The 57089-nt window shown below is 69.0% G+C and carries 52 protein-coding genes (2 of these 52 cut by a window edge); 17 read left to right on the top strand and 35 right to left on the bottom strand.

Translation table 11 applies throughout. The features are described from left to right. From VYI76_RS13570 to VYI76_RS13585, 4 genes are all read right to left on the bottom strand, one after another. On the bottom strand, positions 1 to 538 hold the start of the coding sequence (locus tag VYI76_RS13570) for a sensor histidine kinase (RefSeq protein WP_326525333.1). Its footprint begins 557 nt before the window's first position; the window shows 538 of its 1095 coding nt (coding positions 1-538); its start codon is at positions 536 to 538; its stop codon lies beyond the left edge, outside the window. 109 nt (positions 539 to 647) lie between these two features. Next, entirely contained in the window at positions 648 to 3350 is a 2703-nt protein-coding gene (locus VYI76_RS13575; RefSeq protein ID WP_443018965.1) for a TonB-dependent receptor, read from the bottom strand. Between the two features lie 163 nt (positions 3351 to 3513). Beyond that, entirely contained in the window at positions 3514 to 5646 is a 2133-nt protein-coding gene (gene ligA, locus VYI76_RS13580; protein WP_326525335.1) for an NAD-dependent DNA ligase LigA, read from the bottom strand. A 36-nt stretch (positions 5647 to 5682) separates the two neighbouring features. Then, a complete protein-coding gene (locus VYI76_RS13585) occupies positions 5683 to 7758 on the bottom strand; it encodes a putative bifunctional diguanylate cyclase/phosphodiesterase (protein WP_326525721.1) in 2076 nt (691 codons plus the stop codon). Positions 7759 to 7889: 131 nt separating this feature from the next. On the opposite strand from VYI76_RS13585, the gene VYI76_RS13590 reads away from it, so the two are divergent. Continuing rightward, the gene (locus VYI76_RS13590) at positions 7890 to 9413 is read left to right on the top strand and encodes a fumarate hydratase (protein WP_326525336.1); all 1524 of its coding nucleotides are present in this window, start codon (positions 7890 to 7892) and stop codon (positions 9411 to 9413) included. Positions 9414 to 9494: 81 nt separating this feature from the next. Here VYI76_RS13590 and glpD read toward each other — a convergent pair whose 3' ends face one another. Continuing rightward, positions 9495 to 10616 (bottom strand): glycerol-3-phosphate dehydrogenase, encoded by a 1122-nt coding sequence (gene glpD / locus VYI76_RS13595; RefSeq protein ID WP_326525337.1) that lies wholly within the window; start codon positions 10614 to 10616, stop codon positions 9495 to 9497. A gap of 51 nt (positions 10617 to 10667) precedes the next feature. Between glpD and VYI76_RS13600 the strand changes: the two genes are divergently transcribed. Next, entirely contained in the window at positions 10668 to 12950 is a 2283-nt protein-coding gene (locus VYI76_RS13600) for a ribonuclease R family protein (RefSeq protein ID WP_326525338.1), read from the top strand. A gap of 12 nt (positions 12951 to 12962) precedes the next feature. Here VYI76_RS13600 and VYI76_RS13605 read toward each other — a convergent pair whose 3' ends face one another. Further along, entirely contained in the window at positions 12963 to 14579 is a 1617-nt protein-coding gene (locus VYI76_RS13605) for an alkaline phosphatase D family protein (protein ID WP_326525339.1), read from the bottom strand. A 71-nt stretch (positions 14580 to 14650) separates the two neighbouring features. On the opposite strand from VYI76_RS13605, the gene VYI76_RS13610 reads away from it, so the two are divergent. After that, entirely contained in the window at positions 14651 to 16099 is a 1449-nt protein-coding gene (locus VYI76_RS13610; protein ID WP_326525340.1) for a DUF2029 domain-containing protein, read from the top strand. Here VYI76_RS13610 and VYI76_RS13615 read toward each other — a convergent pair. Genes VYI76_RS13615 through VYI76_RS13625 form a run of 3 tightly spaced genes read right to left on the bottom strand, consistent with a single transcriptional unit; the run spans position 16057 to position 18682 of the window. Continuing rightward, positions 16057 to 17235: a glycosyltransferase gene (locus tag VYI76_RS13615; RefSeq protein ID WP_326525341.1), complete on the bottom strand. Its 1179-nt coding sequence runs from the start codon at positions 17233 to 17235 to the stop codon at positions 16057 to 16059. The two genes, VYI76_RS13610 and VYI76_RS13615, sit on opposite strands and share 43 nt — an antisense overlap. After that, positions 17235 to 17723 carry a DUF2141 domain-containing protein gene (locus VYI76_RS13620; protein WP_326525342.1) on the bottom strand — a complete coding sequence of 163 codons (489 nt, stop codon included), beginning with the start codon at positions 17721 to 17723 and terminating at the stop codon, positions 17235 to 17237. Before VYI76_RS13620 ends, VYI76_RS13615 begins: the two co-directional genes overlap by 1 nt. Next, a complete protein-coding gene (locus tag VYI76_RS13625; RefSeq protein WP_326525343.1) occupies positions 17720 to 18682 on the bottom strand; it encodes a hypothetical protein in 963 nt (320 codons plus the stop codon). The genes VYI76_RS13620 and VYI76_RS13625 overlap by 4 nt, the downstream gene beginning before the upstream one ends. 122 nt (positions 18683 to 18804) lie before the next feature. Here VYI76_RS13625 and VYI76_RS13630 point away from each other — a divergent pair, with 122 nt between their 5' ends. After that, positions 18805 to 19875: a glycosyltransferase gene (locus tag VYI76_RS13630; RefSeq protein ID WP_326525344.1), complete on the top strand. Its 1071-nt coding sequence runs from the start codon at positions 18805 to 18807 to the stop codon at positions 19873 to 19875. On the opposite strand, the gene VYI76_RS13635 is transcribed toward VYI76_RS13630, so the two are convergent. From VYI76_RS13635 to pyrE, 5 genes are all read right to left on the bottom strand, one after another. Continuing rightward, a complete protein-coding gene (locus VYI76_RS13635; protein ID WP_443018966.1) occupies positions 19836 to 20963 on the bottom strand; it encodes an AI-2E family transporter in 1128 nt (375 codons plus the stop codon). The two genes, VYI76_RS13630 and VYI76_RS13635, sit on opposite strands and share 40 nt — an antisense overlap. Next, positions 20960 to 21823: a signal peptidase I gene (gene lepB / locus VYI76_RS13640; RefSeq protein WP_326525345.1), complete on the bottom strand. Its 864-nt coding sequence runs from the start codon at positions 21821 to 21823 to the stop codon at positions 20960 to 20962. Before lepB ends, VYI76_RS13635 begins: the two co-directional genes overlap by 4 nt. Continuing rightward, positions 21816 to 22223: a holo-ACP synthase gene (gene acpS / locus VYI76_RS13645; protein WP_326525723.1), complete on the bottom strand. Its 408-nt coding sequence runs from the start codon at positions 22221 to 22223 to the stop codon at positions 21816 to 21818. Before acpS ends, lepB begins: the two co-directional genes overlap by 8 nt. Before the next feature lie 154 nt (positions 22224 to 22377). Further along, the gene (locus VYI76_RS13650; RefSeq protein WP_326525346.1) at positions 22378 to 23106 is read right to left on the bottom strand and encodes a pyridoxine 5'-phosphate synthase; all 729 of its coding nucleotides are present in this window, start codon (positions 23104 to 23106) and stop codon (positions 22378 to 22380) included. Beyond that, a complete protein-coding gene (gene pyrE / locus VYI76_RS13655) occupies positions 23106 to 23684 on the bottom strand; it encodes an orotate phosphoribosyltransferase (RefSeq protein ID WP_326525347.1) in 579 nt (192 codons plus the stop codon). Before pyrE ends, VYI76_RS13650 begins: the two co-directional genes overlap by 1 nt. Before the next feature lie 179 nt (positions 23685 to 23863). Here pyrE and coxB point away from each other — a divergent pair, with 179 nt between their 5' ends. Together coxB and ctaD are read left to right on the top strand one after the other, a co-directional pair. Continuing rightward, positions 23864 to 25021: a cytochrome c oxidase subunit II gene (gene coxB, locus VYI76_RS13660; RefSeq protein ID WP_326525348.1), complete on the top strand. Its 1158-nt coding sequence runs from the start codon at positions 23864 to 23866 to the stop codon at positions 25019 to 25021. A 3-nt stretch (positions 25022 to 25024) separates the two neighbouring features. Further along, positions 25025 to 26692 (top strand): cytochrome c oxidase subunit I, encoded by a 1668-nt coding sequence (gene ctaD, locus VYI76_RS13665; protein ID WP_326525349.1) that lies wholly within the window; start codon positions 25025 to 25027, stop codon positions 26690 to 26692. Positions 26693 to 26782: 90 nt separating this feature from the next. Here ctaD and hisN read toward each other — a convergent pair whose 3' ends face one another. Continuing rightward, on the bottom strand, positions 26783 to 27565 hold the full coding sequence (hisN, locus tag VYI76_RS13670; RefSeq protein WP_326525350.1) for a histidinol-phosphatase: 783 nt from the start codon (positions 27563 to 27565) through the stop codon (positions 26783 to 26785). Positions 27566 to 27636: 71 nt separating this feature from the next. Here hisN and VYI76_RS13675 point away from each other — a divergent pair, with 71 nt between their 5' ends. The 3 genes from VYI76_RS13675 (at position 27637) to VYI76_RS13685 (ending at position 30288) form a co-directional block, all read left to right on the top strand. Next, a complete protein-coding gene (locus tag VYI76_RS13675) occupies positions 27637 to 28185 on the top strand; it encodes a peroxiredoxin (protein ID WP_326525724.1) in 549 nt (182 codons plus the stop codon). Between the two features lie 98 nt (positions 28186 to 28283). After that, the gene (locus VYI76_RS13680) at positions 28284 to 29324 is read left to right on the top strand and encodes a GGDEF domain-containing protein (RefSeq protein ID WP_326525351.1); all 1041 of its coding nucleotides are present in this window, start codon (positions 28284 to 28286) and stop codon (positions 29322 to 29324) included. 520 nt (positions 29325 to 29844) lie between these two features. Further along, entirely contained in the window at positions 29845 to 30288 is a 444-nt protein-coding gene (locus tag VYI76_RS13685) for a PH domain-containing protein (RefSeq protein WP_326525352.1), read from the top strand. 20 nt (positions 30289 to 30308) lie between these two features. On the opposite strand, the gene VYI76_RS13690 is transcribed toward VYI76_RS13685, so the two are convergent. The 5 genes from VYI76_RS13690 to VYI76_RS13710 all read right to left on the bottom strand — a co-directional run bounded on the left by VYI76_RS13690 (position 30309) and on the right by VYI76_RS13710 (position 33584). Continuing rightward, positions 30309 to 30899, bottom strand: a complete 591-nt coding sequence (locus VYI76_RS13690; RefSeq protein WP_326525353.1) for an alpha/beta hydrolase — start codon at positions 30897 to 30899, stop codon at positions 30309 to 30311. Positions 30900 to 31005: 106 nt separating this feature from the next. After that, on the bottom strand, positions 31006 to 31659 hold the full coding sequence (gene msrA / locus VYI76_RS13695; protein ID WP_326525725.1) for a peptide-methionine (S)-S-oxide reductase MsrA: 654 nt from the start codon (positions 31657 to 31659) through the stop codon (positions 31006 to 31008). A 52-nt stretch (positions 31660 to 31711) separates the two neighbouring features. Beyond that, entirely contained in the window at positions 31712 to 31870 is a 159-nt protein-coding gene (locus tag VYI76_RS13700) for a hypothetical protein (RefSeq protein WP_326525354.1), read from the bottom strand. 147 nt (positions 31871 to 32017) lie between these two features. After that, positions 32018 to 33217 (bottom strand): pyridoxal phosphate-dependent aminotransferase, encoded by a 1200-nt coding sequence (locus tag VYI76_RS13705; protein ID WP_326525355.1) that lies wholly within the window; start codon positions 33215 to 33217, stop codon positions 32018 to 32020. A gap of 112 nt (positions 33218 to 33329) precedes the next feature. Next, complete coding sequence (locus tag VYI76_RS13710) at positions 33330 to 33584, bottom strand: hypothetical protein (RefSeq protein ID WP_326525356.1); 255 nt, start codon at positions 33582 to 33584, stop codon at positions 33330 to 33332. A 99-nt stretch (positions 33585 to 33683) separates the two neighbouring features. On the opposite strand from VYI76_RS13710, the gene VYI76_RS13715 reads away from it, so the two are divergent. From VYI76_RS13715 to VYI76_RS13735, 5 genes are all read left to right on the top strand, one after another. Then, positions 33684 to 35600: a S9 family peptidase gene (locus VYI76_RS13715; RefSeq protein ID WP_326525357.1), complete on the top strand. Its 1917-nt coding sequence runs from the start codon at positions 33684 to 33686 to the stop codon at positions 35598 to 35600. Beyond that, positions 35597 to 36259: an MBL fold metallo-hydrolase gene (locus tag VYI76_RS13720; protein ID WP_326525358.1), complete on the top strand. Its 663-nt coding sequence runs from the start codon at positions 35597 to 35599 to the stop codon at positions 36257 to 36259. The genes VYI76_RS13715 and VYI76_RS13720 overlap by 4 nt, the downstream gene beginning before the upstream one ends. Further along, positions 36256 to 38010 (top strand): copper resistance system multicopper oxidase, encoded by a 1755-nt coding sequence (locus VYI76_RS13725; RefSeq protein WP_326525359.1) that lies wholly within the window; start codon positions 36256 to 36258, stop codon positions 38008 to 38010. Before VYI76_RS13720 ends, VYI76_RS13725 begins: the two co-directional genes overlap by 4 nt. After that, complete coding sequence (locus VYI76_RS13730; protein WP_326525360.1) at positions 38007 to 39071, top strand: copper resistance protein B; 1065 nt, start codon at positions 38007 to 38009, stop codon at positions 39069 to 39071. The genes VYI76_RS13725 and VYI76_RS13730 overlap by 4 nt, the downstream gene beginning before the upstream one ends. 111 nt (positions 39072 to 39182) lie before the next feature. Further along, positions 39183 to 41783: a DEAD/DEAH box helicase family protein gene (locus VYI76_RS13735; RefSeq protein ID WP_326525361.1), complete on the top strand. Its 2601-nt coding sequence runs from the start codon at positions 39183 to 39185 to the stop codon at positions 41781 to 41783. 49 nt (positions 41784 to 41832) lie between these two features. Here VYI76_RS13735 and VYI76_RS13740 read toward each other — a convergent pair whose 3' ends face one another. From VYI76_RS13740 to VYI76_RS13775, 8 genes are all read right to left on the bottom strand, one after another. Further along, positions 41833 to 42714 carry a class I SAM-dependent methyltransferase gene (locus VYI76_RS13740; protein ID WP_326525362.1) on the bottom strand — a complete coding sequence of 294 codons (882 nt, stop codon included), beginning with the start codon at positions 42712 to 42714 and terminating at the stop codon, positions 41833 to 41835. Further along, on the bottom strand, positions 42711 to 44111 hold the full coding sequence (gene thrC / locus VYI76_RS13745) for a threonine synthase (protein ID WP_326525363.1): 1401 nt from the start codon (positions 44109 to 44111) through the stop codon (positions 42711 to 42713). Before thrC ends, VYI76_RS13740 begins: the two co-directional genes overlap by 4 nt. 43 nt (positions 44112 to 44154) lie before the next feature. After that, the gene (locus VYI76_RS13750) at positions 44155 to 44751 is read right to left on the bottom strand and encodes an SURF1 family cytochrome oxidase biogenesis protein (protein WP_326525364.1); all 597 of its coding nucleotides are present in this window, start codon (positions 44749 to 44751) and stop codon (positions 44155 to 44157) included. Next, complete coding sequence (locus VYI76_RS13755) at positions 44748 to 45116, bottom strand: DUF983 domain-containing protein (protein ID WP_326525365.1); 369 nt, start codon at positions 45114 to 45116, stop codon at positions 44748 to 44750. Before VYI76_RS13755 ends, VYI76_RS13750 begins: the two co-directional genes overlap by 4 nt. A 13-nt stretch (positions 45117 to 45129) precedes the next feature. Then, complete coding sequence (locus VYI76_RS13760) at positions 45130 to 46044, bottom strand: cytochrome c oxidase subunit 3 (RefSeq protein WP_326525366.1); 915 nt, start codon at positions 46042 to 46044, stop codon at positions 45130 to 45132. An 80-nt stretch (positions 46045 to 46124) separates the two neighbouring features. After that, positions 46125 to 46667, bottom strand: coding sequence for a cytochrome c oxidase assembly protein (locus VYI76_RS13765; protein ID WP_326525367.1), 543 nt, complete (start codon positions 46665 to 46667; stop codon positions 46125 to 46127). Further along, the gene (locus tag VYI76_RS13770) at positions 46664 to 46801 is read right to left on the bottom strand and encodes a hypothetical protein (RefSeq protein ID WP_326525368.1); all 138 of its coding nucleotides are present in this window, start codon (positions 46799 to 46801) and stop codon (positions 46664 to 46666) included. Before VYI76_RS13770 ends, VYI76_RS13765 begins: the two co-directional genes overlap by 4 nt. Further along, entirely contained in the window at positions 46798 to 47700 is a 903-nt protein-coding gene (locus VYI76_RS13775; RefSeq protein ID WP_326525369.1) for a heme o synthase, read from the bottom strand. The genes VYI76_RS13770 and VYI76_RS13775 overlap by 4 nt, the downstream gene beginning before the upstream one ends. 109 nt (positions 47701 to 47809) lie before the next feature. Here VYI76_RS13775 and pelA point away from each other — a divergent pair, with 109 nt between their 5' ends. After that, on the top strand, positions 47810 to 49144 hold the full coding sequence (pelA, locus tag VYI76_RS13780) for a pectate lyase (protein WP_326525370.1): 1335 nt from the start codon (positions 47810 to 47812) through the stop codon (positions 49142 to 49144). Positions 49145 to 49151: 7 nt separating this feature from the next. Beyond that, entirely contained in the window at positions 49152 to 50732 is a 1581-nt protein-coding gene (locus VYI76_RS13785; RefSeq protein WP_326525371.1) for a family 43 glycosylhydrolase, read from the top strand. A 9-nt stretch (positions 50733 to 50741) separates the two neighbouring features. On the opposite strand, the gene VYI76_RS13790 is transcribed toward VYI76_RS13785, so the two are convergent. Genes VYI76_RS13790 through VYI76_RS13800 form a run of 3 tightly spaced genes read right to left on the bottom strand, consistent with a single transcriptional unit; the run spans position 50742 to position 52344 of the window. Further along, positions 50742 to 51386 carry a heme exporter protein CcmB gene (locus VYI76_RS13790; protein ID WP_326525372.1) on the bottom strand — a complete coding sequence of 215 codons (645 nt, stop codon included), beginning with the start codon at positions 51384 to 51386 and terminating at the stop codon, positions 50742 to 50744. Next, positions 51383 to 51949 carry a heme ABC exporter ATP-binding protein CcmA gene (ccmA, locus tag VYI76_RS13795; RefSeq protein ID WP_326525373.1) on the bottom strand — a complete coding sequence of 189 codons (567 nt, stop codon included), beginning with the start codon at positions 51947 to 51949 and terminating at the stop codon, positions 51383 to 51385. Before ccmA ends, VYI76_RS13790 begins: the two co-directional genes overlap by 4 nt. Beyond that, complete coding sequence (locus tag VYI76_RS13800) at positions 51946 to 52344, bottom strand: metallopeptidase family protein (protein ID WP_326525374.1); 399 nt, start codon at positions 52342 to 52344, stop codon at positions 51946 to 51948. The genes ccmA and VYI76_RS13800 overlap by 4 nt, the downstream gene beginning before the upstream one ends. 49 nt (positions 52345 to 52393) lie before the next feature. Between VYI76_RS13800 and VYI76_RS13805 the strand changes: the two genes are divergently transcribed. Further along, positions 52394 to 52684: a 4a-hydroxytetrahydrobiopterin dehydratase gene (locus tag VYI76_RS13805; protein ID WP_326525375.1), complete on the top strand. Its 291-nt coding sequence runs from the start codon at positions 52394 to 52396 to the stop codon at positions 52682 to 52684. 1 nt (position 52685) lies between these two features. Here VYI76_RS13805 and VYI76_RS13810 read toward each other — a convergent pair whose 3' ends face one another. The 4 genes from VYI76_RS13810 to VYI76_RS13825 form a co-directional block, all read right to left on the bottom strand. Next, positions 52686 to 53465: an SDR family oxidoreductase gene (locus tag VYI76_RS13810; RefSeq protein ID WP_326525376.1), complete on the bottom strand. Its 780-nt coding sequence runs from the start codon at positions 53463 to 53465 to the stop codon at positions 52686 to 52688. Positions 53466 to 53477: 12 nt separating this feature from the next. Then, complete coding sequence (locus tag VYI76_RS13815; protein WP_326525726.1) at positions 53478 to 54356, bottom strand: transglutaminase family protein; 879 nt, start codon at positions 54354 to 54356, stop codon at positions 53478 to 53480. Next, the gene (locus VYI76_RS13820) at positions 54356 to 56845 is read right to left on the bottom strand and encodes a circularly permuted type 2 ATP-grasp protein (protein ID WP_326525377.1); all 2490 of its coding nucleotides are present in this window, start codon (positions 56843 to 56845) and stop codon (positions 54356 to 54358) included. The genes VYI76_RS13815 and VYI76_RS13820 overlap by 1 nt, the downstream gene beginning before the upstream one ends. Positions 56846 to 56994: 149 nt before the next feature. Next, a protein-coding gene (locus VYI76_RS13825; RefSeq protein WP_326525378.1) for an ATP phosphoribosyltransferase regulatory subunit crosses the window boundary here: on the bottom strand, positions 56995 to 57089 show its final stretch. The gene runs 1000 nt beyond the window's last position; only the last 95 of its 1095 coding nucleotides appear in the window; its start codon lies beyond the right edge, outside the window; it ends in the stop codon at positions 56995 to 56997.

Here is a 57089-nt window from a genome sequence, read left to right on the forward strand (position 1 = left end):
TGAGCGTATTGAACAGGAAATGCGGGTTGAGCTGGTAGCGCAGCATCGCCAGCTGCGCCGAGGACGCCTCGGCCTGCAGCAACTGCATGCGATCGACCTGTTCCTCGACCAGCAGATACCAGTTGATGCCGAAATACAGGGCGGTCCAGCCGGCGAGCACGGTGAAGCTGAGGAACAGCGACCCGATGACCAGCGCCCAGCTTATCCCCGGATCGGCGCTCCTGATGAAGCTGAAGTTGAACGCCTGGATCACCGCATAGACCATCGTCGCGGCGAGCAGGGTGACGAGCGTGAGCGCGATCGCCGACAGTTTCGGCAGCCGCCGATAATAGCCGTAAAGCGTCGAAAGCAGCAAAGTCAGGCAATAGCCGACGATCGCCTCGATGATGAACGACAGCACGCCTTCGATGCTGGCGTTGTTCGAGACACCCGTGACGGTGCGCAGCAGCAGATAGCCCGTCCAGCCGGCCGCCTGGAGGAGCCAGAAGGCGCGGCTCTTCTGCTCGAAGAACGGGCGGGAGAGGATCGCGGGCTGCACCGCGCATCCCTAGCGATGCCCGCGCGTCAGGGCAAAGGGGCAAAGGGGCAAAGAAAAGGGCCGCCGTCCCGGTGGGGACGGCGGCCCGATGCTTTCGGCGTCGCGCGGCTTAGAAGCCGACGATCAGCGAACCGATGAAGGTGCGCGGATAGCCCAGCTGCGCGTTCGGCGGGTTGCCGTAGTTGCTGATCGCGCCCGTCGTGGTGTTGTACGTCGGGCCCTGGTTCAGGTTCGACTGGAAGCCGCCGACATAGAGCTTGTCGAAGACGTTCAGCAGGTTGAACTGGAAATAGGTCTTGTTGCCGAGACCCGCCCAGGCGAGGCCGACCCGCATGTTGGCATCGACCAGCGTGTAGGCCGGGACCTTCGCCGGGAAGATCTCGAACGTCTGGACCGCACCATTGACGGTCAGCGCCTGACGGACCGGCTCGTTGGTGTCGTAGACGTAGCGCGGGCCGGTGCGCTTGGCGTTGAAGCCCAGCTCGATGAAGCCCAGGTTCGCCTGCGCGCCGCCGCCCAGGGTGAAGATCGGCTGGCCGCCCTCACGCTTGCCGGCGGTGGGAGCGAAGATCGGCGTGCCGTTGGCGAGGCGGCCGACCTGGACGTCGTCCTGGATTTCCGACTTCAGGTACGAACCGAAGCCGTACACGTTCAGCTGGCGAACTGGCTGGTACGAAATCGAGCCGTCGACGCCCCACTTCTTCACGCGACCCAGGTTGCGATAGATCGTCCGGTCGAGATCGGGATCGTAGGACGAGGCCAGGCGATCCTTATAGTCGGTATACCAGCCCGAGATCTGCGCCTGGATGTTGCTGCCGCGGAAGCGGAAGCCGGCGTCGAAGTTGTCGGTCGTCTCCGGACGCGGATTGGCCTGTTCCATGTTCGGCGCGAAGAAGAACGAATTGTACAGGTTGTCCGTGCCCGGCACCTGCAGACCCTTCGAATAGTTGCCGAACAGCTGGAACTGCGGGGTCAGCTTGAAGGTCAGGCCGATGTTCGGCAGGATCTTGTCATACTTCAGGATACGACGCTGCGGCCCCTGGCTGGCGAAGGTGACCGGCGTGTTGTTGGCGCCGGTGATGGTCTGCGTCGGGTTGTTCGCCAGCCATGCGGTCAGGCCGGCGGTGTTGGTGCCGAAGCATTCGATGAAGCCCGCCGCGCTCGACGTGGCGCAGAAGTTCAGCAGGTTGCGGGTCATGAACGACGCGGCCAGGCCGGCGTTGACGACCAGCTTCTCGTCGAAATATTCGCCGCGATATTCGGTCGACACCTTGTGCAGGATGGCGAGCGACTTGCGGTCGCGCTTCTGCAGCACGGCGCCGGTCGCATCCTTCAGCGGATCGTTGATCGGGAACACGTCGAACGGGATGCCGTTGGCCTGCAGCAAGCCGAGTTCGCCGGTCTGGCGATGGCGCGCGCGGTCATAGGTATAGTTGAGGCGCAGCGTGTGGAAGTCGTTCACGTCCCAGCGCACGCCGCTGATGACGACGACGCGGCGGGTGCCGGTCTGGCTCGGCGCGAGCACGCGGACGGTGTCGAGCAGATCGCCATCGCCGTTCAGGTCGCGGCCGAAATAGGGGGTGCCGGCAATGTAGCCGATCTGGCAGCTGACCTGGGCGCCGTTCGGCGTGGTGGCGCAGTTGGCGGTGCCACCGGCCGGGTTGACGTCGCGGAAGCCTTCCTGCGCGACGACGGTGCCGCCGCCGTTCGCCTTCACGAACTGGTAGCTGGGATCGATGGTGAAGACGAGGCCGTCGGCCAGCGTGATGCGCGCGGCGCCGCGGAAGTTGCCGGTGTTCGACGGATTGTACCGCTCGTCGAAGGTCGAGCCGCAGCTGTTCGCGGTCTGCGCGCCCGGGCCGCTGGCCTGGTTGGTCTGGCAGCGCGCGATCTCGTAATAGGCGGCCTCGTCACCGACCGGGAAGCGGTTGGCGCTGCCCGAGCCGACCAGGCGCGGGTTCGTCTCGCTGACCGTCTGGTTCGGGGCGGTGCCGGTCACCGAACGCTGGACCAGGTCGCGACGCAGCGGCAGCGAGCCCTGGAAGTTGTTGCGGTTGACGTTGTAGTGGCCCGACACCGAGATGAAATCGCCGTTGTCGCCCAGCGCCTGCCAGATGCGCGCGTTATACTGCTGCTTGCGGATCTTGCCGATGTTGTTGAAGACGACGTCGTTGCGCGCCTGGCTGGCGGACACCAGGATGCGGGTGCCCCACGGGCCGATCGCGCCGGTGTTGAGCATGCCGAAGGTGCGGAAGAAGTCGAAGTCGCCGCGGCTGCCGACGGCCTTGATACCGAACTGCTCGGTCGGGACCATGGTGCGGTAGTTGACGGTCGAACCGGTCGCGCCGGCGGTCGGCGAATCGACGTCGGTGGTGCCCAGGTTGACGTTGACCTGCTCGATCAGCTCGGGATCGAGCTGCTGGTTCGAATAGATCGCATAGTTGCCCGAATCGTTCAGCGGCACGCCGTCGAACGTCTGGCTGATGCGGGTCGAATCGAAACCGCGGATGCTGAGCGTGCCGCCGGCCGAACCGAACGGATCGTTGTTCTGGAAGCTGACGCCCGGCAGCTGGTTGATCGTGTCGTTGATCGACTGGCCCGGCGCGGTGCGGCTGATGAATTCCTGGGTCAGGACCGCCTTCGCCTTGGTCGTGTCGGGCGATTCGAAGCCGCCGACATCGGTGTTGCGCGTGCCGCGCACGACGACGTCGCCCTCGTTCTCGAAGTCGATCGAGCCGGTCGACTGGCCATAGGCCACGCCCGGCACCAGAAGCGCGGCACAGGCCACGCCGGCAAACAGCTTCATCCGCATCTGATATTCCCCTTGTGAGCTATACGCTCGAACACGGCACCCGCGCCGTTCGCGGTGCGCCCTGCCTTCGATATGTGACCAATAAATGACGACGCGTCGAGTCGTCGAGTCACGACGGACTCTTGGTTATGTTGCGTTGCAAAAAAGCATCACTCGGGCGACGTCACGCGTCCGCGTGGATCGCCCGCCAGCCCGCCTCGTCGACCACCTCGATGCCGAGTTCGGCGGCCTTCTTCAGCTTGGACCCGGCGTTGGCGCCGGCGACGACGAGGTCGGTCTTTGCCGATACCGATCCGGCGACGCGCGCGCCCAGCGCCTCGGCCTGCGCCTTGGCCTCGTCGCGGCTCATCGTCTCCAGCGTGCCGGTGAACACCACCGTCTTGCCGCTGACCCGCGACGCGCGCGTCTCGACCAGGAAGGGCGGGGGCGTCACCTCGCCCAGCAGGTCGTCCCAGACGCGGCGATTGTTCGTTTCATGGAAAAAGTCGATCAGCGCGTGCCCCACGGCGGCGCCGACATTCTCCACGCCGATCCGTTCCGCGATCGCCTTGTCGAGGCGGTTGCCGAACTTGCGCGTGTCCTCGCCGAGGGCCGGCCCGGTCGCGTCGCGCAGGGCGATGAGCCCGGAGGCCAGGTCCTCGATCGCGCCCGGTGTCGCATAGCGCCTGAGCAGGTCGCGCGCGGTGACGATGCCCACGTGGCGGATGCCCAGGCCGAACAGCAGCCGCGCGGCGTCGGGTGCGCGCTTCGCCTCGATCGCGGCGAACAGCGCATCGACCGATTTGGCCTGCCAGCCCTCGCGCCCGATCAGCGCGTCGCGGTGCGCGGCGAGGCGGAAGATATCGGCGGGCTCGGCGATCCAGCCGAGATCGATGAACTCGACCAAGGTCTTTTCGCCCAGCCCGTCGATGTCGAGCGCGCCGCGGCTGACGAAGTGCTTCAGCCGCTCCAGCCGCTGCGCCGGGCAGATCAGGCCGCCGGTGCAGCGGATATCGACCTCGCCCTCCTCCGCCACCGCCTCGCTGCCGCATTCGGGGCAATGATCGGGGAAGGCATAGGCAGGGCGATCGACGTCGCGGGTCAGGTTCTCGACGATCTGCGGGATGACGTCGCCCGCGCGCTGGATCACCACGCGGTCGCCCTCGCGCACGCCCAGCCGGGCGATCTCGTCGGCGTTGTGCAGCGTCGCGTTGGACACGACGACGCCGCCGACCGTCACCGGATCGAGCCGGGCGACCGGGGTGAGCTTGCCGGTGCGGCCGACCTGGATGTCGATCCGTTCCAGCGTGGTCTGCGCGCGTTCGGCCGGGAACTTGTGGGCGATCGCCCAGCGCGGCGCGCGGCCGACGCTGCCGAGGCGCGTCTGCCAGTCAAGTCGGTCGACCTTGTAGACGACGCCGTCGATGTCGAACGGCAGGTCGGCGCGCCGCGCCTCGATCGCCGCATAGACCGCGAGCGCGGCATCGACCGTCTCGCAGCGGGTGAAGGCGTCGGCGATCGGGAATCCCCAGCCGCGCAGCGCGGCGACGACCCGGGCCTGTGTCGTGTCGGGCAGCGCCTCCGCCTCGCCCCAACCGTGGGCGAGGAAGCGCAGCGGCCGGCTGGCGGTGACGGCGGCGTCCTTCTGGCGCAGCGATCCGGCGGCGGCGTTGCGCGGGTTGGCGAACTGGCGCGCGTCCTTGCCCGTACCCTCCGCCTCGGCGAGCAGGCGGGCATTGAGCGCGGCGAAATCGGCCTTCGCCATATAGACCTCGCCGCGCACCTCGAACACGGCGGGCGCGTCGGCGGGCAGCGCCTGGGGCACGTCGGAAATGGTGCGGACGTTGGCCGTCACATCCTCGCCCACCGTGCCGTCGCCGCGCGTCAGCGCCTGGACCAGCCGGCGATCCTCGTACCGCAGCGAACAGGACAGGCCGTCGATCTTGGGTTCGGCGGTGAGCGCCACCGGCGCATCGTGATCGAGCTTCAACCAGCGCCGCACCCGCGCGACGAACTCGGCAACGTCCGTATCGGAAAAGGCGTTGTCGAGGCTCATCATCGGCCGCGCGTGCGCCACCTTGGTCAGGTGCGCGGCGGGGGCGGCGCCGACGCTCCGGCTCGGGCTGTCGGCGCGGACCAGTGCGGGGAACGCCGCCTCTATCGCGGCATTGCGCCGGACCAGCGCGTCATAGGCGGCGTCGCTGATCTCCGGCGCGTCGTCGGTATGGTACAGCCGGTTGTGATGCGCGATCGCGCGCGCGAGGGTCTCCAGCTCGGCGGCGGCATCGGTTTCGGCGGTCGGCGGCGGTGCGGTCATGAGGCGGGCGAGGGGTAGGGTCGCCGCGCCCGGCGATCAAGTGCGCGATCGCCGAAGGCTGCGCGTCTTGGGCGCGTTGAGCTGGTCGAGGTTCACCGACTGGACGAACTCGATGCCGGCGCGCCCCTCCGTCGCCCAGCGCAGCGTCGCGTCGACGAACCAGCCATCGGTCAGTTCGATGCGAATCGGCTTACCCGCCGCGTCGGTGGGAAATTCGATGCCGTCGATCATCGCGCCGCTGGCGGACAGGTTGCGAATCCGCACATCGCCGCGCGACCGCCCGATCTCCAGCTGTGCCCAGCGCAGCATCTTGACCCGATTGGCGCGGCTGACGCGGTGGCCGATCGCGGCCGCGCGGGTCTCGCCTTTCGCCGCCCGTGCCAGCACCTCCGCCGCAGGCATCGCCTTGCCATAGACCCAGCCCTGGATGCTGGTGCAGCCCAGTTCCGCGATCAGCGTGATCTCGTCCTGCGTCTCCACCCCTTCAGCCGTCGTCTCCATGCCCAGCGTGTCGGCAAGCGTCACGATCGCCCTGACGATCGCGGCGTTGCGATTGCCGGCCACCGCGGCGCCGCGCACGAAGCTCTGGTCGATCTTGATCTTGTCGAACGGCGCCTTCTTCAGATAGCCGAGCGACGAATAGCCGGTGCCGAAATCATCGAGGCTGAGGCGCACGCCAAGGCCCTTCAGGCTGGCGAACATCTTTTCCGAAGAGACGCTGTCGTTGACGAACACGCTCTCGGTGATCTCCAGCTCCAGCCGCGAAGGCGCGATCCCCGAACTGGCCAGCGTGCTGGCCACGATCGCGGGCAGAGCGGGGTTGGCGAACTGGATCGGCGAGACGTTGACGGCGACGCGGATATGCTCCGGCCAGGCGGCGGCATCGGCGCAGGCGGTGCGCAGCACCCATTCGCCGATCGGTTCGATCATTCCCGAATCCTCGGCGATCGGGATGAAATCGACCGGGCTGATCGCGCCCTTCGTCGGATGGTCCCAGCGCAGCAGCGTCTCATAGCCGACGACGCTTTCGTCGCGGGTCGACACGATCGGCTGGTAGACGAGGTGGAACTGGTTGCCGGTCAGTGCGTGACGCAGATCGTCCTCGAGCTGCTTGCGGCTCTGCGCCTCGGCCAGCAGTTCCTCGCGGTAGAAGCGGTGCACGCCGCGCCCCTCCGCCTTGCCGGCGTAGAGCGCCAGATCGGCGTTGCGGATCAGCGTTTCGGAATTGTCGCCGTCATCCGGCGCGATGGCGATGCCGATCGAGCAGCCGATCGAAATCGACGACCCGCCGATGAAATAGGGCTGCGACAGCGCGGTGATGATGTTGGTCGACAGTTCCGCCAGCCGCTCGCGGTCATTCTCGCCCGGCAGCACGACCTTGAATTCGTCGCCGCCCAGCCGCCCGACCAGACCGGCGTCGCCGACCGCGCGGGTCAGCCGCTGGCCGACCTGCTTGAGCAGTTCGTCGCCGGTCTGGTGGCCGAGCGTGTCGTTGACCGCCTTGAACCGGTCGAGATCGAGCAGCAGCAGCGAAACGGCGCGGTGCGAGGTGACGGTCTGCGCCAGCGTCTGATCGAGCGACAGCCGCATGCGCTGACGGTTGGCCAGGCCGGTCAGCCCGTCGAACAGCGCCAGCCGCGTGATTTCCGCCTCCGACCGGCGCTTTTCGGTCAGGTCGCTGCCGAAACCGATGAAGCCCTGGAAGTTGCCGACCTCGTCGATCATCGGACGGCCGGAGATCGACCACCAGCGCGACTGGTCGCCCAGCACCGGCCGCACCGAATATTCGGAGAATGAGGTGCGTGACGACAGGTGGAAGCCCAGCGTGCGTTCGGTGTCCGGCGATTCGCTGTCGATCTGGAACAGGCTGGTGAGGATCTGGCCGGTCGCGGTGCCGCCGCCGGCCGCGACCTGGGCGGCGACCTTTTCCGACAGATAGGTCACACGGCCTTCGCGATCGCTCTGCCAGAACCAGCCCGATCCCCGCTCCTCGAACTCGCGGACCAGCTTCATCGCCAGCGCGCCGTGACGCAGTTCATCGTCGGCGGCGGGTTCGACGGTGTTCGCCAGGCGGCGCACGTTGCCGCCGATGCTGCGCAGGGATTGGATCATGCTGGCCACGACGGATGCCTAGGGCGCACCGATTAAGATATTCCTCCTGTGCGTCGGCCCTCCCGCCCCGCTCCGACCGAAAATTGCGGCGGCATTGCCGTTCGCCGGCGCGCCGCCTAACGCGTCGGGCCATGGCCACCATGATCCGCACCGCCGACCTGATCGAAAGCGTCGCCGACGCGCTCCAGTTCATCAGCTACTATCACCCGATGGACTATATCCGCGCGCTGGGCGCGGCCTATGAGGCGGAGGCGTCGCCGGCCGCGAAGGACGCGATCGCGCAGATCCTGACCAACAGCCGGATGTGCGCCGAAGGGCACCGGCCGATCTGCCAGGATACCGGCATCGTCAACGTCTTCGTCGAATGGGGCATGGACTGCGTGTTCGACGATACCTCGCGGTCGTTGCAGGATGTCGTCGATGAAGGCGTGCGGCGCGCCTATCTCCACCCCGAGAACAAGCTGCGCGCGTCGGTGCTCGCCGACCCGGCGTTCACCCGGCGCAACACGAAGGACAATACGCCGTCGGTGCTCCACGTCACGATGGTGCCGGGGTCCAGGGTGTCGGTCGATGTCGCGGCCAAGGGCGGCGGTAGCGAGAACAAGTCCAAGTTCAAGATGATGAATCCGTCGGATTCGATCGTCGACTGGGTGCTGGAGATGTTGCCCCAGATGGGCGCCGGCTGGTGCCCACCCGGCATGCTGGGCATCGGCATCGGCGGGACGGCGGAACATTGCGTGCTGCTCGCGAAGCAGGCGCTGATGGAGCCGATCGACATGGGCCAGCTCAAGGCGCGCGGCCCCGCCAGCGACATCGAGAAGCTGCGCATGGAGATCTTCGATGCGGTCAACGCGCTGGGCATCGGCGCACAGGGGCTGGGTGGCCTGTCGACCATCCTCGACGTCAAGATCAAGGACGCGCCGTGCCACGCCGCCGGCAAGCCGGTGGCGATGATCCCCAACTGCGCCGCGACCCGCCACGCGCACTTCACGCTCGACGGCTCCGGCCCGGCGTTCCTGGAGGCGCCGAAGCTCGACGAGTGGCCCGATGTGAACTGGACGCCGGACAAGGCCGCGATCCGCGTCGATCTCGACACGCTGACTCCGCAAGTGGTGCAGAGCTGGAAACAGGGCGACCGGCTGCTCCTGAACGGGAAGATGCTGACCGGACGCGACGCCGCGCACAAAAGGATCGCCGACATGCTGGCGGCGGGCGAGCCGCTGCCCGTCGAGTTCGCCGGCCGCGTGATCTATTATGTCGGGCCGGTCGATCCGGTGGGCGAGGAAGTCGTCGGCCCCGCCGGGCCCACCACCGCCACCCGGATGGACAAGTTCACCCGCACGATGCTCGAACAGGGCCTGCTGGCGATGGTCGGCAAGGCCGAGCGCGGCCCCGCCGCGACCGAGGCGATCAGGGACCACAAGTCCGCCTATCTGATGGCGGTGGGCGGCGCCGCCTATCTGGTCGCCCGCGCGATCAAGGGATCGAAGGTCGTCGGCTTCGCCGATCTGGGCATGGAAGCGATCTACGAGTTCGAGGTGCAGGACTTCCCCGTCACCGTCGCGGTCGATGCCGATGGGCAGAACGTCCACACGCTCGCGCCGCTGGTGTGGCGCGAGAAGATCGCGAAGGAAGGCCTGCTCGAGCGGGCGTGAGCCCCAGGTTGTATCGACATTCGTCGTAGCCGGATCCTGGCGGCGGCGAGATGTACAAATCCGGCGAAATGTCGATCGGCCCTAGCCGATCGGGCGGTCGCGGCTGACTGGGTCGGGGTATCCCAGCTTCGCCAGTGCGTCCTCGGCAAGGGCGCGCGCGGTGGTGATCTTGCCGCCGAACACGCTGAGCAGCGGCGGGCCGTCGCGATCCACCTCCAGCACATAGTCGCGTGTCACCGCCCGCGCCTCGCTCGCGCCGTCGTCGTAGAGCGCGCGGATGCCCGACCAGCTGCCGGTGACGTCGCCGGGCGTGATGTTCCGCGCGAAATACCGGTTGGCAGCGGCGCGGAGATACCCCGCTTCCTCGGGCGAGATCACTGGATCGGCCGGGGTAGCGACCGGGACATCCGTCGTGCCGATCGCGGTCTCGCCCCGCCACGGGAAGGCGAATACCACCCGGCGATCGGGCTGCTGGAGCAGATAGGCGTGGTCGCCCTGATACAGGCGCGGCACGGTGATGTGGCTGCCCTTGACCAGACGTACACCGGCCTTGCCCCTTACCCCGATCGTGCCGAGCAGGTCGGCGACCCACGGCCCCGCGGCGTTGACCAGCATCCGGGCGGAAACCGTCGCGCCATCCGACAGCGTCGCGCGCCACTCGCCGCCTTCGCGCCGGGCGCCGGTCAGCGCGACGCCTTCGCGGACCACCGCGCCGTTCATCACGGCATCGGCGGCATAGGCGCAGGTCAGCGCGGCGTCGTCGACCATCGCGTCCCAATAGACGAAGCCCGGCATCCCCTTCGCGAAGGGTGCTTGATAAGCGCCGTCATCGGCGCGCAGCCCCCGCGCGCGCGGCACGCCGCTCACCCCGCCGATACGGTCGTAGAGCCACAATCCGGCCCGCACCATCCAGGCCGGCCGCGGCGCATGGGCGTGGGGCAGGACAAAGGGCACCGGCCGCACCAGCCCCGGCGCGAGCCGCAGCAGCCGGGCGCGTTCCTTGACCGCCTCGCGCACCAGCTTGAAATCGCGATATTCGAGGTAGCGCAGCCCGCCGTGGATCAGCTTTGACGATGCGGACGAGGTATGCGCGGCGAGTGTATCGCGTTCGACCAGCAGCACACCCAGGCCGTGCAGCGCCGCCTCGCGCGCGATCGCGCAGCCGTTGATGCCGCCGCCGACGATGAGCATGTCCCAGGTCACATGGCCGGCATAGCGGGTGACGGCGCGGGCACGAACCCCTATCTCCCGGCGATGACCAGGCGTCCCCAGGGTTTTCCGACCCGCGAGCAGATCCTCGATTTCATCGCGACCAGCGACCAGCCAGCGGGCAAGCGCGAGATTGCCCGCGCCTTCGGCCTGCACGCGCAGGACAAGATCGCGCTGAAGGCGCTGCTCAAGGACATGGCCGACGAAGGGCTGATCGATTCGGCGCCCGGCCGCGCGTTTCACAAGATGGGGGGGCTGCCGAAAGTGACGGTGCTGCGGATCGTCGATGTCGACGACGGCGGTAACGTCTGGGCGCAGCCCGAGCGGTGGGAGGCCGAAGGGGTGCCTGAACCCCGCCTGCGCGTGAGGGAGCGCAAGCGCGGCGCGCTGGGCATCGGCGCGCGCATCCTGGCGCGCACCGAGGAGATTGGGGGCGGCTGGATCGCGCATCCGATGAAGGTCCTGCCGAAGGGCGAGGACAATCTGATGGGCGTGCTGCGCGAAGAAGGCGGCAAGCTGTTCCTGATGGGCCTCGACAAGAAGGACCGGCGCGACTGGCTGGTGTCGGACGCCGGCGGGGCTGAAGCGGGCGAGCTGGTGATCGCCGAACGTGCCGGTCGTCCGCCACGCATCACCGCGCGCGTGGTCGAGCGGCTGGGCGAGGCATTCGCGCCGCGCAGCTTCTCGATGATCGCGATCCACAAGCATGGCATCCCGCATATCTTCTCAGGCGAACTGCTCGACGAGGCGAAGCGGGTGGCCGCGCTTCCTCTCGGCGACGACCGCGAGGATCTGCGCCATCTGCCGATCGTCGCGATCGATCCGGTCGATGCGCGCGACCATGACGATGCGGTGTGGGCGCAGCCGAACGACGACGGCGGCTGGGACGCGATCGTCGCGATCGCCGACGTCAGCTTCTACGTCCGCCCCGGATCGCTGCTCGACAAGGAGGCCAGGAAGCGCGGCAATTCGGTGTATTTCCCCGATCGCGTCGTGCCGATGCTGCCTGAAATCCTGTCGGCCGACGTGTGTTCGCTGAAAGAAGGCGTCGACCGCGCGGCGCTGGCGTGTCACCTGAAGATTTCCGCCAAAGGCCAAATCGAAAGCTGGCGCTTCTCGCGCGCGGTGGTGCGGCTGGCGGCGAACATCGCCTATGAGGACGCACAGGCGGCGATCGACCATCACATGTCGCCCCAGCGAAAGCTGGGGCCTCAGGCCGCCGGCGAAGCGCCTGCCGCGAGAGATCCCAGCTTTCGCTGGGATGACGAGTTGGTGGAGGCTTCGCTCGTCCCCCTCTGGGCCTGCTGGCGCGCGCTGAACGCCGCGCGGGACGATCGCGAACCGCTTGATCTCGACCTGCCCGAACGCCGCATCGCGCTCGACGAACAGGGGCGCATCCTGTCGGTGGCACCGCGCGAGCGGCTCGACGCGCACAAGCTGATCGAGGATTATATGATCGCCGCCAACGTCGCCGCCGCCAAGGCGCTGGAAGCGAAGAAGATGCCGGTGATGTACCGCGTCCACGAACCGCCCGCGCGCGAGAAGCTGGTCGCGCTGAAGGACTATCTGAAGACGCTGGGTATAGAATTCGCGCTGGGCCAGGTGATCCGGCCGGCGACGTTCAACCGCCTGCTGGAAAAGGTTGGCGACAGCGATTTCCGGCCTCAGGCGATGGAACAGGTGCTGCGCACCCAAACCCAGGCCTATTACGGGCCGCAGAATGCCGGGCATTTCGGCCTCGCGCTGGGCAGCTATGCGCACTTCACCTCGCCGATCCGCCGCTATGCCGACCTGATGGTCCACCGCGCGCTGGTCGAGGGATACAGGCTGGGGCCGGGCGGACTGACGGCGGACGAAGCGAGCAATTTCGAGCGGATCGGCGAGGCGATCAGTGCGCTGGAGCGCCGCGCGATGGAGGCGGAGCGCGAGACGGTCGACCGCTATGTCGCCGCCTATCTCTCCCAGCATGTCGGCGAGGTGATGGAGGCCCGGATCACCGGCGTGCAGTCGTTCGGCTTCTTCGCCACGGTGGAGGGCGTGGGCGGCGACGGGCTGGTCCCGGCGCGCGACCTGGGCAGCGAATATTTCCGCTGGGACGAAGCCGCGCAGCGACTGATCGGCGAACATAGCGGCACCGAGTTCGCGGTGGGCCAGCGGCTGCAACTGCGGCTAGCGGAGGCCAATCCGGTGTCGGGGGCGCTGCGTTTCGAGCTGCCCGACGGCAAGGGATCGGCAGGCGCCCATGAGGATCGCCGGGGCCGGCCGCCGCGCGTCCTGAAGCGGCGCGGCCGGCCCGCCAACATCCGCCATCAGGGCAGGAAGCGGTAGCGCGGCCGCTCCCTAGATCAGGATTCGACGCCTGCCGCGCGGCGCCTGGGCGCGGGTCTGTCGGTCGGGGACGGGCTTTCGGACGGCGACCGAATTCCAGAACAGCCAGTCGTTGACCGCGCTCTGCGGCGTCAGGGTGAGCTGCATATAGCCGCGCCCCGACGTGTCGGCCCATCTGAGTTCCGGGTTGCCGGCGACGATGGTCCGCGCCACCACCTCTGGCGACACCCCGCGCGTCGCCGATTCCAGGCCGCCGGAGGTGACGGAGGTGACGCCGAACTCCACCGCCGCCGCGCGGCCGCCTTCGGCCAGCTCGTACGCCCACGCATTGTGGCTGTCGCCCGAGATGACGATAGTGTCCGCCGCGAGGCCCTGTGCGGAGGCGAGGAAGCGCGACCGCGCAGCCGGATAGCCGCCCCAGTTGTCGAGTTCCTGCGGCAGCCCGGCACGCCCCAGCGCGACGCGGTTGCGGAAACCCGCCTGCGCCCAGTCGGGCACCGACGGCACGAAATCGAGCGCGGCCTCCGGCGTCTTCTGGAAGCCCATGTTGGTGCCGAACGCCACCACCTGCCAGCGCCGGCCCGCACGCGACGAGGCTGCCATCGCTGAGGCCAGCCACGCCTCCTGCTCGCTGCCCATCATGGTGCGCGCGGGATCGCGCCACGCGCCATCGACGAACGCCTTCAGCAGTGCCGGGTCGCCGCGCATCTCGCCGGTCAGTTCCGGCCCCTGCGACCGCGCGAGCAGCCGCGTGTCGGTGCGGTGCAGGCTCATCAGCCCGCCGATGTCGTAGCTGGCCCAGGGCTGATCGCCGACCGGCATCCATTCGCGCCACGCCTGGATCGCGGCCGCGCGACGCACCCACCATTCGCCTTCGTTCGCCTGGTGGTTCTGCGCACCGCCTTCCCAGCTGTTGTTGGCCGATTCGTGATCGTCCTGGATCGCGATCATCGGCATCGCCGCATGGAGCGCCTGCAGGTCGGGATCGGCGCGGTAGCTAGCATAGCGCAGGCGATAGTCGGTCAGGCTCAGTATCTCGTGTGTGGGCAGCATGTCGCGCCCGGCCACCATCTCCGCCTTGACCGGATACTGGCCCGGCGCGTGTTCGTAGAAATAATCGCCCAGATGGACCGCGAAATCACAGTCCGATGCGGCGGCATGGGCATAGGCGTTGAACCAGCCGAACCCGATGTTCGAACAACTGAACACCGCCAGCTTCAGCCGCCGCGCCGACAGCGGAAGCGTGCGGGTGCGGCCGACCGGCGAGATCGCGCCATCGCCGGCGATGAACCGATAATGGTAGCGCGTTCCCGGCTTCAGCCCGGCGACGGTGATCTTCACGCAGTGATCGCGCCACGGCCCCGTCACAAGTTCCCCGCCCCCGGCGATCTTCGTGAAATCGCCGGTTTCCGACAGTTCGACGCGCACCCGCGCTTCACCGCCGTGGGCAGGGACGTAGCGCGTCCATAGCAGCACCGAATGCGCGCCCGGCTCCCCGCTCGCGACATTGTGGGTGAAGCCGGTGGCGGCGAACAGGGCCTGCGCGGCGGCGATGCCGGGGATCGCCAGCGCGGCCAGGCCGAACATTCCGGTGGCGACGAGCTGGCGACGATCGATGGAGAGGGTCATATGCCCCTTGTCGTGGGCAACAATGGCGGCTTCGTGACAGGGGCGGGCCCACACGATAGTCGGTCGGACGAATGACCCGCCTCGCCCGTCCAACACCGCACGCTTCTGCGCTCGCGCTCGCTGCCGCCTTCGTGCTGCTGGCGTGCCTGCGCGGGCTCGACCATGACGAGAGCCAGTATGTCGCGGCGGCGCGGCTCGTCGCCGACGGGCTGCTGCCATACCGCGACTTCGCCTATCTCCAGACGCCGCTCCAGCCGTTCGTGCTGGCGCCGGTGGCGGCGCTGGCCGGCGACTGGAGCTGGGCCGCGCTCAGGATCGTCAACGCGCTGTTCGGCGCGACGGTGGTTATCGCCTGCTGGCGGGCGATGCGTGAGGCCGGCGTCACGCACCGGACGGCGACGGCGGCGGCCGGGCTGCTCGCGGCATGCGACATCCTGCTGTTCTCCGCCGGGACCGCGCGCAACGACGCGCTGCCGGCCGCGCTGCTGGCGCTGGCGCTGATCCCGATCCTGCGGGCCGGGCGAGGGGAGGGCACGCGGACCTCGGCGATGCTCGCCGGGCTGCTGCTCGCGGGTGCGGCGACGGCGAAAATCTCCTACGCGCTGCCCGCCGCCGCGTACGGCCTCTACGCGCTGCTCGATCGCCGGCATCGCCCCGGGTGGATCGCGATCGGTGCGATGCCGGCGCTTGGCTTCATGCTGTGGCTGTGGACGATCGCGCCAGAGGGCTTCTGGTTCGGAACCGTTACATTCCCCGCCCGCGCGCCGGCCGAATATTATCTCGCCGAGGGTCGCGCGTGGAAGCTGTCGTGGGGGGCGAAGGCGCTCGATACCGCGAAATTCCTCGCCCTTGGCCCGGCGATCGTTGCGCTGGCGTATCTGGCGCGGGGGCAGCGCGCGGGCGGCGTCCTGGTCTGGCTGTTCGCGGCGGGCGCGATCGCCGCGCTGCTGCCGGCGCCGACGTGGCGGCAGTATCTGCTCCCCGCGCTGCCGCCGCTGTTCGTGCTGCTGGCGTTGCGCTGGCAGGCGGCGCCGCCGTCGCGGGGGTGGCGGATCGCGATGGGCGTGTTTGCGCTCGCGGGACTCGCGCCATCGCTGGTCGCCGCGACCAGCCGTGACGGGCTGATGACCGCGCACCGCGAGACGCGTGCGCTTGCCGCGCTCGGGCTGTCGGGCCGGGTGGCGACGCTCTCGCCGCAATATCTGCCGCGCGCGCTGGCGCCCGATCCGCGCTTCGCCACCGGCCCCTTCTATTTCCGCAGCACCGGATTGCTCGACGGCGCGGTGGAACGGCGGCTGCACCTGGTCTCACGCGCACGGATCGGCGCGGCCTTCGAGCGCGACCCGCCCGATTTCATCCTGGTCGGCGGCGAGGGCGGCTGGACCAGCGGCAATGCGGGCATCGATCGCGTGCTGGAGGACTGGGCGATCGCGCGCGGCTGGCGCCGGATCGGCCCGCCCGGCGCGCGGCTGCGGCTCTATGCGGCGAGCGCGCGCCGCCCCTCGATCGCCTCACGGTAGTAATCGACCAGCATCGCCGCGTGGTCGCGATCGGTCATCACCTGGCCCGAGGCGTGCCGCGCCGCCGCGCGCAGGATCGCCCGGTCGCGCCGCAGCAGCCGGCGGATCGCGCCGGCGCACGATACCGCGTCGCGCGCGCGATAGGTCTCGGCGAACGGCGGCCGCGCGATATCGGCCGCACCGCCCTCGTCCGGCACGATCAGCGGCAGGCCCGAGGCGACGGCCTCCAGAGCGACCAGCCCGAACGGCTCGGCGTCCGATCCGTGTACCAGCGCGTCGGCGCTCGCCATGATCCGGGCGAAGCGCGGCCGGTCGTGGACCGGGCGGAACAGGCGGATGTGCGGGCTGTCGGCGACCCGCCTGGTCAGCACCTCGCGGTCCACCCCGTCGCCGAGCAGGACCAGCCCGACCGGCGCGGACCCGCCGACGCGCTCGACGGCGTCGATCACCGTCGGCCAGCGCTTCTCCGGATGATGTCGCCCGACGCCGAGCAGCAGGGTCGCGCTGTCGGGCAGCCCGCATTGATCGAGCAGCGCGGCGCGCAGTCGCTCGTCCCGCAAGGCTGGCGAGAAATGCCCGCGCTCGATCCCCAGCGGCATGGCGGCATCGACATTCAGCCCACGTCGCTCGTGCCGCCTCGCGAGTTCGGCGCCGTTGGTCACGAACCGGTCGAACCGCGCGAGGAAGCGCCCCATGTAGCGCGTGTACCAGGCGAACCAGCGCTCGACCCGCGGGGTATCCGCCACGCCCTCCAGCCAGCGCGCGGCATAGGCGGCCATATTGTCGTTGTGCGCGAAGAACACCTTGAGCGCGCGGCCCTGCCAGTTGCCGACGATCCAAGCCGGGCGCCACGGCGACGACGTCTCGACCACATCGGGATCGAGCATGTCGAGCAGCCGCGTCACCGGTTCCGCATCCCAGAACAGGCCATAGCTGCGATCGAACGGCAGGCGCGGCGCCTTCACCCAGTGGATGCGGCCGCCGCCGGGGCGGTCCTCCACCGCGTCGGCACGGCCGGGTGCGATCACGATCAGTTCGTGGCCCATCTCGGCCAGCACCGCCATCTTGCGATCGAGGTAGGTGCGCACGCCGCCGCCGGTGGGCGAGTAGAATTCGTTGACGTCGACGATCCGCATCAGCGCGCCTCCAGCGGCGCGAAGCCCAGGCCGCGCAGATATTGCGCGCGAATCGACACGCTGGTGATGCCGGGGCCGACCGTCACCACCGCCTGCGCCAGTTTCGGCCGGCTGCGCCCCAGCCGCGCGTCGCCGACGAAGCCCGCGCCGTCGCGCCAGAAATTGAACTTGTTCTTCCCGTCGCGGTCATGGGTGAACAGCAGCGCGTAGCGACCCGGCGCGGGCGCGCGTATGCACAGGGTGACCGGCCCCGATGCGGGCGTCGCCGCCCAGGTGCGGCGGAAGGTCTTACCCTCGCGCACAAGATCGCGGTCGTCCTTCAGGAAATCGGCCTCGGTCGCGGGATAGAGTTCTAGCTTCAGCCGACCGGTGCGGTCCTTCAGGCCCGTCACCGCCACGCTGATCGCCGGCCCCTGTCCGGTGCGGCAGGCATCGCTATCGTCGGCGTTGACGCTCTGCGCGGCGATCAGGGCGGCGATCAGGATCACGGCCGCGTCCTCGCGACGATCGCGTGGAGGCCGAACAGCGCCATCACCGCGACATGGACGGCCAGCGTCAGCGCGGCGGTGAAGGCGATCATGTCCGACAGCGCCTCGCCCTGCCCGATCAGCAGGATCGCGAAGTTGGCGAACAGCAGGTCCTTGTTGGGCACCAGCGGCAGCCGCGAGACGAGCAGTCGTGCGGCGGCCAGGAACAGCCACATGCCCAGCGACACGTCCGGCATCGCGAAATGCCAGGCGAACGCGATCATCGCCGATCCGAACGCCAGCCGCGCGCAGTGCATCGAGAACACCCACCGGAGCGTCGGGCGCGGCAGCGAGAAAACCCGGCGCGAGAAGATCAGGAACGGCAGCGATATCGCGAGCGTCACCGCCGCCGATCCCGCGACCATGCGGAACTGGTCGGGCGTCAGCAGCCCCCGCGCGATCGGCAGCGCCAGCGCGAGCATCGCCAGCGTGATCAGGTTGCCGGCGATCGCCGACAGGATCGTCACGTCCTTGACCGCGCCGAACGGCGCCGCGACCATCTTCAGGCGCGCGCGTGCCCACAGATAGAAATAGGCATCGCCCGAATAGCCGACGACGACCTCGTTCGCGACGCGCTTGCGCACCAGCGCGGCGAGACCGGCGGCGGGCAGGCCCCACAGCCGCCGGAAGATCAGCCAGTCAAAGGTCGGCGGCGACATGTAGAGCAGCGCGAAGGCGAGGTAGAATGCCGGGCTGGACGGTACATGGCTCCACAATGCGGCAAGGCCGTGATCCAGCAGCTCGCGCGCCAGCCCGGCGAGCATCAGCATCGTGATCGCGCCGGCAAGTAGTATCGGCCAGCGCCGGCGCGCGCGATCGATCGGCTCCAGCGCGGCGATCTCGCCGGCCACGCCGCGCGCCGAATCGGCGATCGTCGGGACCGTTCCCGGGGAAAGGCTGGCTGGATTCACGCCGTTCACACTCACTCACCACCCCGCGACGGGCCGCGCGCGCCCATAGCCGGGCACGCCCACGTGGCGCAAATCGCTTGGGGCGAACCATGGTTGCATTACGCGACGATTTCATGACGGAAATATCCGCGATGACCGCCCGCCATATCCTCACCTGCGCCCAGACGCTCGACGGCGGCGGGGTCGAACGCGCGATGTTGCGGCTGGCGACGCGCTGGGCCGCGGCCGGACGGCGGGTGACGATCGTGATCGGCTGCGCCGACGGGCCGTTGGCCGACGAACTGCCCGACGGCGCAGAGACGATCGTCCTCGGGCATCGCGGCTATGGCGCGCTCGCCCGCGCGATCCCGGCGATCGTCGAGGACCGCGCGCCCGACGCGGTCTTCTGCCCCGGCAATCATTACACCGGCGTCGCCGCATGGACGCGGCTGAGGCTGGGCCGGCGCTGTCCGCCGACGATAGCGAAACTGTCCAATACGCTCCATCGCGCCGACCACGGGCCGGTCGCGCGCGCCGTGTATCGCGCCTGGCTGCGCGCGCACCCACGCTTCTGCGATGCCGTGGTGGCGATGAGTGCGGCGATGGCGGCGGAAGCGGCGCGCCACCTGCACCTTCCGCCCGATCGAATCGCGGTGATCGCCAACCCGCCCGCGATGCCGCGCGCCGATGCCCTGCCGGTCGCGCTTCCGACCGGTCGCTACCTGCTCGGCGTCGGGCGGCTGGCGGCGCAGAAGCGCTGGGACCGCGCGATCGTGGCGCTGGCCGCCATCGCCGACCGCGACATTCCGCTGGTGATCCTGGGCGAAGGCCCGGAGCGCGCGACGCTGGAGGCGCTCGCCGCACGGGTCGGCGTCGCGCAACGGCTGCTGCTGCCGGGCCATGCCGGCGATCCGCTGCCGGTGATGGCCGGCGCCGCCGCGCTGGTGCTGACGTCGGACTTTGAAGGCGTGCCGGGCGTGCTGCGCGAGGCGCTGTCGGTCGGCACACCAGTGGTGACGACCGATTCGAGTGTCGCGATTCCCGAAATCGTGACGACGCCGGCACTGGGCAGTATCGTGCCGCGCGACGACGCGGCGGCGCTGGCGGCGGCGATCGATCACTGGCTGGCGCCCGGTCGCGCGCGCCCCGCCCCGGTCAGCGCCGGCGGCGATCCGGCGGCGGACTATCTGGCGCTGTTCGACGTGCTTTCGGCCGCATCCTGATCTTCGGCGGTGCGTTCGCCGCGACGCTCCAGCGCGGCCTTGACCATCGCGGTGATCGGATCGGCGAGCGCCAGCCCCAGGATGCCGAACAGCGCGCTCGCCAGAATCTGCGTGCCCAGCGTCAGCGCGGGCGGCATGTCGACCGTCTTCTTCGCGACCAGCGGGATCAGCACATAGCCGTCGAAGGTCTGGACGATGAAATAGGTGGCGATCGCCCAGATGCCGGTCTCGAAGCCGGCGGAAAAGCCCACCGCGACCATCAGCACGCCGGAGATGAACGCGCCGATATTGGGGATGAAGGCGAGCAGGCCGGTCAGGATGCCGAGGATCAGCGCCATCGGCACCCCGCCCATCATCAGCGCCAGCCAGGTGAGGATTCCTTCGGCCACCATGCCCAGAATGCGCCCCGCGAGCAGCCGGCGCAGGGTGAAGCCCATCCGCCGCAGCGTGACGGCGAATTCCTCGCGGTGCGCCTGCGGAATCATCCATTGCAGCCCGCGTTCGTAGACGCGCGGGTCCATCGCGACGAACAGGCCGATCACCAGGATCATGAACAGCGTGGTGAGCGCGCCGAGCGCGGTGCCGACCCAGCTTGTCAGCCGACCGACCGAGCTCATCGCCTGCTGCGCGAGGCCGGTGAAATCGTCCGCCGCCGGCATCAGCCCGTGCGCGGTCGCCCAGCTGGTGACGCGCACCGCCTGCGATTCGAGCGTCGCGCGCAGCTGGTTGACCTGTTCGGCGACCTGGACGCCGGTCAGGTAGAAGGTGCCGGTCAGGAATGCGACTGTCAGCAGGCAGACGATCAGGAGCCGCCACCCGCGCCCGATCGGCAGCACGCGCCCGAGCAGCCGGACGCCGCCGTCGAGCATCGCCGCGAACACCAGCCCCGCCAGGATGATGAGCAGCGGCTGGATCAGGAGAACGACCAGCGCGAGGCCGGACGCCATGCCGAGCCACACCGCGGCGCGCTTGATTTCCTCGCGCGTCGCGGGATCGCGGACCTCGTTGGGGCTGGCGCCGTCGATGACGGGGATGCGCTGGCTGCCGTCGCGAACCGAGACGTCGCCCGGATCGGCCGTGTCGGTCACTGCGCGTCCCGTTGCGGATGGAGCGACAGGCCGGCGCGCCCCGAACGGAACGAGCGCGGCCAGCTGAGCGGATTGAGCGTCGCTGATCCGTCGAGCGAGAAGGTGATGAATTCGGCGCGCCCGCCGATATTCTCCCACGGCACCGCGCCGCCCAGCCCCAGTTCCTGCACCGAAAAGCGGCTGTCCGACGAATTGTCGCGATTGTCGCCCATCAGAAAGACGTGCTTCGCGGGCACGACATAGGGACCGAAATTGTCGCCAGGCGAGCCCGTTACGCTGTCGATCGTGTCATAGGATCGCCCACCGGGCAGCGTTTCGCGATAGATCGGCAGGCTGCAATGGTCGCGCCCGTCGCCGCCCGGCACCAGCGTGTCGCCGAACCCGTTGCAGCGGTTGTTGGGATCGACCGCGATCAGCCGCTCGCCCATCGCGCGGCGCGGCACCGGGCGACCGTTGAGCCAGATGACGCCGCCGCGCACCTGGATGCGATCGCCCGGCAGGCCGATCACCCGCTTGATATAGTCGGTGCGCGTGCCCGGCGGCGTCACGATCACCACGTCGCCACGCTCGGGCAGCGATCCGAACAGGCGCCCCCGCACGAACGGCATCAGGTGAAAGGTCGGGGTGACGAACGAATAGCCATAGGGAAACTTCGTCACGACCAGCCGGTCGCCGACCAGCAGGCCGGGCATCATCGATTCGGACGGGATGTAGAAGGGCTTGGCGACGAAGCTGTGGAAGCCGAGCACCGCGAGCACCAGCCAGACGAGCCCCTTTACCTCGGCCCACCAGTCCGTCCCGCGCGGCTTGGCGGTGGTCGCGGTGTCGTCCGGACGCTCGACGGCGACCTCCTCAGCCATGATTCGGGATCGCCTCAATGATGACGAAGGCCTGCGCCCAGGGATGGTCGTCGGTCAGGGTCAGGTGCACCTTCGCGAGGTGGCCCTCGGGGATCATGGCGTCAAGCCTCGCCTTCGCGCCGCCGGTCAGCGCCAGCGTCGGCGCGCCGGACGGCGCGTTGACCACGCCGATGTCCTTCATGAAGACGCCGCGTTTGAACCCGGTCCCGACCGCCTTTGAGAATGCCTCCTTGGCGGCGAAGCGCTTGGCCAGCGTCCCTGCCTTGGTGAACGGCCGCCGATCCGCCCGCGCCCGCTCGGCATCGGTGAACACCCGCGCTTCGAACCGCGCGCCGAACCGGTCGAGCGACGCCTGGATACGTTCGATGTTGCAGAGATCGGAGCCGAGGCCGATGATCATCGGGGAATTCCTCCCCCAGCTTGCTGGGGGAGGGGGACCGCCGAAGGCGGTGGAGGGGCGGCGCGGCACGCGCCGTACTCCCCAAGCCCCTCCACCATCGCTGCGCGATGGTCCCCCTCCCCGAGACAAGCTCGGGGAGGAATTGCGAAGCCCCTCACCGCGCCGCATCCATCAGGTCGCGCATCCGGCGGACCACAGGGGCAAGGCCGTCGAAGATCGCCTCGCCGATCAGGAAATGGCCGATGTTGAGTTCGGCGAGCTGCGGGATGGCTGCAATCGGCTGGACATTGTCAAAGGTGAGGCCGTGGCCGGCGTGGACCTCGATTCCGTTCTTGGCAGCGAGCGCGGCGGCGTCGGCGATGCGGCGCAACTCCTCCGTCTGGGCCTCGCCCGACAGTTCGGCATAGCGGCCGGTGTGGAGTTCGACGACCGGCGCGCCGAGGAGCACCGCCGCCGCGATCTGCGCGGGATCGGGTTCGATGAACAGGCTGACGCGCACATGCGCCTCGCCCAGCGCACGGACCATCGGCGCCAGGTGGTTGTGCTGGCCGGCGGCGTCGAGCCCGCCCTCGGTGGTGCGTTCCTCGCGCTTCTCGGGCACGATGCAGGCGGCGTGCGGGCGGTGGCGCAGCGCGATGGCGAGCATCTCGTCGGTCGCCGCCATCTCCAGGTTGAGCGGGATCGGCAGTCCGTCGGAAAGGCGCGCGATATCGTCGTCGGTGATGTGGCGCCGGTCCTCGCGCAGGTGCGCGGTGATGCCGTCGGCGCCCGCCTCCGCCGCCAGGAACGCCGCGCGCACCGGATCGGGATAGCCGCTGCCGCGCGCGTTGCGCACGGTCGCGACATGATCGATGTTGACCCCCAGGCGCAGATGCCCCCCCATCACGCCGCCGCCCGGCTGCCGGGCTTGATCGCGGGGATGGCCGCGAGTTCCGGCGGCAGCGCGTCGGCGGCATAGCTCGGCACATCGAGGCGGATCAGCGAGTAGAAGGGCACGTCGAATCGCGCCGCGCCGTTCGAGCGATCGACCAGCGCCGCCGCCGCGACCACATCGCCCCCCGCCGCCGCGATCGCCTTCATCGCCTCTCGCGACGACAGCCCGGTGGTGACGACATCCTCCATCATCAGCACGCGCGTGCCCGGCGTCAGGGCGAAGCCGCGGCGCAGCTCGAACACCCCGGTCGGCCGTTCGACGAACATCGCCGGCACACCCAGTGCGCGGCCCATCTCGTGCCCGGCGATCACCCCGCCCATCGCGGGGGATACCACCGCCTCGATCCGCAAAGCGGCGGGCAGCGTCGCCGCCAGCGCCTCGGCCAGCCGGGCGGCGCGGCGTGGGTCCATCAGCACCCGGGCGCATTGCAGGTAGCGGGGCGATCGGAGCCCCGACGACAGGATGAAATGGCCCTCCAGCAGCGCCTCGGCCGCGCGGAATTCGTCGAGCACCTGGTCCTCGGTCATGGCGCCTCGCATAGGGTCGGCGGATCGCCGCTGCAACACGGTGGTGAAAAAGCGATGCTCGACCGGCTTGAGACTGGGGCATCCCCCGCGTATAGGCCAGCTGCAACGGGCTTTTAGGGGCCGCGCGGCGCGTACTTGTCTCGCCCGCACGAACAGGGACTTTGCTCACCGAGATGCGCATGACTGGTCTGAAGTCGATCCTCGCCGCCGCCGGGCTGGCGCTCGCCGGCACGGCCGCGCTCGCCGCGGCCCCCGCGACCACCGCAGCCCCGGCGTCCGCCGCCGCCGTTCCGGCAACGCCACCCTCGGCCACCGCGCCCGAGGCGGCACCGGCGCTCGCCGCCGCACCGGCCGCGACTCCGGCCGATCCGACGCTGGCCGCCGACGGCACGCCGCTGGTGCGCCCCGTCGAGCATGTCGGCCAGCCGTCCGACCGGTGGCTGGGCATCCAGACCCAGGTCACCAAGACGGGCGAGACCGCGCGCTGGTTCCACGACGCGATCCTGGTGCCGCTGATCGTGGCGATCTCGGTCTTCGTCCTGATCCTGCTGCTGTGGGTGGTGTTCCGCTATCGCGCCTCCGCCAACCCCGTGCCGTCGAAGACCAGCCACAACACCTTCATCGAAGTGGTGTGGACGCTGGTGCCGGTGCTGATCCTGGTGGCGATCGCCGTCCCGTCGATCCGCCTGCTCGCCGCGCAGTACAAGCCCGCCCCGGCCGGCGCCGTGACGCTGAAAGCGGTCGGCAACCAGTGGTACTGGACCTACGAATATCCCGATCACGGCGGCGTCGCGATCACCGCGAACATGCTGAAGGAAAAGAACGAGGTACCCTCCGGCACCCGCTTCCGCACCGACGCCGACGGCCCTCGCCTGCTGGCGGCCGACAACCGCGTCGTCCTGCCGGTCGGGGTGCCGATCCGACTGCTGGCCACGGCCGCCGACGTGATCCACAGCTGGGCGATCCCGGCGTTCTGGATCAAGCTGGACGCGGTGCCGGGCCGGATCAACGAGACGACCTTCACCATCGAGAAGCCGGGCCTGTATTTCGGCCAGTGCTCCGAACTCTGCGGCGCGCGCCATGCCTATATGCCGATCGCGGTGGAGGCGGTGAGCCCCGAACAGTTCGCGGCATGGGTCGCGGCCAAGGGTGGCACGATGCCCGGCGCGGCGACGCCGTCGGCCGCGGGCGTGCCGCAGCCCGGCTCGGACGCCGCCGACGATACCACGACGCCGGCCGCCGCCGCCGTCCCCGGCAACGCCTCGGGCGCGCTGGTCAATGCGACCGAAGCCCCCGCCACCTCCAATCAGGCCGCCACGGCCAACGCCGGAAACTGATCGATGACCGATACCGCGCTCTCCCCGTCCGCCTTCGACGCACACGGTCACGACACGCATCACCATGATGCCGATCACAAGCCCGGCTTCTTCGCCCGCTGGTTCCTGTCGACGAACCACAAGGACATCGGCACGCTCTACCTGATCTTCGCGATCCTGGCGGGCGTGATCGGCGGCGCGATTTCCGGCCTGATGCGGGCCGAACTGATGCATCCTGGCATCCAGTATCTGCCCGAATGGCTGGCGATGATGCCGGGCCACGCCAACCCGACGTTCGACGACGCGCTCCACTTCTGGAACGTGCTCATCACCGCCCACGGCCTCATCATGGTGTTCTTCATGGTGATGCCGGCGATCATCGGCGGGTTCGGCAACTGGTTCGTGCCGATCATGATCGGCGCGCCGGACATGGCTTTCCCGCGGATGAACAACATCAGCCTGTGGCTGCTGACGCCGGCGTTCATCCTGCTGCTCGCCTCGCCCTTCTTCGGCGGCGCCGGCACCGGCTGGACGGTCTATGCCCCGCTTTCCACCTATGGCGAGCCCGGCCCGGCGGTCGACATGGCGATCCTGTCGCTTCACCTCGCGGGCGCATCGTCGATCCTCGGCGCGATCAACTTCATCACCACCATCTTCAACATGCGCGCGCCGGGCATGACGCTGCACAAGATGCCGTTGTTCGTGTGGTCGGTGCTGGTCACCGCCTTCCTGCTGCTGCTCGCGCTGCCGGTGCTGGCCGCCGCCATCACCATGCTGCTGACCGACCGCAACTTCGGGACGACGTTCTTCGACCCGGCCGGCGGCGGCAACCCGGTGCTGTACCAGCATCTGTTCTGGTTCTTCGGTCACCCCGAAGTGTACATCATGATCCTGCCGGGCTTCGGCATCGTCAGCCAGATCATCGCGACGTTCAGCCGCAAGCCGGTGTTCGGCTATCTCGGCATGGCCTATGCCATGGTCGCGATCGGCGTGGTCGGCTTCGTCGTCTGGGCGCACCACATGTTCACCACCGGCCTTTCGGTGAACACCAAGATGTACTTCACAGCGGCGACGATGGTCATCGCGGTGCCGACCGGCATCAAGATCTTCTCGTGGATCGCGACGATGTGGGGCGGCTCGCTGCGCTTCCCGACCCCGATGGTCTGGGCGATCGGCTTCATCTTCATGTTCACCGTTGGCGGCGTGACCGGCGTCGTCCTGGCGAACGGTGGTGTCGACGATTACATGCACGACACCTATTATGTCGTTGCCCACTTCCACTATGTGCTGTCGCTGGGCGCGGTGTTCGCGCTGTTTGCCGGCTTCACCTACTGGTTCCCCAAGATGTCGGGCCGAATGATGAGCGAGGCGCTGGGGCAGCTTCACTTCTGGATGTTCTTCATCGGCGTGAACGTGCTGTTCTTCCCGATGCACTTCCTCGGCCTGCAGGGCATGCCGCGGCGCTATCCGGACTATCCGGACGCCTATGCGCACTACAACGAGGTCGCGACCTGGGGCTATATGATCATGGCCGCCAGCATGGTGATCTTCTTCGTCAACGTCTTCTGGTCGCTGTTCGCGGGCAAGAAGGCGGCGGACAATCCCTGGGGCGAAGGCGCAACGACGCTCGAGTGGACGCTCAGTTCGCCGCCGCCGTACCACCAGTTCGAGACGCTGCCGAAGGTCGACTGACCGCGGCGCGTCCTCGCTGACCACCAAATGCTCACGCCCCGGCAGCGATGCCGGGGCGTTTGTCTGTCCGGCGGAACCGAAAGCCGCGGCTCAGTGGCCGCGACAGGCCAGCGCTTCGAGGATGTCCTCGATCCGCGCGGCATCGCCTGCCGCGATCACATCGCCTCTGCTGCCGGCGTGGAGCGGATCGCCCGCCCAGTCGCACATCACCCCGCCGGCTCCCTCCACGACCGGCACCAGCGCGGCGAAATCATGAAGCTTGAGCCCGCTCTCGACCACGATATCGAGGTGGCCGGAAGCGAGGCAGGCGTAGTTGTAGCAGTCGCCGCCCAGCACGGTCGATCGCACCGCCGCGTCGAGATGTTCGAAGGCGTGCAGTTCGTCGTCGGCGAACAGTGCGGGGGACGTGGTGGCGAGCAGGGCATCGGCCAGCGCCCGGCAGCGGCGGGTCGCGGCCGGCCGGCCGTTGAATTCGGTCGTGCGCCCGGCGACGCCGACCCAGCGTTCCTTCAGGATCGGCTGGTCGATGATCCCCAGCACCGGAAAACCGCCGTCGACCAGCGCGATCAGCGTGCCGAAGATCGGCCGCCCGGCGATGAACGCGCGGGTGCCGTCGATCGGATCGAGCACCCAGTGGCGCCCGCTTGCACCCTCGCTCGCGCCCTCCTCCTCGCCGATGATGCCGTCGCGCGGCGCCTCGGCGGCGAGCAGGCGGCGCATCGCGGCTTCCGCCGCAGTGTCGGCCAGGGTTACCGGTGAGGCATCGGCCTTTATCTCCAGCCCGTGCTCGGCGCGGAAATAGGGACGGATCGCCGCACCCGCCGCATCGGCGAGGGCATGGGCAAGCGCGAGATCGGCGGCGGACACGGGCATCGCCGGCGACTAGCGCGTCGGCCCGGCCGGGGCTAGGCTAAGCCCAGTTTTTCCATCGAAAGGCCATGCCCATGCGCCCGTTCCTCGCCGTTGCCGCCGTCGCCCTTGTCGCCGTCCCCGCCGCCGCGGCGCTCGCGCCGGGCAGCCGCGCGCCGACCTTCCACACGCGCGGCGCGCTGGCCGGCAAGGTCGTCGACGTCAACCTTGCCAGCCTGCTGCGCAAGGGGCCGGTCGTCCTCTATTTCTTCCCCGCCGCCGGCACCAAGGGCTGCAATGCCGAGGCCAAGGCCTTTGCCGACGCGGTGCCGCAGTTCGCCGCGGCCGGGGCGACGGTGCTGGGCATGTCAGGCGATTCGGTGGAGGTGCTGCGCGAGTTTTCGACCCAGGAATGCGCCGGCAAGTTCACCGTCGCCAGCGCCGGACCGCGCGTCGTGAAGGGATATGACGTCGCCTTCGGCCGCCAGATCAAGACGCCCTCGGGCGCGATGATCAATGCCACACGCCGGGTCAGCTACGTCATCGATCGCGGCGGCCACATCGTCTACGCCCACGACGACCCGCGCCCCGACGCCCATGTCACCAGCACTCTCGACGCCGTTCGCGCGCTACGCCGTGGGTAGGTCGCAAACCGATTTTTAGGGGATCGCGGTTAGCTTCGCCCCCGTAACGAAACCGGCACCGCGAAGGGCGCGGGCCGACTTTGGAACGGGGATCGACGATGGCGAGCGCGGCACGAGCGGATTCGACCGGCACCTTATCGCGGCGCCTGTTCGCCCGGATCGGGGAATTTCTGGAGGATCAGCGGCTCGACCCGGATCCCGCCAACTACGCCTTCGCGCACGCCATCCTAAACCATCCCGACGGACCGCTGGCGCGGACCGTCGCGCGGCTTACCGATGGCGGCGTGCGACTGACGCTGAAGGACATCGAGACGCTGGGCTGCGACGTCTCGACCGGGAGCACGTCCGCCGCGGATAGTGAGCAGGGCGGTGGCGCCGAAGCACTGGTCGCGCGGACCCAGATGCAGGTCGAAGGCTTCGAGGATGTCGTGCAGGGCCTGCGTGCCCATACCCAGGGCTTCGGTCGCGATCTCGCCGCCGGGGCCGACGCGCTCCGCCGCAGTCGCGCCGACGCCGGCGCTTCCGACGATGCGCTCGACGAAGTCGCGCGGATCACCGCGGCGATGGTCGAGCGCGTCCATGTCGCGGAAACCGAGCTCGAACGTGCGACGCGCGAGACGGCCGAGTTGCGCGAGAAGCTGGAAGAGGCACGCGACAACGCCCGCCGCGATCCGCTGACCGACCTGCCCAATCGCCGTGCGTTCGAGGAAGCTTTCGACGCGAAGACGGCTGCCGGCGAGACCTTGTGGCTGGCGGTCTGCGACGTCGATCACTTCAAGTCGGTCAACGACCGGTTCGGCCATGCGGTGGGCGATCGCGTGCTGAAGGCGATCGGTTCCGAGCTGGCGCGGACGTGCGAAGGCCATCTGGTCGCGCGCTATGGCGGTGAGGAGTTCATCGTGCTGTTCAGCGGATTCGACGGCGCCGCCGCGCGATCGATGCTCGAAAACGCGCGCTGCGCGATCGAGGCCAAGCGCTACAAGCTGCGGGAAACCGACGCCCCGTTGGGCGCCGTCACCGTCTCCGCCGGCCTGGCGCTGGCCGCGTCGGGTGAAAGCGCGCGCGGGGTGTTCCAGCGCGCCGATGCCCTGCTGTACAAAGCCAAGAGCGACGGGCGGAACTGCGTCCGCGTCGGCTGAGGCACAATCGACGACGTATTTACCCAAGGATTGGTATTATTCACCTGATCCAGTTGGTGCATTTTCCGATACTATTCGCAGATATTGTATAATATCAGTGACTTCTGAATTTGGCACGCCCCGTGCAATTCCCTTTGCATCGGCGCCGGACGATCCGGCCGCCAGAATGAAAAGGGAAATACGTCATGATCGCCACCTTCGGAAACGCCCAGCGCTCGGCCCTCGCCTTCGTCGGCGCGCTGTTCTTCACCGCCGTCCTCGTCGTCGCCTCGTCGCCGGTCGTCGTCGCCTGAACGGGCGCCGCGCCGGTCACGGCGCCTCACGAAAAGGGTCAATCCAATGCTTCGCTCCTTCGCCATCGCCTCGCTGTCGTTCGCGGCCACCGTGCTGCTCGTGATCGGCAGCTCCTCGCCGGGGCCGGGCTTCATCGCCTGACCCCCCGGCGGCGCCCGACGCGGACGATTGCCGCCCGGCCCTGCCTGTGCGTACAGTTCCGCGTCATCCGGGAGGGCGCCGATACATGCCGCAGACCATTGACCGCTTCCGATCCTCGACCTGGGGCTGGCTGCGCGGAACGCTCGCCGGCTGGGCCACCCTGTTGCTCTGCCTTGTCGGGGTGGGCCTGATCATCATCGCGATCAAGTGGATCGCCAACCTAGCCACCACCTATGAGGTGACCGACGACCGGCTGATCCTGCACCGCGGCATCATCAGAAAATCGATCGACGAGATCGAGCTCTATCGCGTCAAGGACGTGCGAATCGATTTCAGCCTGGTCAATCAATGGGCCGATATCGGCACCATCACGATCACCTCGTCAGACGAGACCACTCGCTCCGGCCCGCTGGAGATCCGCGATGTCGAACGCGCCCGCGATCGCCGCGAACAGCTTCGCGCGCTGGTCAACGCCGCCCGCAAGGCGCGCGGCGTGCGCGAGATCGACATGATCCACGAGGATATCTGACGCCCCCGCGCGTCAGCCAATCACTCGACAAGCCGCAGTCCGCGCAGGGCACGAGCGCGCGCCACGTCGCGTTCCACCACCGCGGATGTCAGCCGGCCGATCAGCCGAGTCGCCTGGCGCCAGGGCGTCTCCACCCGCGTGCGCTGACGCGTCCCCGCCAGCCGCTGGCTGCCCCATGACGCGACCAGTGCATCGGCCGAACCGTCGCCGCGCCCGTCGAGCACCACCGACGCGAACGGCAGGCGCACGTCGGGCGACGCGAACAGGGCACCGCCGGGACGATCCGCCGAAGCATCGGCCGGGTCGATCAGCACCGCGCCGGCGACGCGATCGACATAGTGCCGGGGCGACAGCCGCGCCCACCACGACGTCGCGACACAGCCAAGCCCCTCCGCCACCAGCAGCACCGCGCGGTCGGCGCGCAGCACCGCATCATCGAGCCGCGCGGCCCAGATCGCACGCTCGTCGGCCCCCTCAACCTCCAGCGCGAGGTGGTCGTCGCCCAGCCGTGGCCAGTGCAGCCGGCTGGTCCATGCCGGAGCGCGGCCGTTACCCTCGGCGATCGTGATGATCGAGAAGCGGCGGGGATCGCCGGCAATCGCGATGGACATGGACAGCCTCCCAAGGATCGTCGCCCTATACTCGCACAGGCGAACCCATCAGGCAGCCATCAGGTGCCGACAGAGAATCTTGGGGCCGCGAAAGCCCGGCTTCGGATCAGCGCGCGAGGGTGGGGAAGGCGGCGCGAAATGCCGCGACCTTTGGCGCATCCCAGCGGACGATATAGGGGTGCGACGGATTGCGGCGGGCGAAATCCTGATGCTGCGCCTCCGCCGGGTAGAATTGGCCATGTTCGATCCGGGTGGCGATCGGCCGCGCGAACCGGCCGGTTCGGTCGAGCTGGACGATATAGGCGGCGGCGACCGTGCGCTGCGCCGCCGTCTGCGGGAAGATCGCCGAGCGATAGCTGGGACCGCTGTCGGGATACTGGCCATCGACCTGGGTGGGGTCATGCGCGACCGAGAAGAAGATGCGCAGCAGCGTGCCGTAGCTGATGGTGCGGGGATCGAACACGATGCGCACCGCCTCCGCATGACGGGTGCGTTCGGACGAGACCTGGGCATAGGTCGCGGTGTCCTTGGTGCCGCCCGCATAGCCGCTGGTGACCGAGGCCACGCCCCTGACTCCTTCGAACACCGCCTCGACGCCCCAGAAGCATCCACCGGCGAACACCGCGGTCTGCGGGCTGGCGGGGTCGCGCACATCCTGGGCGGGGGCGGGGATCACCACGGCCCGCTCGGCATGACCAGGCGCCACGAAAGCCAGCGCGGCGACGGCGGCGAGCGGCAGGGCAAGGATCGGCTTCGGCATCATGCCGACGATATGGGGTGCGGGGTCGGCGATTGCGCCCCCGCTCGCGCGATCAGCGGCTGGCGGCGGAGGCGGCGGGGATGACTGCGGTTTCGTCCGCCTTGACGGCCTGCACGGAAACGAGCGCGACCGCACCGATCGCAAAGCCGCCCAGGAACAGGCGGAGGAAACTGGGCTTGGCCTTGGCCGTCATGGTCTTGGGTCCGGTCATGATGCGCGGATGCCTTCGCACACGCGGAAAATTGTTGCCACTGACAAGCTTGGTCAGATCGGAAAGGCTGCGTTTCCCGATGTGAACGACGATGCGACCGGCGGCTTTAACCGCCGATGATCGGGCCGTTCATCTGCGGGCCAGCCTTTAGCGGAGCGCCGCGCAGGCTTCCTGGATGCGGCTGCACGCCTCGGTCAGCACGTCTTCCGACGTCGCGTAGCTGATCCGCATCGCCGGGGAGAGCCCGAATGCGGCGCCGTGCACAGCCGCGACGCGCGCGTCGTCGAGGAAATAGCCGATCAGATCCTCGTCGCTCGCGATCAGCTTGCCCTTGGGCGTGGTCTTGCCGATCGTGCCCGACACGTCCGGGTAGACGTAAAAGGCACCCTCGGGCCGCGGGCAGGAGATGCCGGTCGCCTGATTGAGCATCGAGACGACGAGATCGCGGCGCGACTGGAAGGCGGCGGCGCGTTCCTTCAGGAAATCCTGCGGGCCATTGAGTGCCGCGACGGCGGCCGCCTGCGCGATCGAGCAGGGGTTGCTGGTCGATTGCGACTGGAGCTTGGCAATCGCCTTGACGAGCCACGGCGCGCCGGCCGCGAAACCGATCCGCCAGCCGGTCATCGCATAGGCCTTGGAACAGCCGTTGACGGTGAGCGTGCGGGGATAGAGATCCGGGCACACCTCGGCGATCGTACGGAAACGGAAGCCGTCATAGGTGATGTGCTCGTACATGTCGTCGGCGAACACCCAGACGTGGGGATGGCGCATCAGCACCTCGCCCAGCGCCTTCAGCTCGTCCTCGCTGTAGGCGGCGCCGGTCGGATTCGACGGCGAATTGAGGATCACCCACTTGGTGCGCGGCGTGATCGCCGCCTCGAGCTGTTCGGGACGCAGCTTGTAGCCCTGCGCGACACCCGCCTCGACGAACACCGGCGTGCCGCCCGCGAACTGCACGACATCGGGGTAGCTGACCCAATAGGGCGCCGGCACGATCACCTCGTCACCTGCGTCGATCGTCGCCACGAAGGCGTTGAACAGCGTGTGCTTGCCGCCGACGTTTACCGTCACCTGATCGGTCGTGTAGGTCAGGTTGTTGTCGCGCGCGAACTTGTCGACGATCGCCTGCTTCAACTCCTGCGTGCCATCGACGTTGGTATATTTGGTCTTGCCCTGACGGATCGCCTCGATCGCGGCGTCCTTGACGAAATCGGGCGTGTCGAAATCGGGCTCGCCGGCGCCGAGCCCGATCACGTCGATCCCCTGGCGCTTCAACTCGAACACACGGCTCGTCATCGCGAGCGTGGCGGAAGGCTGGATGCGGCCGAGCGCGGCGGAGGGATGCATGAGACGATGTCCGGCTGTGAGGGAACGCCGCAGCCCTTAGACCCGCAGGCGGCGGTTTCGCAATCGCAACATTTGTTACGGCTTGCCCAACTTGCGATGTGGGCCGGCAGGCCTATTCCGGCGTCACCTCGATCGCGATCGCGCCGCTGGGCGACAGCAGCAGCCGGACCTGCGCCGCGCCGCGCAGCCGGAAGGTGGCCGCCTGCAGATCGTTGCGCACGTCGTGGCGGTCGAAGGCATAGCCGAGCGCTTCCGCGCGATCCTTCAGCGTTGCCAGATGCGCGTCGATATCCAGGATGCCGATCATCGGATCGAACGCCATCGTCGCGACCAGATCGGCGGGGCGGGGGGGCGCGGCATCGTCCATCGGCGGCCGGCATGGCGTGCCCTGCGCTTCACGGCAAGCCCGTTGCCGCCATCCCGCCGTCAAGCTAGGCAAGCCCCAGGACTTTTCCGGGGGACAATCATGCGCTTGCTGCTCGCCGCCTCTTTCCTCGCCACCACCGCCCTGCCCGCCGCGGCCCAGTTGCCGGTGCCCGCCGCGATCACCGCCGACGGCGTGCCCGCGCTGCCGGCCAGCCTCGCCGAGGCATTGCGCCCCTATTCGGAAAGCCGCGGCGCATCGCCGGTCGCGTGGAATCCGGTCGACAGGTCGCTCATCATCACCACGCGCTTCGCCAATGTGAACCAGCTGCACAGCGTGACCGGCCCGATGATGGATCGCCGCCAGATCACCTTCGAGGCCGACCGGACGAGCTCGCTCACCTATTCGCCGTCGGGCGACGTGTCCGTTGTGCAGAAGGATGTCGGCGGGGGCGAGTTCTTCCAGCTCTTTACTCTGAAGGACGGCCGGCTGACCCTGCTGACCGACGGCAAGAGCCGCAACAGCCTGGGCGGCTTCACCCGCGACGGCACGCTGATCGGCTATACCTCGACCAAGCGGACGGGCGCGGACAACGACATCTACGTCATGGATCCGCGCAACCCCGGCTCGGCCCGGATGGTGGCCGAGGTCAAGGGCGGCGGCTGGGGCCTCGTCGGCTTCTCGCCCGACGGCAAGCGCGGACTGGTCGGCAACTATACCTCGATCCAGAAGAGCGACCTTTACGACCTAGATCTGGCGACGGGCAGGATGACCCCGCTCAGCGACCTCAAGGCGGCAGTGTCCTACGCGCATGCCGAATATGCCCCCGACGGGACGCTGTGGGTGCTGAGCGACGAGGGGTCGGACTTCCAGCGGCTCGGCATCCTTAAGGACGGCAAGTTCACCGCCGTCGCACCCGAGGCGAAATGGGATGTCGATGCCTTCCGCATCGCCGATGACGGCAGCTTCATTGCCTATCTGGTCAACGAGGCGGGGCGCAGCCGCCTCAAGCTGCTCGATACGAAGACGCGCGCGGTGCGCACCGCAGAACTCCCGGCGGGCGTCGCCGGCGGGCTGGAAATCGCACCGTGGGGCGCGGTGGCGTTCGGCTTCAGCAGCCCGCGCGTGTCGGGTGACGCCTTCGTGCTCGATCCCGCGACGATGAAGGTGACGCAGTGGACCGCGAGCGAGACGGGCGGTTTGGACCCCAGGAAGAACGTCGATGCCGAGCTGGTGACGGTCAGGAGCTTCGACGGCGAGGAGGTGTCGGGATTCCTGTTCCGGCCCGACCCGGCGAAGTTCCCCGGCAAGCGCCCGTTGTTGTTCGATATCCACGGCGGGCCGGAGGGACAGAGCTTCCCGTCCTATCGCGGTTCCGCCAACTATATGCTCAACGAACTGGGCATCGCGATCTTCTACCCCAACGTCCGCGGCTCGACCGGCTATGGCAAGCGCTTCGTCAGCCTCGACAACGGACCCTTCAAGCGAGAGGATTCGGTGAAGGATATCGGCGCCTTCCTCGATCATTTCGCCAAGGACGGCACGATAGACTCGGCGAAGATCGGCGTGCAGGGCGGCAGCTATGGCGGGTATATGTGCTACGCCAGCGCGATCCGTTACGGCGCGCGGCTGAAGGGCGCGAACTGCATCGTCGCGATCTCCAGCTTCGTGACCTTCCTGGAGAACACGCAGAGCTATCGCCGCGACCTGCGCCGTGTCGAATATGGCGACGAGCGCGATCCCAAACAGCGGGCCAAGCTGATCGAGATCTCGCCGATGACGCGGGTGAACGAACTGCGCATCCCGCTGATGGTGGTGACCGGCGCCAACGATCCGCGCGTGCCCGCGAGCGAGGCCGATCAGGTCGTCAAGGCCGTCCGCGCGAACGGCGGCACAGCCTGGCACATCCTGGCCGCCGACGAGGGCCACGGCTTCGCCAAGAAGGAAAACCGCGACTATCAGAATTACGCGACGCTCTATTTCTGGCAGGCGAACCTGTTGGGACAGCCGCCGAAATGACCGAGGCCCCGCTCAAGGCGACGATCATCCCGGTCACGCCGCTCCAGCAGAACTGCACTTTGCTGTGGTGCACCGCGACCAGCCGCGCGGCGGTGATCGATCCGGGTGGCGACCTGCCAAAGATCGAGGCGGCGATCGCCCAGGCTGGGGTGACGGTCGAAAAGATCCTCGTCACCCACGGCCATGCCGATCATTGCGGCGAGGCGGGAACGCTTGCGAAACGCCTGGGCGTGCCGATCGAAGGCCCGCACGAGGCCGATCGCTACTGGCTCGCGCGGCTGGAGGATGATTGCCGGAAATGGGGCCTGCGGGGCGAGGCGTTCGAACCCGATCGCTGGCTCGACGACGGCGAACAGGTGACCGTCGGCGACCTGACACTCGACGTCTATCTCTGTCCGGGCCACACGCCGGGCCATGTCGTGTTCCACCATCCGCCCTCCAGGCTGGCGGTGGTTGGCGACGTGATCTTCCAGGGCTCGGTCGGGCGCACCGACTTTCCGATGAGCGACCCTGACGCGCTGATCGAGGCGATCGTCACGAAACTTTGGCCGCTGGGCGATGATACCGTCTTCCTGCCGGGCCATGGCGGCGTGTCCAGCTTCGGGCGCGAGCGCGCGCACAACCCGTTTGTCGGCGACGCGGCACTGGCCGGAAGGTGAAGCGGCGCGAGGTCCTGGCGGGCGCCGGGCTGCTCGCCGCGGTCGGATGGCTGCCGGCGTGGGCGCGGAGCGGGACGCAGGGCGTGCCCAGCGTTTCGGGAACCGACATCGACCTGCGCATCGCGCACCAGATGCTGACGGTCGACGGGCGCGAGAGCCATGCGATCGGCATCAACGGCACGGTGCCGGGGCCGCTGATCCGGCTGCGCGAGGGCACGAAGGTCCGGCTCAACGTGCGCAACGAGCTGGACGAGGACAGCTCGATCCACTGGCACGGGCTGCTGCTGCCGTTTCAGATGGACGGCGTGCCGGGCGTCAGCTTCCCCGGCATCGCGCCGCGCAGCACCTTCGCTTACGAATTCCCGATCGTCCAGGCCGGCACCTACTGGTATCACAGCCATTCGGGGTTGCAGGAGCAGATGGGCCATTACGGCCCGATCGTGATCGACCCCGCGGGCGCCGATCCGGTCGGCTACGACCGCGAGCACGTGATCGTGCTGTCCGACTTCAGCCGGCTGCATCCCCACGCCATCTATCGCAACCTCAAGATGATGGGCGGCTATTTCAACCGCCGGAAACAGACGCTCGCCGACCAGCTGCGCGGAGAGGGGCAGTCGGCGAAGGAACGGCTGGCCTGGGGCGCGATGCGGATGGACCCCACAGACATCGCCGACGTGACCGGCGCGGCCTATACCTACCTCGTCAATGGGCATGGACCCGAGGACAACTGGACCGCGATGTTTTCGCCCGGCGAGCGGGTCCGGCTGCGCGTCGTGAACGCCTCCGCCATGACGACCTTCAACTTGCGCATCCCCGGCCTGCCGCTGACGGTGGTGCAGGCGGACGGGCTGAACGTGCGGCCGGTGACGGTGGACGAACTGCAGATCGCGGTGGCGGAAACCTACGACCTGATCGTGACCCCGGCGGAGGACCGCGCCTATACGCTGGTCGGCGAGAGCGTCGATCGGTCGGGGATGGCACGCGCGACGCTGGCGCCGGGTATGGGGATGCGCGCCGACGTCCCGCCCTTGCGCAAGCGCCCGCTGGCGACGATGCGCGACATGGGCATGGGCGGCATGGATCACGTTGCGATGGGACACGCCGCCGCGCCGGCCGCCGCCTGTCCGCCCGAACATGCCGCGATGGGGCATTGCAGCCCTTTGCCGGCCGCGACGTCGCAACCGGCAGCGGCGATGGATCATTCGATGCGCGACTTCGCGGTCGCGCCGGGCGTGGCGAAGACGCCGACCGTCCAGACGATCTCGCCGATGCCCGCCGACCGGATGGGCGATCCGGGGCAGGGGTTAGACGACGTCGGCCACCGCGTGCTGACCTATCGCGACCTGGTGGCGCTGGAGCGCAATCCCGACGTCCGCGCGCCGGGGCGGGCGATGCGCATCCACCTGACCGGCAACATGGAACGTTACATGTGGGCGTTCGACGGGGTGAAGCTGAACGAGGTTACGGCGCCGATCCCGTTCACGGAAGGCGAGCGCGTGCGGGTGACGCTGGTCAACGACACGATGATGACCCATCCGATCCACCTGCACGGCCATTTCTTCGAACTGGTGACGGGCCACGGCGACCATGCGCCGCGCAAACATACCCTGAACGTCCAGCCGGGCGGCACCGCGACCTTCGATTTCACCGCCGACGCGGTCGGCGACTGGGCCTTCCACTGCCACATGCTCTACCACATGCACGCGGGCATGATGCAGGTGGTGACCGTGCGGCCCAGGGGCACGGCATGATCGTCGGCCTCGCGATGATGCTTGCCGTCGCACAGGCGCACCACGGCCATCATGCACCGGCGCCCAGGCCGGCGGCGAAGCCCGCACCCAAGGCGAAGCCGAAGCCCCGGCCCGCCGCGCCGCGCCGCGCACCGGCGGCGCGGACGGCGAACCCGCATGCAGGACATGCAATGCCCGGCGCGGCGCCCGATCCGCATGCGGGGCACGTCATGCCCGCTGCGCCCGCGGCCGATCCGCACGCCGGCCACGTGATGCCCCAGGCGGCAGTGGATGCCCACGCCGGGCATGCGATGCCGGCCGGCCCGTCGGGCACCGCACTGCCGGTCGGCGATGCGCCCGCGCCGCCGGCGGTGCCGGCGACCTATGCCGATCGCGTGTGGGGCGCGGCGGCGATGGCGGCATCGCGCGGGCATCTGGCGCATCACCACGGCGGCCAGAGTTTCGCGCAATTGATCGTCGACCGCGCAGAAGCGAGAATCCACGACGGGCGCGACGGCTACGCCTGGGACGGTGAATTCTGGTATGGCGGCGATCTGAACCGGATCGTCGCGAAATCCGAAGGCGAAGGCAGCTTCGGCGGTGGTGCCTATGCTGACGTCCAGCTGCTGTGGTCGCGCGCGATCGACCCCTATTTCGACCTGCAGGCCGGTATCCGTCAGGACATCGCTCGCGGCCCGTCGCGCACCCACCTCGTTGTCGGCGTCGAAGGCCTGGCGCCCTATTGGATCGAGGTCGAGGCGGTAGCCTTCCTGTCGCACAAGGGCGAAGTATCGGCGAAGATCGAGACGCATTACGACCAGCGCATAACCCAGGCGCTGATCCTCCAGCCGCGCGCCGAAATCGCGCTGGCCGCGCAGGACAGCCCGGCGATCGGCGTCGGTGCGGGCCTGACGAAGGTGGAGGCCGGGCTACGCCTGCGGTACGAAATCACTCGCGAATTCGCACCCTATGTCGGCCTGGCGTGGGAGCGAAAGCTGGGCCGGACCGCACGGTACGCCCGATCGGCCGGCGACGATATCGGCAGCGCCAGCTTCGTCGCCGGCGTGCGCTTCTGGTTTTGATCCAGGAGCCGGGACCAAACACCCGGTCGGCATCCACGTAATTCGCTCTGCGGCCAACCCGATTGACCTCTCGCGCCCGAGCGGCTCTGTTGCCCGCCGATGTTGGCCGACATGGAGTTCAAGGGCGTCTGGCGCGACTATCAGGCGCGGGTCCTGGTCGACATGGACGGTCATCTGGACGACGGCCGGGTCCATATCGTCGCGGCACCCGGATCGGGCAAGACGGTTCTGGGGCTTGAGCTGATGCGGCGGATCGGCCGCGCCACGCTGATCCTGGCGCCCAGCCTCACCATCCGCAATCAGTGGCGCGAACGCCTGTTCCCGCTGTTCCTGGACGACCCGCACGGCTGGGACGCGCATATCTCCACAGAGATCGACGCGCCCGCGACGATGACGATCGCCACCTGTCAGGCGCTGCATGCCGTCCATGGCCAGGGGACGGACCGCTTCGAGGCCGTGATAGCGAGGCTGAATGCGCGCGGCCCTGTCACGCTGATCGTCGATGAGGCCCATCACCTCCGCCGCGAATGGTGGAGCGCGCTCGTCGCGTTGCGCAAGCGTCTCGACGACGCGGTGCTCGTCGCGCTGACGGCGACCCCCCCTTATGATGCGCCATTCGCCGAATGGTCGCGCTACGAGGATCTGTGCGGCCCGATCGACAGCGAGATCTCGGTGCCGGAACTTGTCCGCAACGGCGATCTCTGCGCGCATCAGGACCATGTCCTGCTGTCCCGCCCGCGGCATGACGAACTGGAATTGCTGGTCGCGAGGCGCGGCGCGATCGAGACGATGACAGCAGGCATGATCGCCGATCCTGACCTGATCGACTGCGTTGCCGCGCACCCGTGGCTGACCGAGCCGGACGCGCATGAAGGCGAGTTGCTCGACCGGCCCGAATATCTGACGGCGATGATGATCCTGATCCATGCGGGCGGACGGACGATTCCACCGGCAGCGACCGATCTGCTCGGGATCGACGGCGCCGCACTGCCGGCGCTGACCTCGACCTGGCTCGAGCGGCTGTTCCAGGGGCTGATCGACGAGCCGCGCAGCAAAGCGGCTCTGGGAACCGAACGCTGGACTGCGCTGCGCGGCGCGCTCGACGGGCTGGGGCTGATCGAGAACGGGCGTGTCACGCTGGCGGAGACCAGGGCCATCTTCGCCACCACCGTCGGCAGCATCGCCAAGCTGGACAGCATCGTGGAGATCGCGCGGGCAGAGGAGGAGTCGCTGGGCGACGGGCTGCGCCTCGTCATCCTGTCCGATCGCGTGCGCGCGAGCGAATTGCCGCGGCGCCAGGACGCGCCCTTCACGCCGGTGAAGCTGGGGGTCGTCCCGATTTTCGAGACCCTGCGGCGGGCGGGAATCGGACCCGACGCACTCGCGGTGCTGACCGGCACGCTGGTGATCCTGCCGGCAACCACCGTCGACACCCTTGCCATCGCGGCGAAGGCGGAACGGATCGACCCCGCGACCCTGCGCCATCGCCCGATTGCCGCCTGTCCCGGCCATGTGATCGTGGAGGCAGGCGGCGCGACCGCGCAGAGGCTGGTCGGCTTGGTGACCCGGCTGTTCCAGGATGGCGCGATCCGCGTTCTGGTCGGCACGCAGGCGCTGCTCGGCGAGGGGTGGGACGCGCCGGCCATCAACAGTCTGATCCTGGCGAGCAACGCCGGGTCGTACATGTCGTCGAACCAGATGCGCGGACGCGCCATCCGTATCGATCCGGTGCGGCCGGGCAAGGTCGCGGCGATCTGGCACCTTGCGACGGTCATTCCGGGCGCCGACGCCCAAACCGGGGACATGACGCTGCTGGCGCGCCGTTTCGACGCGTTCGAGGGGATCGGGAACTCGGACGGCATGATGATCGAGAACGGCATCGACCGCCTCGGCATCGACCCCGCGACCCCGCCGGAGGAGGAGAATGCCCGGACGCTGGCGCGCGCGCGCGATCGTACCGCGATTGCCGAGAAATGGCGCCGGTCGCTGGGCGGCGCGACCGAGCGCAGCCATGTCCGCCGCGTCGCCGAGGCGAATTACGCGCCGCGCGCCCTGGCATGGCGCGACACGCTTCAGGCGCTGGTCCTATCGGGGATCGGCGGCGGGGCCCTGTCCGCCGCGGGCGCCGTCCGTCATCTGGCCGGCGCCGGCACGCTGACCACAATGCTGATGGCGCTTTGCGGCGCGACGTTCCTCTACTCGCTGCCCGGCCTGTCCCGCGCGGCGATGCTGTGGTGGCGCAACGGCACGCTGGAGCGAAGCCTGCATCAGGTCGCGATGGCTCTGATCGCCGGCCTGCATCATGCCGGAGCGCTGGCACGCGACCAAACCGGCTATACCATTCTGGTCGTCCCGGCCGTGACCGGTCGATACGAAATCATCCTCGACGGCGCGAGCCGCGCGGAGGAACGCGCGTTCCTGGGCGCGCTGGCCGAAGTGCTCGGCCCGGTCCAGAATCCCCGCTATCTGCTCGTGCGCGAAAGTCACCTGTGGGGCAGGCGTCGCGCCGACTATCACGCCGTCCCCTCGCTGCTCGGCGCCCGCAAGGATACCGCCGACCATTTTCACCGGCTGTGGGAGCGCCATGTCGGCGGCTCCGCCCTCATCTACACCCGCACGCAGGCCGGTCGCCGCGTGCTGCTGCGCGCGCGGGTCAATTCCTTCGCGGCCGGCATGCAGCGGGTGTTCCAGCGACGGTCGGTATGGATGTGATACAGGTCGGCGACCGTTGGGCCTCGCCCGGAACGCCGTCCGCGCGGCTTCAGCGGCTCCAGCGCGCGAAGATCGCGGTCGGCAGCACCAGCCCGCGCGCTTCCTCGCGAACGCCCAGTTCGCCGCACTCGACCGTGCCGGGCAGGTCGGCGAAAGCCTGGCGGACGAGTTCGCCGATCGCCAGAGCCGACATGCGCACCGCATAGACGGTCAGGAACAGGAACCGCGATTCGGCATCCAGCAGGCGGCGGCAGTCGGCGATCAGATCGGGCAGCCCTTCCTCCAGCTTCCACACCTCGCCGTTGGGCCCGCGGCCCCACTTCGGCGGATCGAGGATGATGCCGTCGTAGCGGCGCTCACGCCGTACCTCGCGGCTCACGAACTTGCCGGCGTCCTCGACCAGCCAGCGCACCGGCCGGTCGGCCATGCCGGAAAGCGCGGCGTTGGCCCGCGCGGCGTCGACCGATTTCTTCGACGCATCGACATGCACCATGTGCGCACCCGCCGCCGACAACGCCAGCGTGCCGACGCCGGTATAGCCGAACAGGTTGAGGCACTCGGGGTCGCCGGCGTTCCCGGGCGCGCCGTCCAGCATTCCCCGCATCCAGTCCCACACCGGTGCCATGTCGGGGAAGAACCCCAGGTGGCGGAACGGGGTGTTGCTGGCGGTGAAGGTCACCTCGCGCCAATGCAGCGGCCAGCCTTCGCGCGGCACCTGGCGGTCGAAATGCCAGCGCCCGCCGCCGTCTTCATCGGCGCCGGGGATGAACTCGCCGTCGGCGTCCCACGCCTTGTCGGCGGGCGCCCACAGCGCCTGCGGCTCGGGGCGGATGAAGCGGAACCGGCCGTAGCGTTCCAGTTTGCGGCCATGCCCCGAATCGATCAGGCCGTAGTCGGCCCAGGGTTCGCCGATCAGGGTGATCGGGGTCATCCCCGCGCCACCGCCCGTTCGGCGATGTAGGCGCTGACGGCGTCGAAGGTCGCGTCGAGCGTCGCGAAACGCTCCTCACGCTCGAACAGATCGCCGACCCGACCCGGCAGCGACGGGCGGAGACCGGTCGCCCGCTCTACCGCGTCACGGAACTTGGCCGGATGCGCCGTCGCGAGCGTCACCACCGGCACGTCGGCCGGCAGGTCCGCGCGGCGCGCCGCGGCGAGGCCGATCGCGCTGTGCGGATCGATCACCTGGCCGGCGTGTTCATGCGCCCACAGCATCGTCGCCGACATCTCGCCCGGCTCGATCCGGTCGCTGGCGAACAGCGCCGCCGCGCCTTCGGCCTGGGCGTTGGTCAGGCGCATCGCCTTCGATGCCTCGAACCCGCGCATCTGCGTGGCCAGCGCGGGGCCGTCGCGGCCGGCGAGGTCGAACAGCAGCCGCTCGAAGTTGGAGCTGACCTGGATGTCCATGCTGGGCGCCGCCGTTGGCGTGACGGTGCCCGTCGAATAATCGCCGGCGCTGAGCGCGCGGTGCAGGATGTCGTTAACGTTGGTTGCGACGATCAGCTTCGCGATCGGCAGGCCCATCCTGGCCGCGACATAGCCGGCGAACACGTCGCCGAAATTGCCGGTCGGCACCGAAAAGGCGATCGGCCGATCGGGCGCCCCCAGCCGGACGGCGGCGTAGAAATAATAGACCACCTGCGCCATCAGCCGCGCCCAGTTGATCGAATTCACCGCGCTCAGCGAAAAGCGGCCCGAGAAATCCGCGTCGTTGAACATCGCCTTCACCAGCGCCTGGGCCTGGTCGAAATCGCCGCGGATCGCGATGTTGTGGACGTTGGGCGCCAGCACCGTCGTCATCTGCCGTCGCTGGACGTCGCTGACCCGGCCGAGCGGGTGGAGCATGAAGATGTCGACATGCTCGCGGCCCGCCACCGCGTCGATCGCCGCCGAACCGGTATCGCCGCTGGTCGCGCCGACGATCGTCAGGTGGCGGTCGCCGCCTGTCAGGAAGCGTTCGAACAGCAGCCCGAGGAACTGGAGCGCGACGTCCTTGAACGCCAGCGTCGGCCCGTGGAACAGTTCGAGCAGGAAATGGCGCTGGTCGAGCTGGATCAGCGGCGTGACCGCGGCGTGGCTGAACCGGCCATAGGCCGTTTCGCACATCGCGCGCAGCTCGTCCGGGGTGAGCGTGTCGCCGACGAACGGCGCCATGATCCGCGCCGCGGTTTCGGCATAGGACAGGCCGGCGAGGCCCGCGATTTCATCGCGGCTCAGGCCGGGCCATGCCTCGGGAACATAGAGGCCGCCGTCGCTCGCGAGCCCGGCGAGGGTCGCGTCACGGAAATCGAGGATCGGGGCGGAGCCGCGGGTGCTGACGTAGCGCATGGAAGCGCCGCCTAGCCGCCGCGCTCGCGCGCGGCAAGAAAGCTTAGCTTGATGGCGTCGTGCGGCGGCGCAGCGCCAGCCCGTAGATCACCAGTGCGATGCCGGCGAACAGGAACCACTGGACGGCGTAGCTCAGATGGTTGTTGGGGACAGAGCGCCAGTCGGGCGTGCCGTTGGCGGTCAGGCCGACGGGCGGGGTTTCGGCGACGAGCAGCAGCGTCTTCGGCTCGCGATCGAACAGCGTCGCGATCAACGGCCGGGCATCGGGCGCGTGGCTGAGTCGGCCGCTGACCAGGCCGCCATCCCACCGGATCGTCAGCTTTGGATTGCGGGTCGTGCCAAGCTGGACCAGCTCTCCGCCGGCGCAGGTGGCGATCAGCCGGTAGCCGGCGCCGCCCGCCCCGGCGCTCGCGATCGTCACCGGCGCGTGACAGTCGAGCGTGGTGCGGCGAAACAACAAGGCGTCGTCGGCGCGGCCGGGAAAGGCGATGGCCGGCAGCGTGGGATTGCGGGCGAGCAGCGCGAGTTCGGCCTGTTTCTCCGGCAGGCGGACGGCGAGCTGCCAGACGCCGAGCGCGATCATCGCGGCGACGGCCAGGCCGACCAGGATCGTCGGGATCACGGGCAGGCGGCGCGTCACGGCCGGCGATCGACGATGCGGCCCTCGCGGGCGGCGTTGCGATATTCGGCGGCGATCAGCGCGCCCTTGGCCAGCCGCAGGCCGCCCAGCACGCCGGCCAGCACCACCGGCGGCCAGATCAGGACATGGATCCACCACACCGGCTCGGCCGCGAGTTCGAGCGTGACGGCAAGGATCGTCACGGCGGCGCCCACGCCCAGCGTCAGGAACGCCGCCGGCCCGTCGCCGACATTGAAAGCGGCGAAATCGAGCCCGCAGGCGCTGCAACGGTCGCGGAAACCGACGCTGCTCTTGAAAAGGGTCCGCGCCCCGCAGCGTGGACACAGACCCTTTGCAGCCGCCTCGGCCAGGCCGGGCGATGTCACGGCAGCCCCGCCCTTATCCGTGGACCGGCGCGCCCCAGCCGCCCCAGACGTAAACGGAAACGAACAGGAACAGCCACACGACATCGACGAAATGCCAGTACCATGCCGCTGCCTCGAACCCGAAGTGCTGGCGCGGTGTGAAGTGCCCCTTGTACGCGCGCACCAGGCAGACCATCAGGAAGATGGTGCCGATGATGACGTGGAAGCCGTGGAAGCCGGTCGCCATGTAGAAGGCAGCGCCGTAGTTGATCCCCTTGAACGGGAACGGCGCATGCATGTATTCATACGCCTGCACCGCGCTGAAGATCATGCCCAGCACGATCGTCAGCCACAGGCCCTTCTTCACGCCGTCATTCTCGCCGACGCCCAGCAGGCCCCAGAAACCGCGCAGCTCGCCGCCGCGCTGGCCGTGGATCAGCGCATGGTGCGCCCAGGTCACGGTGGTGCCCGACAAGAGCAGGATGAAGGTGTTGAGCAGCGGCAGATCGAACGCCGGAATCACTTCCAGCCCGACCGGCGGCCATTGCGCCACGCCCTCTGTCAGCAGCTCGACGCTGCCCGCCTCGCCATGTGCGCCCGGCGTGTAGCCGACCATCGCGGGGAACAGCGAGAAATCGAAGAACGCCCAGAACCAGCCGACGAAGAACATCACCTCGGACGCGATGAACAGGATCATGCCGTAGCGCAGGTGGAGCTGGACAACCGGCGTATGATCGCCCTGGTGCGCTTCCTTCACCACATCGGCCCACCAGAAATACATGGTGGCGAGCACGCCGGCCATGCCTGCCGCGAACACCCACGGCCCGAATTCATGCCCCTTCATCCACATCAGAGCGCCGACCGCCAGCACAAACGCGGCGATCGAGCCCATCAGCGGCCATGGGCTGGGGGGCAGGATATGATAATCGTGGTTCTTCGCACCGGCCATGATGGCGTCCCTGTTAGGCGTGTTCGCGCCACGCTCTAGGGCGTGCCTCCGTCAAGGGCAAGACGCCCGCGACGCCGCGACTACCCGGCTTCCGGCGCGGCCTTGCCGTTGCCGGTGGGGTAGAAGGTGTAGCTGAGCGTGATGGTGTCGATATCGCGCGCGTTGGGATCGTCGAGCAGCTTGGGATCGACGTAGAAGATCACCGGCATGCGCACCGATTCGCCAGGCTGGAGCACCTGCTCGGTAAAGCAGAAGCACTCGATCTTGGTGAAATAGCGCCCGGCCTGCGCGGGCGAGACATTGTAGGTCGCGGTGCCGGTGACGGGCTTGTCCGACGTGTTGGTGGCGACAAAGAATTCCATGTCGCGCGCACCGACGTCTACGGTGGTGCGCTCCACCTCGGGACGGAATTTCCACGCCAGCTTGGGGCTGACGTTGCTGTCGAAGGCGACGGTGATGCGGTTGCCGGTGGCGCCCGGCGCCGCCTCGCCGCGCTGGGTGGTGCCGCCCAGGCCGGTCGCGGCGCAGAACAGGTCGTAGAGCGGCACGCTGGCGAAGCCGAGCCCGGTCATCGCCGCCACTCCGGCGACGGCGAACAGCGCGGTGCGGTGCATCGGGTTCATAGGTGCATCCCCGCATTGATCTTGGCGATGGTGATAAAATACATCAGCACAACGAAACCGCCGAGCAGCAGGGCGACCACGATCGCGCGGGAGCGCTGGCGACGGCGCAGTTCGGTTTCCTCGTCGGGGGTCATGCCATCCACCTGTCTGCGACCACGGCCGCGAAAATGAGCGCCAGATAGGCGAGGGAAAAACGGAACAACCGCTTTTCGGGGAGCATCGCGTCGCCCTCGCCCGCTGTTCGCAGCGCGACCTGCGCGGCCAGCGCGGCGAAGATCGCGGTCAGCACCACCGCCGATATGCCATAGACCGCGCCGGTCAGCCCGAGCGGCCACGGCGCCACCGCCGCGATCGCCATCGGGATGGTGTAGAGCCCGATCTGCGCGCGCGTGGTCCGCTCGCCGGCAACGACCGGCAGCATCGGAACGCCGGCATTGGCGTAATCGGTCTTCACGTACAGCGCGAGCGCCCAGAAATGCGGTGGCGTCCACAGGAATACGGTGGCGAACAACAGGGTCGGCAGCAATGCGACTTCGCCCGTCGCCGCCGCCCAGCCGATCAGCGGCGGAAAGGCACCCGCCGCGCCGCCGATGACGATGTTCTGCGGCGTGCGGCGCTTCAGCCACACGGTGTAGACCAGTACGTAGAACAGGATCGAGACGAGCAGGATGCCGGCCGCGGCATAGTTGACCGCCAGCCCCATCAGGATGACCGAAAAGGCCGACAGGCCGATGCCGAAATGCAGGGCCGACTGGCGATCCATCCGGCCCGCCGGCAGCGGGCGGCGCTGCGTCCGCTTCATCACCGCGTCGATATCGGCTTCATACCATTGGTTGAGCGCACCCGCCGCGCCTGCGCCGAGCGCGATGCACAGGATCGCGGTGAAACCAAGCACCGGCGAAATCGATACCGGCGCCGCGAGCATGCCGCACAGGCCAGTGAAGACCACCAGGGTCATGACGCGCGGCTTCGTCAGCGCGAGGAAATCGCGCCATTCGGCGGGTAGCAGGACCTGGGTTTGGGCGACGCTCATGGGACTGGTCGGGGCTATAGGGGCAAGAGCCGCGCAGGGAAAGGTGCGGCGGGCCGCGCCCACGTCCCGCCGGCTTGACGACTGGCTGCGTTCAGGCCGATGAAGGGTTATGACACCGCTGGACAAAAAGGGCGCGGCGACGCCCCTCCGCCTTTTGCTAGCGGTCGCCGCGCTGGTCGCAGCGGCCGGGACCGCCGCCGCGGGGGTGATCGGACGGATGACGCCCGCCGAGCCGGTGACCGAGGCGCGAATCGCCGCGTTGCCGGTCCGCGAGCGCGCGGCATGGACCACATATCTGGCGCGATCCCGCGCGGCGATGGCGGCGAACAAGGCCGCGCTGACCGCCGAGCGCCGCGCCGCGAGGGACTGGCCCGCCGCCGGCCCGCCACACGGATCGGCGGCGTCGATGCCGCTCGACCACGCGCCCGACTGGTACGCCGGCGATGCCGCGCGGCGCATTGCGGACAATATCGTGAGCTTCCAGACGCCAGCCGGCGGATGGGGCAAGAATCAGGACCGTAGCGGCCCGCCACGCCGTCCGGGCGAGAGCCTGGTGCCGATCGAGAGGCTGCCCGCCAACGCGCGCGAGGATAGCCGGGCGAACGACGCCGGCTGGCGCTACGTCGGCACGATCGACAATGGCGCGACACTGACCGAGCTGCGCTTTCTCGCGCGCGTCCAGCACGCGCTGCCCGGATCGGCGGGGGCCGGCTATCGCGCGGCGTTCGAGCGGGGCGTGGGTTACCTGCTCGCCGCCGAATTTCCCGGCGGCGGCTGGCCGCAGGTCTATCCGCTGCAGGGCGGCTATCACGACGCCATCACCTTCAACGACGGCGCGGTCGGCGACACCGCGCTGCTGCTGCTGGAGGTCGGACGGGGGCAGGGGGACTTCGCCTTCGTGCCCGCCGCGCTCGCGGCACAGGCAGCGCAGGCCGCCGCGCGCGCGACCGCGCTGATCGTCGCGACGCAGGTGCGGGTAGACGGCCGCCCGACGCTGTGGGGCCAGCAGCATGATGCACTGACCCGCGCGCCCGTCGGCGCCCGCAATTTCGAGCCGGCATCGCTCTCCACCGCCGAAAGCGTCGATCTGATCGACTATCTGATGGCCCAGCCCGAACGGACGCCGGCGATCACGGCGGCGGTGAATGATGGTGTGATCTGGCTGCGCGGCCACGCGCTGGCCGATGTCGCATGGGGCGCGGACGGCCATGGAGGCCGGCGCCTGATCGCCAGCCCCGGCGCGCCGCCGCTCTGGGCCAGGCTCTATGCGATCGATACCGGGCAGCCGGTGTTCGGCGACCGCGACCGCAGCATCCACGACGACGTCAACGAACTGAGCCTCGAACGTCGCAACGGCTACAGCTGGTTCACCACCACGCCGACGAAGCTGTTCGCGCGCCACGCCAGATGGTTCGCGGGCGGCGCGGCGCCCAAGGGAGACTGAAAGCGAGATGTTGTCACGACGCGACAGCCTGACCCTGGCGGCGCTGGGCGGCGCCGGACTGGGCGCCGGCCCATTACTTGCGGCGCAGGCCCCGGCGCCCGACTGGAAACGCGGGTTCAACAACCAGCGCGTGCCCGATCTGGGGGACGGGCGCTTCCTCAATCCGTTGATCTCGGGCGACCACCCCGATCCGACCATCCTGAAGGACGGTCGCGATTATTACATGACCTTCTCGACGTTCGATTCCTATCCGGGGCTGGTCATCTGGCATTCGCGCGACCTCATCAACTGGTTGCCGCGCAAGGCTGCGCTGACCAGAAACATCGGCGCGGTGTGGGCGCCGGAGCTGTGCAGGCACAAGGGCCGCTACTACCTCTACATCCCGACCAAGAACCCGACGACGAGCTGGGTGATCTGGGCCGACCATATCGACGGGCCGTGGAGTGATCCGGTCGATCTGAAGCTGCCCAGCCATATCGACCCTGGCCATGCGGTGGCCGAGGACGGCAGCCGCTGGCTGTTCCTGTCGGGCGGGGATCGCATCAGGCTGGCCGACGACGGGCTGTCGACCGTGGGCAAGGTCGAGCATGTCTATGATCCGTGGCGCTATCCCGCCGACTGGATCGTCGAGGGCTTTTCCCCGGAGGGGCCGAAGATCACCCGGCATGGCGGCTATTACTACATGATAACCGCGGTGGGCGGCACGGCGGGGCCGCCGACCGGGCATATGGTGATCGCCGCCCGATCGAAATCGCTTCACGGGCCGTGGGAGCAATGCCCGCACAACCCTCTGGTTCGTACCACCTCGCTCGACGAGAAATGGTGGTCGCGCGGCCATGCGACGCTGGTCGAGGGGCCGGACGGAAGCTGGTGGTCGGTCTATCACGGGTTCGAAAACGGATATTGGACGCTCGGCCGCCAGACTCTGCTCGATCCGATCGAATGGACGGCCGACGGCTGGTTCCGGATGACCGGCGGCGACCTGTCGCAGCCGATCGACAAACCCAAGGGGGCACCGGCCGGCCGCGCGCATGGCATGGCGCTGTCAGACGATTTCCGCGACTTCGCCTATGGCCGCAAATGGAACTTCTTCCGCCCCGGCCGGGACGAACGCGCCCGCGCGCGGACGCAAGGCGGAGCGCTGCTGCTCGACGCGAAGGGCAAGGCGCCCTCGGACGGGTCGCCGCTGCTGCTGATCGCAGGGGACACCGCCTATCGCTTCGAATGCGACGTCGAGATCGCGCCCGGCGGCACGGCGGGGCTGATCCTGTTCTATGACGACAGGCTCTACTGCGGGCTCGGCTTCGACGAGACGCGCTTCGTCACCCACCAGTACGGGATCGAGCGCGGGCGTCCGGCCAATCCGCACGGCCGCCGTATGTGCATCCGCGTCACCAACGACCGGCATATCGTCACCTACGACACCAGCGGCGACGGCGGACGAACGTGGCGGCGGTTCGATCGCGGGATGGAAGTGTCCGGATACCATCACAATGTGCGCGGCGGCTTCCTGATGCTGCGGCCCGGCCTCTATTCGGCGGGACAGGGCACGGCGCGCTTCCGCGACTTCCGGTTCGAAGCGCTGTGAGAAGCGCCCTCAGTCGCGGCCGAGGCGGATCGCCGCACCGGCCACCAGCGGCCCGCCGGCGACCAGCAGCAGGCTGACCGCGCCGAGCAGCTTGAGAGCGCCGGGTCCGCCTTCCAGCGCGCCCGCCCCGAAGATCACCAGCGGCACGGCGAAAGGCAGCATCACCAGCGCGGCGAGCGACGACGCCCCGCGCAGGCCGGCGACCAGCGCCGCCGTCGCTACCGCGAGCGCGGCGAGGCCCGGCGTACCGATCAGCAGACCGAGCTCGATCCGCCACAGCGTGTCGGCAGGGATCTGCAGCAGCGCGGCGGCGGGCACGCCCGCCAGCATCAGCGCCGGCGCGAAGCCGCACCAGTGGCCCACCAGCTTGGCGAGCGCGACCATCGGCATCGGCATCCCGCGCACCGCAAGCTGATCGAGCACGCCGCTTTCCGCATCGGGGCCGACCAGCCGTTCGACCGGCAACAGCGCGGCGAGCAAAGCCGCGGCCCACACGACGCCGCCGCCGACCCGGCCGAGCAGCGCCGCGTCCGGCCCGATCGCGAAGGCGAACACCACCGCGACGAGCAGGAAGAAGGCGACCGGCAGCAGCATCCCGCCGGTCGTCCAGCCGCGCCGCAGCTCGCGCCAGGCGATGGCGGCGAAGGCGTTCACAGCCGCACCTCGACCGCGTCGGGGACAACGATCGGCAGATGGGTGGCGACCAGCACGATGCCGCCGCCGGCACGATGCCGCGCGACCAGACCCTCAAGCATCGCGACCGATGCGGAGTCCAGCCCGTTGGCGGGTTCGTCGAGCAGCCATATGGCGGCACCACTGGCGATCACGCGGGCGAGCCCGGCACGCTTGCGCTGGCCGGTCGACAGCCAGCCGACCGGCACGCCGGCGAGCGCGGCCAATCCCACATCGGCGAGCGCGCAATCGGCCGCATCCGCCCGCCCGTCGATCGCCGCCCACCAGCGCAGCGCGTCGCCCAGCGTGCGCTCGCGATCGAGCGCCGGTGCCTCGGCGAGCAGCGCGAGATCACCGTCGCGCTCAATGCTACCGGCGCCGGGATCGAGCAACCCGGCGGCGATGCGGATCAGGCTCGACTTGCCGGCGCCGTTGGGGCCGGTGACCAAGGTCGCCATGCCCGCGCCGAGAGCGAGGTCCAGCCCCTCGAACAATGTCCGTCCGCCGCGCACGCAGGCGACGCCGTCCAGCGCCAGTCGGCTCAAGCCTGGTCTTCCAGCGCGTGCATGTCGTCGTCGCTCAGGCCGAAGTGATGCCCCACCTCGTGGATCACGATATGGTGGACCAGAGTCGCCAGATCGTCGCCGTTCGCCATCCATTCGTCGAGGATCGCGCGGCGATAGAGGTGGATGCGATCGGGCAGCGCGCCGCTTTCGAACGAAGATTTCTCGCCGATCGGACGGCCGTGGTAGATGCCGGTCAGGTCGTAGGGATCCTCGATCCCCAGCGAATCGAGCGTCTCGTCGTCGGCCCATTCCTCGACCAGCAGCACGACGCCGGCCAGATGCTCCGCGAACGGCGCCGGGATGCGCGCGAGCGATACGCGGGCCAGCGCCTCGATCTCTGCCGCGGTCGGCGCGGTCCTGTCTTGCCCGGTCATCGCGTCCGACATAGGCATGGGGGCACGAGGGGTGCAAGGAGCGCTGGGAATGATCGAGCAGTTGAGCGAAGCCGAACGCGCCGATGCGCTCGATGGGCTGGCCGAATGGGACTATGATGACGGCCGCGACGCGATCAGCCGCAGCTTCACCTTCGACAGTTTTTCGGAGGCGTTCGCGTTCATGACCCAGGTCGCGCTGATGGCGGAAAAGGCCGATCACCATCCCGAATGGTCGAACGTCTACAACCGCGTCGACATAGTGCTGACGACGCACGATGCCGGGGGGCTCTCGACGCGCGACGTCGATCTGGCGCAGCGGATCGACGCGCTGGTCGACTGAGCTATTTCCCCACCGTTCCGCCGCGCATGTTCTTCCGCATCCTGCCGGGCAGCCAGCGCGCGGCGAAGCGCATGCGGTCGGCGGTCTTGCCGATATAGGCGAACAGCGCGTCGCCGTGGACCGCGCGCCACGCGGCCTCCGCCACGTCGTCCGCGCTCGACAGCTCAAGGCCGGCGCCCGTCACGCGCTCGCGGATCGATTCGTTCGAGCCGTGGGCGGGATGGCGGAGCAGCGGCGTGTCGGTGAAGGCGGGGATGAGGCCGCGCACCCGGATGCCGTCGGCGTGCCACTCGCCGTCCAGCGCCTCGGTCAGCGCGCGAACGCCGAACTTGGTCGCCGAATAGACGGTGAGCCCGGCCGACCCGTAGATCGCCGATGCCGAGGCGGTGTTGAGCAGGCAGGATCCCGGCGTGCGCTGCAGATAGGCATGGCCGATCCGCGCGCCGTTGACCGCCCCGGTCAGGTTGATCGCAATGGTACGGTCGATCTCGTCGAACGGCGCGTCGGCCAGCGGCCCGCCCATCGGCACCCCGGCGTTGTTGGCGAGCACGTCGAGGCGTCCGGCCTTCGCCGTGAAATCATCGAGCGAGGCGGTCCACGCATCGCGATCGCGCACGTCCATCACATAGGTATCCGCGCCGTCGGGCAGCGCCGCTGCGGTGGAGTCCAGCCCGTTGGAATCGACGTCGGCGAGCCCGATGCGCCAGCCCTCGCGCGCGAAGCGCCGCGCGATCGCCTGGCCGATGCCGGATGCGCCACCGGTGATGAAGATCGCCTTCAACTCTCTCCTCCTTCAGCCGAGCGGCTCGACATCGACCGACACATGCATGTCCTGCGCGCCCGATCCCAGCACGACGCCGTCGATCGGCGCGATATCGGCATAGTCGCGGCCGATCGCGATGACGACATGATCCTCGGCCATCCAGATGCCGTTGGTCGGATCGACGCCAACCCAGCCAAGGCTCGCGCCGCACCACAGCAGCACCCAGGCGTGGGTGGCGTCGGCGCCGACCAGCCTTTCCTGTCCCGGCGGCGGCAAGGTGCGCAGATAGCCGGAGGCATAGGCGGCCGGCAGCCCGGCGGCGCGCAGCCCTGTAATCATGATCTGGGCGAAATCCTGGCACACGCCGCCGCGCCGGTCGAACGCCTCGCGCGGGGGCGTATCGACCAGGGTGGCGGTGGGATCGAAGGAAAATTCATGCTGGATGCGCTGCGCCAGCGCGATCGCCGCTTCCAGGCAGCCGCGCGCCGGATCGAGTTCGGCCGCGCACCATTCGCCGATCGCCGGGTCCAGCGGGATGCGCGGCGAGGGAAACAGATAGGCCGCCGGGCTTGCCGCCCCGGCATCGCGGCTCTCGCGCGCGGCGAGAGCGATTTCGGCGAGGCTCGGATCTGACGACGCGGGCACCGGGATCAGGCGATCGACGCTCACCGTCGCGCGGCTGGTGATGGTCAGCGCCTTCGACGGACGATCGACCACCAGCCGCGTCACGTTGGCGAGGCCCGCTTCCGCCCGCGCGGGAGAGGTGCGGCCGCCCGGCTCGATGCTGAGGTCGTAATCCTCCAGCACCTGTCCCGACCACAGGATCGGCTTCAGACGCAGATTGCACCGCGCGAAGCCGACCGGCTGCGCATAGTCAAAGCGCGTCACATGGCGGATGGCGTAGCGCATCATGCGAGCGTCAGCCCCGGCGCGCGCAAGGCTTCCGCCCCCTGCAGGAAATAGCGCCGCGCGACCGCGTTCGACAATATGGCGAGCCGGGCCTGGATATCGCCGAGCATCGCATCGTCCACCTCGACCGCGCGCGCCGTCGCTACCCGCGCGACGAGTTCGGTCGCCAGCGCCTGCTGCGGCTCGGCCAGGCCGTCGTCGCCCAATACCGGCAACTTCGCCAGATGCGCCGCGATCGTATCGGCCTGATAGGCAAGGCCACGCGGGTTGCCCGGATCGAGCGTCACCAGGTCGAGGATCGGCACCCGCGCGATGCCGGTCAGGTAGCGCTGGCGATAGCTGATCTGGCTGTTGGCGAGATCGAGCAGGGTCGACAGGTCGTCGGCGGTCGCCGCCTCGCCGCCCAGCGCGCGGGTGGCGGCGACGATCGTCCAGGCGCGCTCGATGCGGCGGCCGAGATCGTGGAAGCGCCAGCCGTCTGTGCGGCCCATGTGTTCGGCGGAAAGGCCGGCGAGCGCGGCATAGCGGCGCTGGAGCGAGCCGGCACGGTCGAGCGTGCCGCCCTTCGTCGGATAGGGCGCCTCAAGCAGGCGGATCATGTCGGCCGACAGCCGGTCGCGCGAACCCTCGCCGATCGCGCGCGCCTGGCGGTTGGTCATGCGGACGGAGAAGCCAGCCTCCGCCTCCAGCGCGGCGCGGGCAAACTGCGACAGTTCGGACCGGCCGATCGAGGCCGGGGCAGGCGCCGCGCCGGCCGCGACGATCAGACCGACCAGCCGCCACACCGTTTCCGGCGGCAAGGCGGCGCCGGTATCCGCGCCGATCGAATGGCCGAGCAGCACGCGGATCGCGCCGAGCAGCGCCTCGCCGCGCTCCAGATAGCGGCCGAGCCAGAACAGATTGTCGGCGACGCGGCTGGGCAGCGTGCCGGGGTTGCGCCGCAGGTGGACCGTGTCGGCGGGGGGCAGCAGCGAGACGCCCGCGATCGGATCGGGGCCGTGGATGCACACGTCGGCCGACCAGATACCCTCGCCCATCACCGCGGCGCGTTCGTCGGGATGTTCGCCGATCCGCGCGAAGCCGCCGGGCAGCACCGTCCAGCGCCCCTCCGGATCGCGCGCGGCGAATACGCGCAGGGTGAAGGGGCGCGGGCTCAGCCGGTCGTCGGCGACGACGGGCATGGTCGACAGGCGCACCACTTCCTGCCCGACATAATCCTGGGGCCGGCGCGCCATGTCGGCGACGAGTGCGGCACGCTGTACCTCGTCCAGGCTGCTGCCCAGCACCGCGCGCCCTTGCGGCAGGCCGAGCGGCGCGACGTCGAAGGCGGGTGCGATCACCATGCGATCGATATTGTCGCGTACCTCATCGCATTCCGCCGCGCCGCCGCACCACCAGGTCGCGACATTGGGCAGGATCAACCCGGCGCCGGTCAGGCGGGTCGCGAGGCGCGGCAGGAAGGCGCTGAACGCCGCGCTCTCGATCACGCCCGCACCCGGTGCCGACGACAGCACGACATTGCCCGTCGCCATCGCATCGACGAGCCCGGCAACGCCGATCCGCGAGGTCGAATCGAACGCCAGCGGGTCAAGCAGCCGCGGATCGAGCCGGTGCCACAGCGCGTCGATGCGCTTGAAGCCGGCGATCGTGCGGACGTACAGCCGGTCGTCGCGTACCGCGAGATCGGCGCCCTCGACCAGCAGGAAGCCGAGATAGCGTGCGAGATGCGCCTGTTCGGCATAGCTGGGATTGAACCGCCCCGGCGTCATCAGCCCGATGCGCGGTTCGGCGCGGGCACAGACGGCCGCGAGGCCGTCGCGGAAAGCGGCGAAGAACGGCGCGTGGCGCTCGATGTTGAGCCGGCTGTGCAGCCCGCCCAGCGTGCGCGCGACCGACAGCCGGTTTTCCAGCGCATAGCCGACCCCCGCCGGCGCGCGGACGCTGTCACCCAGCACGCGCCATTCGCCGTCCGGGCCACGGCACAGGTCGGCGGCGTAGAAATGGAGATGGTGCCCGCCGGGCGGCGCCAGCCCTTCCATCGGACGCAGGAAATGCGGGCTGCCCGTCACCAGCGCGGCGGGGACATGGCCCTGCGCGACCAGACGCCGGGGGCCATAGATGTCGGCGATCACCGTCTCGATCAGCTCGGCGCGCTGGGCGACGCCCGCGGTGATCCGCGACCATTCGCCGCGATCGATCAGCAGCGGGACCGGGGACAGCGGCCAGCGGCGCTCGGCCGGTTCGCCGGCGACGCGGAAGCCCGTGCCGATATCGCCGGCGTGGCGCTGCACGCGATCACGCGTCTCGTCGAGCGCCTCGCCGCCGGCAGCGGCCAGTTCCTCCAGGGTGGCGCGCCAGGCGTCGCGATCGGGCCCGCGCGCGGTGCACAGCACGTCGCCGCGCGGCCGGTCGCCGCAATAATCCGCCAGCCAGCGCTCGGCGATCGTGCCGGCGTCGAACAGGCTCGCCGTGATCGCTTCGCTCGCCAAACCCCGCCCCCGATACGCCGGGCGACTCCCACCACAAAGCGTGGTGGGGCGCAACAGGCGATAGGCCGTCAGAGGTCGGGAGGCACCGGGGCCGATACACGTCGTGTGCCGTCGCGCGGGCGAAGGTCACAGGCTGGCGGGGCAAGCCTTCAGGCGGGACTCGCAGCGCCGTCGCGCCAGACGTGCGTACACAGTTGCGCGGCGGGCGTATCCTCGTCCTCCAGCGCCGTCACCGTAACCCAGC

The organism is Sphingomonas sp., from assembly GCF_035910975.1.
GTDB lineage: Bacteria > Pseudomonadota > Alphaproteobacteria > Sphingomonadales > Sphingomonadaceae > Sphingomonas.

Coding starts and splice junctions, on each gene's coding strand:
- VYI76_RS13575 (WP_443018965.1), bottom strand. CDS start 3,350: ATGCGGATGAAGCTGTTTGCCGGCGTGGCCTGTGCCGCGCTTCTGGTG.
- ligA (WP_326525335.1), bottom strand. CDS start 5,646: ATGACCGCACCGCCGCCGACCGCCGAAACCGATGCCGCCGCCGAGCTG.
- VYI76_RS13585 (WP_326525721.1), bottom strand. CDS start 7,758: ATGATCCAATCCCTGCGCAGCATCGGCGGCAACGTGCGCCGCCTGGCG.
- VYI76_RS13590 (WP_326525336.1), top strand. CDS start 7,890: ATGGCCACCATGATCCGCACCGCCGACCTGATCGAAAGCGTCGCCGAC.
- VYI76_RS13600 (WP_326525338.1), top strand. CDS start 10,668: ATGACCAGGCGTCCCCAGGGTTTTCCGACCCGCGAGCAGATCCTCGAT.
- VYI76_RS13605 (WP_326525339.1), bottom strand. CDS start 14,579: ATGACCCTCTCCATCGATCGTCGCCAGCTCGTCGCCACCGGAATGTTC.
- VYI76_RS13610 (WP_326525340.1), top strand. CDS start 14,651: ATGACCCGCCTCGCCCGTCCAACACCGCACGCTTCTGCGCTCGCGCTC.
- VYI76_RS13615 (WP_326525341.1), bottom strand. CDS start 17,235: ATGCGGATCGTCGACGTCAACGAATTCTACTCGCCCACCGGCGGCGGC.
- VYI76_RS13630 (WP_326525344.1), top strand. CDS start 18,805: ATGACCGCCCGCCATATCCTCACCTGCGCCCAGACGCTCGACGGCGGC.
- lepB (WP_326525345.1), bottom strand. CDS start 21,823: ATGGCTGAGGAGGTCGCCGTCGAGCGTCCGGACGACACCGCGACCACC.
- acpS (WP_326525723.1), bottom strand. CDS start 22,223: ATGATCATCGGCCTCGGCTCCGATCTCTGCAACATCGAACGTATCCAG.
- VYI76_RS13650 (WP_326525346.1), bottom strand. CDS start 23,106: ATGGGGGGGCATCTGCGCCTGGGGGTCAACATCGATCATGTCGCGACC.
- pyrE (WP_326525347.1), bottom strand. CDS start 23,684: ATGACCGAGGACCAGGTGCTCGACGAATTCCGCGCGGCCGAGGCGCTG.
- coxB (WP_326525348.1), top strand. CDS start 23,864: ATGACTGGTCTGAAGTCGATCCTCGCCGCCGCCGGGCTGGCGCTCGCC.
- ctaD (WP_326525349.1), top strand. CDS start 25,025: ATGACCGATACCGCGCTCTCCCCGTCCGCCTTCGACGCACACGGTCAC.
- hisN (WP_326525350.1), bottom strand. CDS start 27,565: ATGCCCGTGTCCGCCGCCGATCTCGCGCTTGCCCATGCCCTCGCCGAT.
- VYI76_RS13675 (WP_326525724.1), top strand. CDS start 27,637: ATGCGCCCGTTCCTCGCCGTTGCCGCCGTCGCCCTTGTCGCCGTCCCC.
- VYI76_RS13680 (WP_326525351.1), top strand. CDS start 28,284: ATGGCGAGCGCGGCACGAGCGGATTCGACCGGCACCTTATCGCGGCGC.
- VYI76_RS13685 (WP_326525352.1), top strand. CDS start 29,845: ATGCCGCAGACCATTGACCGCTTCCGATCCTCGACCTGGGGCTGGCTG.
- VYI76_RS13690 (WP_326525353.1), bottom strand. CDS start 30,899: ATGTCCATCGCGATTGCCGGCGATCCCCGCCGCTTCTCGATCATCACG.
- msrA (WP_326525725.1), bottom strand. CDS start 31,659: ATGCCGAAGCCGATCCTTGCCCTGCCGCTCGCCGCCGTCGCCGCGCTG.
- VYI76_RS13700 (WP_326525354.1), bottom strand. CDS start 31,870: ATGACCGGACCCAAGACCATGACGGCCAAGGCCAAGCCCAGTTTCCTC.
- VYI76_RS13705 (WP_326525355.1), bottom strand. CDS start 33,217: ATGCATCCCTCCGCCGCGCTCGGCCGCATCCAGCCTTCCGCCACGCTC.
- VYI76_RS13710 (WP_326525356.1), bottom strand. CDS start 33,584: ATGGACGATGCCGCGCCCCCCCGCCCCGCCGATCTGGTCGCGACGATG.
- VYI76_RS13715 (WP_326525357.1), top strand. CDS start 33,684: ATGCGCTTGCTGCTCGCCGCCTCTTTCCTCGCCACCACCGCCCTGCCC.
- VYI76_RS13720 (WP_326525358.1), top strand. CDS start 35,597: ATGACCGAGGCCCCGCTCAAGGCGACGATCATCCCGGTCACGCCGCTC.
- VYI76_RS13730 (WP_326525360.1), top strand. CDS start 38,007: ATGATCGTCGGCCTCGCGATGATGCTTGCCGTCGCACAGGCGCACCAC.
- VYI76_RS13735 (WP_326525361.1), top strand. CDS start 39,183: ATGGAGTTCAAGGGCGTCTGGCGCGACTATCAGGCGCGGGTCCTGGTC.
- VYI76_RS13740 (WP_326525362.1), bottom strand. CDS start 42,714: ATGACCCCGATCACCCTGATCGGCGAACCCTGGGCCGACTACGGCCTG.
- thrC (WP_326525363.1), bottom strand. CDS start 44,111: ATGCGCTACGTCAGCACCCGCGGCTCCGCCCCGATCCTCGATTTCCGT.
- VYI76_RS13760 (WP_326525366.1), bottom strand. CDS start 46,044: ATGGCCGGTGCGAAGAACCACGATTATCATATCCTGCCCCCCAGCCCA.
- VYI76_RS13765 (WP_326525367.1), bottom strand. CDS start 46,667: ATGAACCCGATGCACCGCACCGCGCTGTTCGCCGTCGCCGGAGTGGCG.
- VYI76_RS13770 (WP_326525368.1), bottom strand. CDS start 46,801: ATGACCCCCGACGAGGAAACCGAACTGCGCCGTCGCCAGCGCTCCCGC.
- VYI76_RS13775 (WP_326525369.1), bottom strand. CDS start 47,700: ATGAGCGTCGCCCAAACCCAGGTCCTGCTACCCGCCGAATGGCGCGAT.
- pelA (WP_326525370.1), top strand. CDS start 47,810: ATGACACCGCTGGACAAAAAGGGCGCGGCGACGCCCCTCCGCCTTTTG.
- VYI76_RS13785 (WP_326525371.1), top strand. CDS start 49,152: ATGTTGTCACGACGCGACAGCCTGACCCTGGCGGCGCTGGGCGGCGCC.
- VYI76_RS13800 (WP_326525374.1), bottom strand. CDS start 52,344: ATGACCGGGCAAGACAGGACCGCGCCGACCGCGGCAGAGATCGAGGCG.
- VYI76_RS13805 (WP_326525375.1), top strand. CDS start 52,394: ATGATCGAGCAGTTGAGCGAAGCCGAACGCGCCGATGCGCTCGATGGG.
- VYI76_RS13815 (WP_326525726.1), bottom strand. CDS start 54,356: ATGCGCTACGCCATCCGCCATGTGACGCGCTTTGACTATGCGCAGCCG.